This is a genomic window from Nocardia veterana NBRC 100344 (assembly GCF_000308855.1).
GTDB classification, from domain to species: Bacteria; Actinomycetota; Actinomycetes; order Mycobacteriales; family Mycobacteriaceae; genus Nocardia; species Nocardia veterana.
This window is the reverse complement of the sequence record NZ_BAGM01000112.1, coordinates 1-48704: the sequence shown is the minus strand read 5'-3', so window position 1 is coordinate 48704 and position 48704 is coordinate 1. Positions and strand designations below refer to the sequence as shown.

Genomic DNA, 48704 nt, shown 5'->3' with positions numbered 1-48704 from the left:
GGTCGCTGGAGGCTCTCGCACCTCCCTGAAACCATAAAAACACATTGGAGTATTTGTTTTCAAGTGGAGATCTCGGGTAGGTCCGCTGTCTGAGGTGATCGACCGGTTGGCATTTCCGCGCCCCAGGGCGGCAGCGGTTATCGTCATCGGGGGGGCGACGCTTGGGTTGAGTCGGAGCCTGTCGCGCGTGGTCGGACGGTTCGACTTCCACGTCTTCTATACGGAACGGCGCGTGTCGGCCGTTCGAGTCTTGCTGGTGCGCCCGGCCGATCGAGGCTGCGACCCGCCCTCCGGCTTCATACAACTCGCGCCGTGCGATGACGTTATTGCCTCACTTCGGCATCGATGCTCCTACTCGCTTTCGTCACGGCCGGGCGATGGGGCTGATCGGCGTCCATGGTCGGCCCCCGGGTAGTGGTGGGTTGCCTTGTGGCAGCGTCAGTTTCGTAGCTGACCTGCCCGACTGGCTGCTTGGGGAAGTATGGCGCATGACTTTCGGAATATTTTGAACGCCAAGAGCTTTCCGCACCGCGCGCGCCGCGTCAGCCGGGGTAGTCACGTTATCGACTTCGATGCGAGGAATCCCAGAGCGATGGCGACCGGGCACACCAGCCGTCAGCCCCTTCAGCTGGATCCTGGTGAGGTTGAGCATCGCGTGAATCCGCTTCAAGTCACCGGCGGCCGCGGCCTGCTTCTTACGATGGTGCACCAAACCAGCGCCAGCCCCAACTTCTTGCGCGGTAAGGCAGAGCAGTGATACCGGATAGCCCAGCGCGTGCGCGTAAAGCTCGAGCCGATCGCCGGTAACGCCCAACCGCCCAGCTTCTGCCCGACTCACGTACCCCTGACTAACGCGGCCGGCCGAGTCCGCCAACTTCTGCATCAGCTCGGCCAACTGCCCCTGTGTCAGCGACCGCGACTCGCGCGCAAGCACCAACATCCGCGGATTCGCCACCTCTGCAGCGCTGGCCTTCATCCCACCTCCACCTATCTCTCAAGAATGTACTGGTGCTCGGCGGCGGTATCGGAGCGCATAACCCTCGGGCAGCACCGCCGCGTCCCGGCCACCACTGGCAAGACGTGAGCTGCGCAGGGCTCATGGTCGGCAAGCCGGATCAGGCGCAGGGCGCGCTGAATCGGGCGCGGCGGGTGGCCCCGCAGCAAACCCACCTGCACCCGTCCGTCCGGGAGACGGTTTACGGAATTTGGTGCGGCACAACGCAGGCAGACCAACAGCCTGACCGGATTCGCCTCCTGGCTGGGTGTACAACTCTCCGGAAGCTGGCAGCGCAACTCTGTGTCACAAAGCGTTGCGGCTGTGGATCCGCCAAGCCGAGGCCGATGCCGGTGAGCGAGGCGATCGTCCGACGACCGACATGCCGGCCGAGAACCGGGCCTAGAAGAAGCGGGTCGCGGAGTTGGAACAGGTGAACGACGTATTGCGTGATGCGAGTGTCCATTTCGCCTCGGAGCTCGGGCAGGCCCGGCGGTGTTCGTGGCGTTCGTCAACGAACACCAGGGCGCCCGGCTGAGCTCGTACTACGAGTTCTGGGCATCGCGTCCCCGACCAATTACGCGCTGGCGGGCGACGCGATCGTTCTATGGTTTCGCGCCGCAGACTTCGAACCCGCCGGCGCAATGATGGCACGGCATTCATGCTCTCCGTGTTCACCTTGTGGACACCCCCCACACCTTGACCGCATCCACTCGTGTGCTCCGCTCGGCCAAGACCTGGAAGTTCTGGTGCTTTTCCCAGTTCTCGTAGTCACCGATCACCACCAACCGCCGCCGTGCCCGAGTCACGGCCACATTGAGCAGATTCGGTGGATGGGCAGCCCAATCACGCGACTGCCGCTGGTCGCTGGCGGTGCCCAGGACCAACAGCACAATGTCTGCTTCCTTGCCCTGGGTGGTGTGCACCGTGCCGACCCGGTTCCAGTTCGAGGGCAGCACCGTGCCGAGCGCCCTTTGCAGTTCTCGGACGACATCGCGGAACGGGCTGACTACGAACACAGCCTCCCGCAGCCGCCGCTCGAGCTCGGCCTCTCGGTCCGCATCCGTCAGCGACCAGTCCGGCAATTGCGCCTTGGCCAGTTCGGCATTCATCTGGTCCTCGATGCGGTCCCGGATTGTCTCCAAGGTCTTGCGTGCGTAATCGCCTTCGACTCGATTCCACTTGCTGCCGCTCGGCTGCGCTGGGACATCGAGCCAGGTGCTCCGGGTCAGAAGGGTGAATTCCGTCTTGAACGAGACGCCGTAAACCATCATGTTGTCGTAAGCGATCTCATTGCTGATATCGAACATGAGCCGTTCGCACCGACGGTGTACGCGCAGGGGGGATCCCACCCATGTCTCGCCGAGCCCGTCCGGTTCGGGCAGCCACGTTCCGAATATGTTGAGGCGGTCCGCCATCGTCTGCACGGACGCGTTCTGCGGTGCCCACTGGCCGTCGACACCGAACTGTCGGCACAGCCGTTTCTGTCCCGACCACGGCAGGGTGACCACCGGTTCGAGCTGCAGCGGGTCGCCGACAACCACTGCGCGTTGTGCACGCCACAGCGCGCCTACCGCTGACTGTGGGGCCGCCTGCCCGGCTTCGTCGATGAACACCCAGCCCAACGCCTCACGCCCGAGCGCGGCGAACATCCGGGACAACGAGGCGAAGGTCGTCGACACTACTGGCACTACCAGAAACAGCAGTTGCCACGCTGTCAAGACCGTGGCGGCCGGAAGATCCGCCGGCGCTTCTCCTTTCACGACGTCGGTCACCGCCCAGAGGCTCCATCGAAGCTGCTTCGGCGCGTTGGTGAGCACCGCACGGTGGAGCTCGAGCGCGGCGAGGAAGGCCCGGGACCGAGCCTCGGCGAACTCTTCGTCCATCCACGGTGAGGACTTTTCGCGCTGTTCCATCGGCTCACGATCATCCGGCGCCGCATCCCATTCGGCGCCAGGAACCGTGCGCGGCCAGCGGCGGCGTGCATCCTGCAGCCGTTGGGAGTCCTGCTGTACCATCGCCTCTCGCTGCGCAACAGCTCGGTCAGCGTCACCTACTGCCCGTACCGCCGACTCGAGATCTCTATCGCACCGAGAAAGCTGTTCCTGGGCATGTCTTTCCTTCTCGGCGGCCTCATTCAGTGCCCGCTGCCTCACGGTCAGTTCGGCACTCTGCTCACTACGCCACGCCTCGGCTCGAGCAGCCAACTCATCGGCCGCCGTCACCTGGGCAGCAAGGAGTTGCGCACCGCCTTCCCAGTCGCTGAGGGCATTTCGTGACCAAATTCGCCGGAGCATGCCCGGCCTTGTCTGCGCATAGTCGCGGAGGGCGCGCTCGGCGGAACGGACGGCTATCCCCGCCTGAACAACACGTGCCTCGGCGCTGTCGAGCGAACGCCGTGCGTCGTTGACCTCTTGTTCGGCGCGCGTGCGGTCCCTTGCCATGGCCGTCGCGTGTCGCTCGAGGTCACCGCGATAAGCCTGCAGTTTCACGATGTAGTCGCGATGGTCGTCCGCCTGCTGGCGCAACCGCTGCAAATGTAGGTCGAATCCGCTGGTTCGCTCCAGAATATCCGCGATGACCTGCCGTTGCGCGGCCAGTCGCTCGACCTCGGCGACTGCCTTCTCGAACTGTTCGACGGCAGTACTCCACGGAACAACCCGGTACTTCTCGTTATCGGCCTTGGACTGCTCGAGGGCATGCAGAATCTCGTGCAGCCCGGGAATCTCTTTGTCGCCCTCTCGCTTCCGTTTGCCTCGTGGCTGGTTGCCGCGCCAGAACCGATCGACGAATTCGGACCGATTGCTGCGGTTTCCCAGGCGGGCCGCGATTGCTCCCCAACACTCCGTATCGGCCAGCAAGGTCGCCGGCCCGGACCAATAATCTGCATCCGGGAACGACTCTCGATGAATCGCCTTTGTGGCGGGAACCTCGAGGGTGATGTTCTCCACAGCACCGTTGTTCGCGGAGGCAACCACCATCTCGAACCCGGTGAGTTCAGGGATCAGCGGATGGAACTTACGTGTCCGTTTCGAATCCTCGGTCCGCCACTCCAGAGCAGCCTTGCTGAACGCATCACGCGGATCCTTCAACGTCGCCAGCCGCAGTGCGCGCTCCACGACCACCGCAGCGATGAGATCGCGCAACATCGTCGTCTTGCCGGTACCAGGAGGCCCGTTCACCGCGTAAAGGCCTCGTGCTGCTGGATCTTTCAGATTCTTGCAGATCTCGTTGATCGCGAACTGCTGACTCAGGGCCAGTGGACGATCCGCCTGCTCCGGCCACCGCCCGATCGGCATCGATCGAGGCGCCACCGCTTGCAGGACTCGCCCGGGGTTCGTGCGCACGTCTATTCGCCGCTTGGTGTCGATTCCGATGTTGTCCCGCAGATACGATGACAGAACCTCCCCCACGTCGCCGGTAGTCACCGCATCCGCCACTCGCTGGAGGTCCTCGGCGAAGAAGCTGTTCAGAAACTCGTCGGTCGAACCGCTGTCCTTGACTTTCACCTGACGACTCTTGACTCGAATCGAGTTCGGCTGCAACGCTTCTTCTACCCCCATCGTCTCGGCGACCCAGCGTGTGATCGCAGCCAAGTCGGTCACCCCAAGCACCTTCGCGCTCAGTTCCGACGGCGGCTTCTCCTCCGAGTCACCGGACGCCGCCTGAACGGACGTCGAGTCATCATCCTCCTGTCTACTGATCTTCTCCTTCACAGCCTTTGAGATCGTTTCCGTGGCGTCCTTGGCCAGGGAATCGCCGACCTTTTCCACGACCTTGCTGCCGATCGCGCCGATCACCGGTGTCAGTGCCAGGCCGGCAACGGCGGGGAGTGCTGAAATCCCCCCGGTCGCAACGTCCAATGCCACCCGTGCCGCCGTTCCGGCAACCAGACCGAGTCCCTTGCCGCGCCGAGCAGTGGCAGCCGAACCCGCCTCGACCGTCACCTTTCCGTCGCCGATCTGGAAGATATATTCCAGCAAGCGCTTTTGGTCGTCATCGAAGCCGTCGAGCCAGCGGTCACTGCCGGGCCCGGGCGTGATGGTCCGACTTACCGCCCATCCGCACGTGGATAGAGCGACACTGTCCTTTATCAGATGACCTGTGTCGTCCACCGCGAAACTCAACAGCGCACTCTCGCCGCTGATACGGCCATCCAAGTCATGCTCGGCGTCGGGCACCCGCAACGCGTTCTGCAGCACCTCGCGGACCTTCGCGATCTCGAACACGCCTGCGTAGACTGTGTGCCGCCATACGCATCCATCCCTCGCTGGCTCCGATTCCCCTGGCTCCCAAGGCAGTTTTCGTTTGATGTCGACGGGCCGGACGCCCTTCCGAGGATCTAGGCGATCCACCTTCGGCGGGCTGAAGTACTCCACGGCCCGCCAATAGCGCAAGATTTGCGCCTGACGATCGGACTCCGAGGCTTCCCCACTCATAACCCCCACCACTAACACCAGATCGATTGCAGCAGTGCATAAACGGTACACGACTACGGTAACCGAGAAGCCCGGCTGCACGAATCTCTTTCAGGCACAGGGAAAATCGGGAAGGGAGTGGCATTCGGCGACCCGGGCACTACGGGGCGCGGGCCGGCGCCTGTACGGTGGCGGTCCCACGCGCTGGTTGCGCAGTGCTGAGCACGGTCGATGTCACCGCGCTCGCCCCGCAGATCAGTAAGCCGGGCGCCACGGTCGGACTCGACACCACGCGCCAACCCCGGTCATCACGATGGCGGCAGGCGAGAATTCGACACTGATCAGTCCGGTCATCCCAGGTTGAGAATGAGATCCTTCACACGATCGGCGCTGTCCGCAGGTGTCCTCGTGATCGCGCGGGTGTCCGTCGTAGGCGCCGCGACCGCAGAAGATGAGGTCAGCGGGCGGTCCGGCGGCGAGCGACCGTCCGCGAGTAGGTCGACTCTGTCACATTTAATACGAAAAGGATATAATTTGAGATACGTATAAACGTCCCACCGAGTGAGGATCCGATGTTCGCCGCCTATCTGAGCGTCATGCTCGTCACCATCGCCGCCAACACCTTCTCGGGCGGCGCCGCCGTCACCAGATTCGGGCCGGTCATGGCGACGCTGGCGCCTGCGATGGAGACGGCGGGAGTGCCGCAGTCGTGGCTCACGTTCCCGATCGGCACCTTGAAACTGGCCGGAGCGGCGGGGCTGCTACTGGGGGTGCTCGGTGTGCCGTTCGTCGGAACGGCGGCCGCGATCGGCTTGGTGCTCTACTTCGTCTGTGCGGCCTATACGCACATCCGGGTGGGCGATTACGGGCAGACCTTCTACCTGGCGGCCGGAGTGTTCCTTCCGCTGGCCGTCGCGTGCCTGGTGCTGCAGATCGCGGCCCAGCGGGTCTGAGAGCCCCGGCCTGCTCACCGGTCGCCGGCCCTCGCGCGCCGTCTCCTCGGTGCAGCGCGCCGGCCGGTGTGCAGTTCCGTCCGCGAGGGCCTGGGTCGCTGCCGCCGCTACCCGTTCAGCAGCCCCTTGGCGATGTGGGTCACCTGGATTTCGTTGCTGCCCGCGTAGATCATCAGCGACTTCGCGTCGCGGGCAAGCTGTTCCACCTTGTACTCGGCCATGTACCCGTTGCCGCCGAACAACTGCACGGCTTCCATCGCGACCTCGGTGGCGGCGCGGGAGGAGTACAGCTTCATCGCGGAAGCCTCGGCGAGGGAGACCTTTTCGCCCGCGGCGGTGCGCTCGATGGCGTTGAACACCATGTTCTGCACATTGATCCGGGCGATCTCCATCTCGGCGAGTTTGAGCTGGATCAGCTGGAAGTGGCCGATCTCCTTACCCCACAGCGTGCGCGATTTCGCGTAATCGACACAGAGCCGGTGACATTCGTTGATGATGCCCAGCGCCAGGGAGGCGATGCCGATGCGTTCTGCGGCGAAGGATTCCTTGGCGCTGTCCTTGCCGTCGCCCTTGGCGGGATTCTCGGTCTCGCCGAGCAGGCGATCGGGGGTCAGGCGGACGTTGTCGAAGACCAACTCGCCGGTGGGGGAGGAATTCATGCCCATCTTCTTGAACGGCGAGCTCTGCACGAAACCCGGCATGCCCTTGTCGAGGACGAAGGTCAGCACCTTGCGGTCGCGGCGGTCGGTGCCGTCCTCCTCGTCCAGCTTCGCGTAGACGACGGTCACGTCGGCGTAGGGGCCGTTGGTGATGAAGGTCTTGCGGCCGTTGAGGATGTAGTCCTCCCCGTCGCGGCGGACGTAGGACTTCATGCCGCCGAAGGCATCCGAGCCCGAGTCCGGTTCGGTGATCGCCCATGCGCCGACCTTCTCGAAGGTGACCAGCTCCGGCAGCCAGCGCTTCTTCTGCGCGAGCGTGCCGCGGCTGCGGATGGTCCCGGCCGCCAGTCCGAGGCTCACACCCATCGAGGCGACCAGGCCCAGGCTGACTCCGGCCAGCTCGCTGTTGAGGATGACGCCCATGCTGCCCGAACCGCTGAAACCACCGGATTTTCCGGGCGTTCCGGCCTCCTCGTGGGCGAGCGATTTCGCCAGTCCTTCCCGTGCCATCTCGTCCAGGCCGAAGGTGGCGTACAGCTTGCGGATGATGTCGAACGGCGGCAGTGTGCCGCTCTCCAGTTCCTCGACGTGTGGTTCGATTTCCTTCTTGATGAAGCCGCGCACGGCGTCGCGAAGCATCAGATCTTCGTCGGACCACTTGTACATGTCGTCAACTCCCGAGGATTGCCGGAACGGTCCCTCGAATATAGAACACGTTCTAATTGTGGACCGCCGTGGATCGTCGAACCGGCGCCCGGCTGCCCCGCACGCACTCTCCCCACCGCTGGAACGCAATCGGCTCCGGCGTCGCGACGATTCTGAGATTATTTCGTGCGCAACAGGTCTCACACCTCGCGTGACCATCGGTCACGTCGATTTTCGAAGGGTTCAGCGATGACGAGCCGACCTGCGTTTCCCGATGCCAATGAACGCCCCCTCGACACCTGCTTACGCCTGCGCAAGACCGCGCCGGTGGTCGAGGTCGAATTTCCGGGCGGTGTTCCCGCCTACCTCGCCCTGAGCCACAAGGCGGTCGAGGAGATCCTCGCCGGCGACAACAAGACCTTCGCCCGCGATCCGAAGCACTGGCCGGCGCTCTACGACGGCTCGATCCCCGAGGACTGGCCGTTCCGGGCCATCGTGCAGGGCGATCATCTGTCCACCAAGGACGGCCAGGATCATCGGCGGCTGCGCGGACTCGTCGGCAAGGGTTTCACCCCGGCCCGAGTGCGGGCGCTGGAGCCGCGGATTCAGGAGATCATCGACGGCCTGCTCGACGGCGTCGCCGCCGGTGGCGACCGCGTCGATCTGGTACCGGCCTTCTGTGACGCCCTGCCGATGGCGGTGATCAGCGAGTTGTTCGGCGTACCCGAATCGGAGCGGCCGCAGCTGCGGCAGTGGACACTGACCTCACTGTCGCAGAACATTTCGGCCGAGGAGGCGTTCCAGACCCAGGTGGCACTGCGCGGTTACCTCTATGAGCTCGTCGAGCGCAAACAGCGCGAACCCGGTGACGATCTGACCTCGGACCTGGTGCGGGCGCGCGACGAGGGCGACCGGCTGACCACGGACGAACTGGTCGCCGTGCTGTGGCTGATGTTGATCGCCGGCCACGAGACCACGGTCTATCTGCTCGGCAATGCGGTGGTCGCGCTCGGCCGGCATCCCGATCAGCTGGCGCTGGCCAAGGCGGAGGACCGGTGGGCGGACGTCGTCGAGGAGACGCTGCGCTACCGGCATTCGGTGATGATGACGAGCTTCCGATTCACCCTGGACGACGTCACCATCGCCGGCGTGCCGATTCCGAAGGGGAACGCGGTCGGAGTGGTCTACCAGGCCACCGGCGTGGATACCGATCAGCACGGTGAGACCGCGGACGAATTCGACATCACCCGCCCGCCGCGGCCGCACCTCGGCTTCGGGCACGGGCCGCGCTACTGCATCGGCGCGCCCCTGGCCCGGCTGGAGGGCCGGCTCGGGCTGTCCAGTCTGTACCGGCGATTCCCGGACCTGACGCTCGCCATCGACCCGGCCGAAATCCCTTACACCCCTTCGTTCTTCACCGTGGGACCGCTGTCGGTTCCGGTGCATCCCGGACCCGACCGCGGCTGAGCTCGCAGCGCGGCCGAACACGACACTGCCCGCGAGGCCGGAGGTCTCGCGGGCAGTGCTTTCGGGATTCGACGGGTCGCACGCCGGTCAGCCGCGCACCAGCTCGGTGTCCTCCGCCGCCTCGGTGTCTTCGGCATCGAGGACAACCGGCTCCGAGGCCGCCGAGCGGTTGGGCAACAAGACCGCCATGAGAATCACGATCAGTGCCAGGCCCGCCGACACCCCGAAGGCCAGCCGCATCCCGGACAGGTGGGCGGTCAGCGCCTCGGTTCCGCTGTCGGCGAGCGAGGTGGCGCGCGCGGTCATCACGGTGACCACCAATGCGGTGCCGAATGCGGCCGCCACCTGCTGCAGGGTGCCGAGCATCGAGCTGCCGTGCGAGTACAGGTGCTGCGGCAGGGCGCCCAGTCCCAGCGTGAACACCGGGGTGAAGGCGGCGGCCAGCGACACCATCAGCAGAATGTGCAGGGCCAGCAGCTGCCAGTACGGCATCGTCAGCGAGATCCGGGTGAAACCGGCCAGCGCCGCGGTGATGCCGATCGCGCCGGGGATCACCAGCATGCGGCCGCCGAAGCGGTCGAACAGGCGCCCGATCGTCGGTCCGAGCAGGCCCATCGCCAGCCCGCCCGGCATCACCAGCAGACCGGTTTCCAACGGCGAGAGCGAGCGCAGATTCTGCAGATAGAGCGGCAGCAGAATCATCGAGCCCATCATCGCCAGGAAGGCGACGGCCATCAGGACCAGGGCCTTGGTGTAGGTGCCGGACAACAGGATGCGCAGGTCCAGCAGCGGCGAACCGGTGCGCTGCAACCGGATCTGCCGGATCGCGAACACCGCGATGAACAGCACCCCGGCACCGACGATCAGCGCCGGAACCGCGATATTGCCGACCTCGAACCGGCTGAGCCCGTACACCAGGCTGCCGAAGCCCAGCGCCGCGAAAACCACACTGGGCCAATCGATCGCGCCGCTCTCCGGCTCTCCGATGTTCTCCAGCTTCCGCAGCCCGAAGAAGGTGACCACGCCGGCGATGGGCAGCACCAGCAGGAAAAGCCAACGCCACGAACCCAACTGCAATACCAGGCCGGAGATGACCGGACCCATGGCCGGTGCGACCGAGATGGCCAGGGTGACATTGCCCATGACTCGGCCGCGGTCGTTTTCCGGAACGACGGTCATCAGGGTGGTCATCAGCAGCGGCATCATCACCGCCGTGCCACCGGCCTGCACGACACGGCCGACGAGCAGCACCGCGAACGACGGCGCGACCGCCGACAGCAGGGTGCCCGCGAGGAAGACGCCCATCGCGATGGCATAGGCGCGGCGGGTGGTCACGCGCTGCAGGAACCATCCGGTCACCGGGATGACGGCCGCCATGGTGAGCATGAACGCGGTCGAGACCCATTGGGCCGAGCGCTCGGTGACCTGCAGATCGAGCATCAGCCGCGGAATCGCGTTGATCATGATCGTTTCGTTCAGGATCACCACGAAGGTCGCGAGCACCAGGAGCCGGACCACCACGGGTGTTCGCCGCCCGGTCGGGCGATCGAGAGAGACGGCGGGCATGGATAACCTCCGGGTGTTCGCGAGGGCAGATGGTATGACCGACGCCGAGTCACCCCTGTGTGCCTCGGACGTACACGAGAAGTGACGACCGTGATCCACTCAACTCATCGGTGCCGCGCCAGTATTCCGGTGAACTGGACACGCGATCATCCGATTTTCGGCGGTCGAGGCCGCTGATAGCCGACGAAAACACCGGCCCACCAGCGCGCGCTCGGGTGCGGGCCGGGTCGAGAGACGCTCGTCACACCCGCGCCCTCGGGTAGCGTGCTCTGGGCCACCCTCGGGGGGCGACCCCCCAACTTTTCGTGGAAACCTCGGCGAAAAGCGGGAAACCGCCGATCCCGGCGAGGTTTGCACGATCAGTTCACCCGCCCGTCGAGTCGAGGGGGAACGGGTCGGGCGGCGTCCTGCCCAGGCCCTCGAAACCGGCGCTAACCGTGCCGGGCCTCGAAGGGCCGAGCAGTCCCATCGCCGGCCATTTCGGATGACCGCTCGCCCGGGGACACCACCGAACCGTCCGCGTCGCCGTCGCCCCGAGGGGTCGGCGGAAGCGGACCGAACAGCGCTCGCCCGGCCCGCCAGTTCTCCCACATCCGGGTGAGTACGATCGTGACAGCGGTGTACACGCAGCCGAGCAGCACATCGAACACCCAATGTTCACCGCCGTACACCAGGGTGAAGCCCATCGCGCACGGGTAGACGATCAGGATCGCGCGCAGCCACCACTGCCTGGTCAGCGGCCACAGGGTCGCGGCCACCAGCACGGAGAACGCCGTATGCAGGGAGGGCACGGCGGCGACGTAGTTGCCGTGGTCCTCCAGCCACTGGGCGCTCACCTCGGGGTTGACGACTCCCAGCCCGAAACCCGAGATGCGGCGGACATGTTCCGGGATGGCGCCCTCCCGCCCGGCATACCAGGGCGGCGCCGCGGGCACCAGCACGTAGGTGACCAGCGCCAGATACGACAGCAGCAGAATCCGGCGCATGTACCGCACCCACAGCGGCCGCGAATAGACGTAGAAGATCGCCGCGACCGCCCAGGGCAGGATGAAGTGGGTCGTGTAGACCACCCCGATGATCGGGGTCCACCAGGGCTGACCGTCGCCGGCCAGGTGGTCCTGCAACCAGATGGTCGGGACCGTGCCGCCGAACAGCCACCGATCGATGGCGACCAGTTCGTGCATGCGCAGCGGCATGCCCAATTTGTCGGCCAGATCGCGCGTGTAGTCGTAGATCATCAGGGCGGCGATCAGCGGCAGCCAGTCGACCAGTACACGCAGGTGTTGCCGCCAGGGCCGATCGATGGTGAAGGCGAGGACGCCGCCGATCATCCACGCGGCCTCCTGGATGCGGCCGCCCGGCAGTGCGCCGGTGGCGATCGCCGCGGCCAGCGCCGCCAGGTAGGCGAACCGGACGGCGTAGCGGAGTACCCGACGCTGGGTGGTGAGCTCCGCGATATCGGTGGTTTCCGGATGTACACCGAGCATTCGGCCAGTGTGCCACTCGTGGTCACCTGCCGGACACGGCCATCCGGTTGCGCGGCCGGCGGCGGCCGGATCGCCGAGTACCACAGGTTCGATCCGGCGTCGCTGGGAATGTGCTGACAACCTGCCCGGAGGTCGCCGAGAATATTGCGCCGACGATTGTGAACGGCATTGGGCCGCAGTAGTTTTCGGTTGACTCCCGCAATCGGAAGGCCTGGTCGATGATCGCTGCCCTCATCCTCGCCGCACTGAGTACCGGTAGTGCCGCCCTGGCCGGCGTCACCGGGCTCGCGAGCATGTTCGCCGGCAACCTCTGACCGGGCGCGTCGCGATGCCCGGTCCCGGGCCCGCGGCTCGGTAGAATTCGGCCCCGATGAGGTCGGTGGGCCGGACGTGGAGGATACGGTGGTGCTGGAGGTGTGGGGGCGTCGGACCGCGATCAGGTACGCCGGCGGCCGCATCACCACCACGCCGCTGAGCATCGACGACGATATCGCGCTGGATATCCGGGTCGGCGATCTGCGTGACGCCTGCCTGGCCGAATCCGATGCCGGCGAGTTGCTGATCCTGCTGTATTTCCGGGCGCCGGACCATGTGATCGACGGGGTCGCCACGCGGCGCAATCCGGCGACGGTTTTCCTGGAGCCGGAGGTGCTGCCGCAGGCGGCCGCCCTGGTGCGAGCGATCACCGACGATCTGCTCGAGATGCGCCGCATCGTCCGGCAGCGGCCCGATCTCACCCCGCCCCGGCCGGTTCCGGGGCCGTACGGGCCGATCCGGCCCGACGTCGCCCGCGCGGCCGAGCGCATGCGCACTCCCGGTCTCGGCGCACGGGAAATCACCGCCCTGCACGCCTATGCCCGGCCGGACGAATACGTGCTCGAATGTGCGTCGTGCGGACACCGAGGGGCCCCGGGTCTGGTCGCGATCATCACCCTGCGGCTGCTGTTCGTGTCGGCGGGCGCGACCTACGAGTTTCCGGTGGCCGCGATGGACCGCACCGACGTCGCCGCGCCACCGGGATCCGTTGCGACGCTGCGGGTTTCGGATGGGCAGACCGATCTGGAATTCGTCTCGACCGAGAGCGAGGATCTGCTGCGGGTCGCGCAGGCGGCGCGGCTGGCCTGCGAGATCGAACACGTCGACGGGTCGATCGTGATGGCGCGCCCGTCCGCGCTGGATCTGTTCGGCGAATGGCAACTGCTGGTCGAGCGACGCAAACTCGGCATGGTCGACGCGGAGCGGTTCCGATGGGAGGGTGTCGGCATCCTGCGCGCGATGCCGCGATGACCGCCCGGTGAACCAGGGTGAGCTCAGTGGAACGGTGACAGCCCGAAGACCGGCGCACCGGGATGCAGCGCGACCCGCCGCCACGGACTGGAGGGCCGCATCAGCAGGCCGCGAATCATCCAGCGACGTTCGTCGACCTGCTCCTTGGCCGCCGCGAGATCCTGCGTCGCCGCCCAGAAGATGGCGCCGGTGAGGAATCCCGACGCGAACTGCCGCCAATTGCGGTAGTGCCGTTGCGCTTTGGCGAGGGCCCGGTCCAGCAGCGCCCACGACTCCGCCTCGTCCAGGTAGCCGGCGGTGTGCGCGGCCCGGGCGATGAAGACGATGCGGGACAGGTCCCAGGCCGTGGCATCGGTGTTCAGCGGCTGCGGGAGCCGGTCGACGATGCCGAATTTGATTGCCTGCAACCACGCGTCGTAATCGCGATCGATTCCGTTCACCCCGCGATAGCCGCGCACCTCCGAGACCGTGTGCAGGAATTCGCGATGGCTGTCGGCGAGTCCGGTGCGGTCGACGCGCGTGGTGTCCTGTGCGGCGGCGACGGCCAGCGGATGCACCATGGCGAACAACGGTGCGTGCATGCCGCTGAGCAGGCGACCGATGGTGTCGCGGGCGTCCTCGGCATTGTCGACACCCCACGACTCGTGCAAGCCCTCGATCGTGGATTCGCGCCGAGTCTCCGAACTCCCGGGATGTTCGGGGAGGAACGCGACGGTGTCGTTGTATGCGCTCCAGCTGCGACCGTAGTAGGCGCCGATCGCCAACGCCCGGATCCGATCCTCACCGATCGCCACCCCCGACCATTTGTCGGCAGTGGGATCGAAGTCCGAACCCGGAAATCCGCTGATGCGCGGCAGTCCGTGCGGTCCGGCGACCGTCGTCATCCTGCACCCCCTCACCCGTGGATATTCGTCCGTGCGAGCCTACCGAGGCGCGCGGCCGCCGTCGGCGGACCCATCGCGTACCTTCGACTGGCGAGCATTCGCCGCAATCGCCTCATCGTCGGTCGCCGTGAAGGAGTAGGACATGCAGACCGTGACGTCGCCGGACGGCACCACCATCGCCTTCGACCGGATCGGTTCCGGAACCGCGGGGACCGTCGTGCTGATCAGCGGCGCCTTCGGATATCGACAGGTACCCAACACCGTCGAACTGGCCGAGACGCTCGCCGAGAAGTACGGCCTGCAGGTGATCAACTACGACCGGCGTGGCCGCGGCGACAGCGCCGATTCGCCCGGGGTGTACGACAGCGCCGACGAAATCGCCGATCTGCGCGCGCTCGTCGACGCGGTGGGCGGTTCGGCGGCACTGTTCGGCTGGGGTTCCGGGGCGGTACTGGCGCTGGCTGCCGCGCGGTCCGGCGCGATCCCGGGGATCACCGATGTGGTCGCCTTCGAACCGCCGCTCGTCGTCGACCCGAAGGATCACATCCCGCCCAAGGACGCCGAGGAGAAGTTGCAGGCCCGGATCGCCGAGGGCAAGCGCAGCGCCGCGGTGCGGTACTACCTCACCAAGGTGATGGGGGTGCCGGCGCTGGTCGTGGCCGTGATGCGGCTGTCGCCGGTGTGGAAGGACCTGGTCGCCACGGCGAATTCGACGGCCCACGATTTCGCGGTGTTGAAGCCGTTCACCCGCGCCGAGACGATCCGGCCCGAGGACTGGGCGGCGCTCACCGCGCCGACCCTGCTGCTGATCGGCGGCCGCTCCGCCCCCGCACTCACCAAGGGCGCGAAGCGGATGGCCGAGGTGCTGCCCGATGCGCAGTTGCGGGAACTTCCGCCGGTGAGCAACGATCCGGTGGCCGCGGAACTGGCCCCGGCGATCGGTGAATTCCTCACTCGCCCACGGTGATCGGCCTGACGGTGAGCGGAAGACTGCCCGGCCGTGGCATCCGCGTCCAGAACACGCGGCACCGACCACCGGTGGTGATGACCGTCGGCTAGCGGATGCTCGACGGCGCCCGCACGACCCGCCCACCCAGTCGCTCGGTGACCTCGAAACCCTGTTCGCGGAACCAGCGCGCCAGAATCGGGACGGCGGAATCGTCGTCGCGGAACGTCGGAACCAATTGGGCGACGATGTGCATGCCGTGCGCGTCGGCGGTGCGGCACAGATGGCGCAGGGTCGCGGTGCCCAGCCCCATGCGGCGCAGCGGCGGGATCACATCGATGTGATCGAGTTTGATGGTGCTGGCGTAGATTTCGAACTGCACGGTGACCGGTCCCTGCCGTTCCAGCAGGGTTGTCGGGTCCGCGGGCACCGGGCGGACCTCGCCCGGCAGATGGATCGTCAACCGGCGTCGCGCGTCGTCGTCGGGCGCCATCCGAACGGCCTGCAGCACCCGCTCGGTGAGATCGCTGACGGCGCTGCGATCGCCGTCGGCCGCCAGCGGGCGGATATCGGTGGTGTCGCGGGCGATCCGCCGCAGCGTGCGCGCCCAGTGCGGATCCACCTCGGCGCAACGCTCGGCCAGTTGGTCGATGGTGTGTTCCAGGCCGAAACAGCCACCGAAGGTTCCGGTGTCACCGCCCGACAGCACGCCCCAGTGCCGGTCGTCGGCGCCGACACCGTGCCGGGCCAGTTCGCCCCGAATCTCCTCGCGGCGGCGTTCGGCCTGATCGACCGCTGCGCCGGGCAGGATGCGCAGCCAGCGCTTCCATCCGTCGAGATTGGCGCGGATTCGGGTACCGGCGAGATCGGCGCAGGCCTGCTGGTAGTTGCTCCACGCTTGCTCTCGCCGCTGGATCAGCTGCCGATCCGGACGGGTGGCATCCCCTTCCGTGGTCGGCGTGTTGTCGTCCATATCTACCTACGGTACGACGGAAAGGCAGGGTGACCGGGGTGTAGCGGAATCGACGCTGGTGTGTCGCGGTCCTGCGGGCGCAGCTGACACCCGGTGCGCCGGAGATTTACCGATCGATAGCGCCTGGCGTGTCGGGACGCCGAACCGGAGTCAGGATCGGGTGAGCACCCGAGTGCGCAGCGACCGCAGCGAAACCGGCAGCAGCGGTTCCTGGGTCGCGGGCCGCGGTCCCGTGCAGACGTAGATCGCCACCAGTAGCACGCTCAACCAGACATACGTGTCACCGATCAGATGCTGCCACGGCGTCCAGTGCAGTTCGCGGTTGTTGTCACCCGGTTCCCAGTTCTGCGGGCCGATGGTGAACACGACCGCCGTCGCCACGATGAGCGCGTACCAGATCATCGCCCGGCGGCGCGGCAGCCGGGTCGCGACGCCGATGGCCGCGAGCAGACCCGGTGCGATCCACACCCAGTGGTGCGACCAGGAGATGGGCGAAACCAGCAGCGTGAACACGGCATTGAAGGCCAGTGCCAGTGGGGGATCGGCGATCGCCCGCCGCATAGCGGCGACCACCAGCACCAGCAGCACGAGGCTCAGCAACGCCCACAGGGCGGTGAAGGCGGGTTCGGGAACCTGGAACCGGGCCAGCACGCCCTGGATCGATTGATTGGTCCGGAAGGCCGACCCGCTGAGCCCGGAGACGTTGCCCATCCCGCCGAACCAGTACTTCACCGATTCGTGCGGCATCAGCGCGAAGGCGATCCCGGTGGCGATCGCACCGGTGATCGCCGCGGTGACGGCGGCGCGGTAGTCGCGGCGCACCAGGAAGTAGAGGACGAACGCCGCGGGCGTGAGTTTGACGGCGGCGGCGATGCCGATCAGCATGCCGCGCGGCCAGCGGGTGCGCTTCGGCAGGCAGTCCGCCGCGACCAGCACCATCAGCAACAGGTTGACCTGGCCGAAGTCGAGGGTGGAATGGACCGGCTCGAGCAGCATCCCGAGCGGGATCGCGCAGGCGCTCGCCCACAGCACCACCTCGGTGCCGCCGCTACCCCAGACCCGACTCGCCACCAGATACAGCGTTATCGCGAGCGCCAGCGTGGAAACCACGAAGAAGCCGACGGCCGCGGCATTCCACGGCAGCAAGGCGAACGGTCCCAGCGCGACCGCGGCGAACGGAGGATAGATGAACGGCAGGCTGATTCCGAGGGTGGTCTTCGGCAGGCTGCCGTACATATCGGCGCCGTCCCACATCGCCTGCACGCCCAGGCGGTACACCTGCAGGTCGATGAATTCACGCTTGATCGGCTGCAGCGGCCAGCTCGGTCGCAACAGCCAGAACACGCTGAGAGCGGCCAGAAACGCCGGAACCAGCCAGACGAGCCGACCGATGCGGTGGGCTCCCGGCATGCGTGGTCCCGACAGCGGCCGGGCGGATGTGGAGACGCTAACCATCCGGGACGAGGTTACCGACTACCGGCGCCGGAGCGAAGCTGGGGGCGAATTTCCACCGGGACCACCGATAGCATGTGGACCGCTATGACGACTCTGCCCGAGCAGCCGGGAGACCGCTCGGCCGAGGCTCCGCTGCTGCTGACCACCGACGCGCCGCGGACGCTGTCCTTCGGCGACCAGGCCGCGTTCTGGGCGAATCTCGGGGTCAGCCTCATCGGGTTCACCGGCGCGTTCTACGTCCTGCAACCGGCGGGGCATCCGCAGCTGCCGGTCGTGGCCGCGGTGCTGGCCACCGCGGTCGGTACCGTCCTCGGTACGGCGATGGTCGCCGCGGCCGGTGCGGTCGGCGCCCGGACCGGTGCGCCGGCGATGGCCAACTTCCGCGGGCTGTTCGGCACGCGGCTGTCGTATCTGCCGACGATCGCCAACATCGTGCAGTGCGTCGGATGGGGTGTGTTCGAACTGACCGTGATCGCGGGCGGGGTTGCGGCGCTGTCGCACGATCGGCTGCCCCGGGTCGCGGTGATCGTCGGCGCCGGGGTGCTGTGTACCGCGATGGCGATCTGGCCGCTGAACGTGCTGCACATTCTGCGCAAGTACGTGACGGTCGCGGTGGTGGTGGCCATGGGCTACTTCACGATTCGGTTGCTGGGCCGGCCGTGGCCCGCGAGCGCCGGTACCTCGTGGGGCGGCTTCTTTCCCGGAGTGGATACCGCGTTGGCGGTGGCGGTGTCGTTCGTCCCGCTGGCCGCCGACTACACCCGCCACGCCCGCGGTGCCCGGGCCGCCACCGGGGCCACCATGCTCGGTTACTCCGTCGCGCAGACGTGGTGCTATCTGCTCGGCATCGTCGCCCTGCTGCAGGCCGGCGGTGATCCGGACCGGATCTTCGACACCTTTCTCGGCGTGGCCGGGGGATGGTTGTTCTTCGCGGTGCTCGTGCTGCGCGAATCCGATCAGTCCTTCGCGAATGTGTACTCCACCGCGATGTCGTTGCAGAATCTGCTGCCCCGCGTGGACCGGCGCATCCTGGCGGCGGGGGTGGGAGTCGTCGCGACGGTGCTCGCCCTCGGAGTACACGATTTCACCGGATTCTCGAATTTCCTGCTGCTGATCGGGTCGGTCTTCGTTCCGCTGTGCGCGGTGCTGGTGGTCGACTACTTCCTCGGCCGGGGCCGCCGGGGCTGGGATCTGAGCGAGACCGCACCGGCCCGGCCGCTGCTGCTGGTCCCGTGGGCGCTCGGCTTCGCGGTCTATCAGGTCCTCAACCCGGGTTCGGTCGACTGGTGGGCGCGGCTCTGGGTGCGGGTCCAGGATCTGCTGGGCGTACATCCCGGCTGGTGGTCTTCGGCCTCGCTGTATTCGTTCCTAATCGCCGCGGTCGCTACCGCGCTCCTGGCCCGCTTCGAAGGCTCGCGCCGGGAGCCGGAGCGGGTCCGGTGAGGACGGCGGCATGACCGGCGCGGCCGGACCGGACGATCGGGTCTTCGCGATGGGTGAAAGCGCCCTGGTCGCTCCGGACTTCCCGCCGCTGACGGTCGAGGAGTTGGTCCCCGTGCTCGGCGACGCGCCGCTGACGATCGAGTGGCGGAGCAGGCGGCCGCTGTCGGCCACCGCTCGCGTGCGACTCGGCGACGGGACCGGACTCGTCGTCAAGCGGATGCCCGCGCGCCTGCGCGACCGCGAAACCCTCGCTCCCGAACACGCCTTCATGAATCATCTTCGGGCCCAAGGTATTCCGATTCCGCGGGTGCGGGTGGTGAGTCACGACGGATTCACCTACGAGCTGCAGGAGCCGGGGGTCGGCGAGGATCGCTATCGCGACGACTTCTCGTGGAGCCCGCACCACCGCACCGCCGACGCGAAGGTCGCCGGAGCGATGCTCGCCCGCCTGCATCTGGCCGCCGCGGGCTTCGACGCACCGGAACGGCCGCCGCATCCGTTGCTGGCCGCCCTGTGTACCGACGCGGTCGCGGACGTCGAGCGTTACGCGTCCGCTCGTCCGGCCGTCGGCCGCTTCCTGGCGGAGCAGCACTGGCGAGCCGAGAGTGACTTCCTCGCGAATGGTCACGCACCCGATCTCGCGGCCGCGGTCTCGGCCCTGCCCGCGCTGTGGACGCACAACGACTGGCACGGGACGAATCTGCTCTGGTCGGGCGAGCAGATCACGAGCGTGCTCGATTTCGGCCTCGCCAACCGCACGGTGGCCGTGTTCGATCTGGCCACCGCGGTGGAACGATTCGCGATCGACTGGCTGTCGATCGCGCAAGGCGGCCCGGCCCGCATCCGGACCGGGCAACTCGCCGCCTTCCTGCGCGCCTACTGCGCGGTCCGGCCGCTCGATCCGGTCGAACGCGAGGTGCTACCGGAGCTGTTCCCCCTGGTCCACATCACCTACGAACTGTCGGAAATCGATTACTTCCTCACGATTCCGCCTCGTCGGCAGGTGCGCAATGCCCGGATCGCTTACCGTAACTACTTTCTCGGTCGCTCGGTTTGGGCCGCATCGGCCGAGGGCAAGGCCTTCACGACCATGTTGCGAGGACTGAGCGCCGAGTGCTGTTAGGTTGCTCACTGCGGGTCACGGGGGAACGGTGACAACGGAGGAGATGGTGTGGTGGAGCCGACGCCAACGCAGGACACGGCCGGATCGGTGCCGACCCACCGGTGGGGTGGCCTGCTTCGAACGAAATCGGTCGAACAATCCATCCGGGATACCGACGAACCGGATTCGAAACTCCGCAAGGATCTGACCGCCTGGGACCTGACCGTCTTCGGCGTCGCGGTGGTGGTCGGCGCCGGCATCTTCACGCTGACCGCGCGCACCGCGGGCAATGTGGCCGGCCCCTCGGTCTCGCTGGCCTTCGTCTTCGCCGCGATCGCCTGCGGTCTCACCGCGCTGTGCTACGCCGAATTCGCCTCGACCGTCCCGGTCGCCGGGAGTGCCTACACGTTCTCCTACGCGACCTTCGGTGAGCTCGCGGCCTGGATCATCGGCTGGGACCTGATCCTCGAATTCGCCCTGGCCGCATCGGTCGTCGCCAAGGGGTGGTCGCAGTATCTGGGCGAGGTGATGGGATCGCGGTCACCGATCGTGCATCTCGGGTCGGTCGAATTCGACTGGGGCGCGGCCCTGTTGATCGTCGTGCTGGCGGTCCTGCTCGCGATCGGCACCAAGGTTTCCTCCCGGGTTTCGGCGATCGCGGTCGCCATCAAACTCGCGGTGATCGCGGTGGTGCTGGTGGTCGGGCTCACCTACTTCAAACCGTCGAATCTGACGCCCTACATCCCGCCGTCGCAACCGGGCGATGCCGGTGAGGGCCTGCATCAATCGTTGTTCTCGTGGCTGACCGGGGCGGGTAACAGCACCTTCGGCTGGTACGGCCTGCTGGCCGCGGCGAGCCTGGTGTTCTTCGCGTTCATCGGATTCGATGTGGTCGCCACCACCGCCGAGGAAACGAAGAACCCGCAGCGCAACGTGCCGCGCGGCATTCTGGGATCGCTGCTGATCGTCACCATCCTGTATGTGGCGGTGACGCTGGTGCTCACCGGCATGGTGCCCTACACCGACCTGGCCGGGAACGACGCCACCCTCGCCACCGCCTTCGCGCTGCACGGCGTGACCTGGGCGAAGAACATCATCTCCATCGGTGCGCTGGCGGGTCTGACGACCGTGGTGATGGTGCTGTATCTGGGGCAGACCCGGGTGCTGTTCGCGATGGCGCGCGACGGGTTGCTGCCGCGGCGGCTCGCCCGCACGGGCCGCTTCGGCACCCCGGTCACGCTGACCGTCGGGGTGGGCGTGGTGTGCGCGGTCCTCGCCGGGTTCGTGCAGTTCGGCACGCTGGAGGAGATGGTCAACATCGGCACGCTGTTCGCCTTCGTACTGGTGTCGATCGGTGTGCTGATCCTGCGTCGTACCCGGCCGGAACTGCCGCGGGGATTCCGGGTACCGCTGGTGCCGCTGATCCCGATTCTCGCGGTGCTGGCCTGCCTGTGGCTGATGCTGAACCTGTCGGTCGAGACCTGGTTGCGCTTCCTGGTCTGGATGGTGATCGGCCTGGTCGTCTACTTCACCTACGGGGTACGGCATTCGGTGTTGCGCACCGCGACGCCGACCACGGACTGAGGGCCCGGAGCCGAACGGGCGCGGGCCGCGGCTTCGGCGGCCGCGCGGTCGGCCAGGGCGCGGGCACGATCGAGTTGCTCGATCACGCCGGCCCACGCCGCGGCACCGGCGTCGGGACCGGCGCCGCGCAGCAGGTCCCGGTGGATGCGGAGCAGGGTGCGGGTGGCTTCGGCGGTATGGGCCGCGGCTTGGAGCGCGGCGGCCGGCGGCGCGGTGGTGAAATGCAGCCCCGCGATCCGGTCGGCCAGCCAGTAGGCCTCGAAATGCGCTTGCGCGCAATGCTCTTCGCGCCGGGACGGGTCGTCGGAGGCGTATTTCGCGGCACCGGGACCGGCCGCCCGGGCTCGTTCCTCGAGTGCGGTGAGGTCCGGGGCGCCGGTCAGTGCGCGTCGCAGATCGTCGCCCATCATGCGGTACAGCAAACCGGCGAGCAGGGCGTGTTCGACGCCTGCCGCATCGGTTCCGGACATTTCCGAAATTCCGGCCTGCTGGGCGGCCGCATCGGTGTCGGCGCGCAAAACCGCGAGGGCGGCCCGCAATTGCGCAGTCGTAGCCATCGGCGTGTACCCGCTTTCCCTGCCGTCCCGTCCGTCTGTCGCGCCGAGGCCGGACGGGTAGTGGATTGAGACAACCGTCGCGACGGGGTGCAAGGCTACCTTCTAGCAAACGTTTTGCCCATACCGAGTCGTGGCATATGTGCGACCCGTTGACCGGGCGCCGGCGATCAGGACGTCGCGGCGTCCCGATATGTCCGGGCCACCAGCGCGGCGCGCAGGTACCAGAGTCCGCTCGGCTGAGCGGGATCCAGTCCGGTCAGTTGACCGATCCGCTTGAGCCGGTAGTCGACGGTGTTGGTGTGCACCTGCAACTGCCGGGCGGTGCGACGTCGCGACAGCCCGGTCGCCATATGGCGCCGCAGGGTCTCGAGCAGATCGGGATGGTCGTCCAACGGGTCCAGCAGGGTGCCCAGCCGGTCCAAACCCGGCCCGGGACGGGTCAATTGGTACTCCATCGCCAGATCGGCGAAGCGGTACAGCCCGGGCGGGCCGGCCAGCCGAAGGACGGTGTCGAGCAGTTCGTGGGCCCGGTCGGCGGCCTCGGAGATCTCCTCGGTGGGCGTCGGAATCGCGGTGGCGGTGAGCCCGACCCGGGCGGCCTCGGACAGGGCGGCGATCATCGCGTCGAGTTCGGCGTCGGGGACCATGGCCTCCGGCACCAGGATCGTGCCGCCGTCGACGCTGAGCAGCGACAGCACCCGGCCGCGTCCGCTGCCGGCGAGCGCGGTCTGCACGCGCCGCAATTTGCGGCGGGCGACCACCTTCCCGTCCACATTCGGATGGGATTCGTCCGGATGCGGCGGGATGTGGACCGCCACCACGACATACGCCGGTTCGATCTCGATACCGCAGGCTCGGGCCATGGTCGAGGTCGGATGTCCGGCCAGCAGCGCCGAGACCAGTGTGTGCACCGCGGTGTGATGTTCGGTCACCGCGGCCTGGTGTTCGCGGACATAGGCCAGCGCGACGGCGGGCGTGATGGTGTCGAGGATCCGCAGCAGCAGCTGTGCCGGATTCTCCGGCCGGTGCCGCGAATCGGTCTGGGTCAGCAGCAGATCGAAGGCCAGCCGGAATCCCTCGTGCACGGCGTGGTGCACGGTGTCGATGGGGATGCCTTCACGAGCCCAGTCCGCGGCCGCACGCTGCAGTCGCTGCACCTTCTCGTCGGGTTCGCGGCCCTCCAGGATGTCCACGGTCAGCTCCAGACAGACCCTGGTCACCGCGGTGATGTCGCCGTGCAGGGCGTCGCCGGGCAGGGTCGAACACGGCGCCATGTGTTCGGCGAAATGCCCGACCAGCTGCCGCGACAGCACTCGAACGTCGTGACGGGGGCGTGCGTTCACCTCGAACTACCTCACTGCTCGCCGGCGCGGGGCCGAAACGTTAACCGCATCCGGGACGCGGCCGCAATCATCCGGCGTGAAAGTGCCACCTGCGCAACATGTTCCATCGTGCCGGGCCGGTTCATCCGGGCCCTCAGATGCCGGTCGTCGCACCGGCGACGGGACGCAGCCGGTGGACCACCAGAGCGGCCGCGAGCAGCCGCGACCCGGCCGGATCGCTCGGATCGGCGCCGGTGAGTTTCTCGATCCGGCGCAGGCGATAGGTGAACGTGTTGGGGTGGACGTGGATTTCGGCGGCCGCGGCCTTGCGATCGGAGCCGTGGCGCAGATGTGCCTCGAGTGTTTCCAGCAGATGCGGCGCCCGCAGCAGCGGATCGATCCGCTCACCGAGCCGGTCGCGGGCCCGGCCCGGCCGGGTGAGCTGATACTCCACCAGCAGATCGTCGAGCCGGTACACCCCGGTCGGCCGCCCCGACAGCCGGGCCAATCGGGCGATCTCCGCTGCCTGCGCAGCAGCCTCGGGCACCGATTCGCGGGCGGTGCGGGGACTTTCGGCAAGTACCACGTCGGTGCCGAACTGCTCGGCCAGTTCGGCGACCAGATCGGCCGCGACCCGCTCCTGCGAACCGACCGCGCCGGGAAGCAGAACGATCGCCGATTCTCCGTCGAAGGTGTGTAGCGCCGTGGTGCCGGCGATGCGGTCCAGCGCCCGTTGCAGGATCCGAATACGGCGGCGGACAACGAGATTCGCCGCCGCGGCCGGCTGCGGTTCGGCGCGGAGTTGAATCGCCAGGACGGTGTACTGATCGGCGAGCGTGGTATCGGCGCGGGCGGCCTGTTCCTCGGCGGGCTGGCCGCGCATCAGAGCCGCGCACAGCGCCCGCCTGGCCTCCCGCTCCGGGTGATAGATCGATTGCTCGACCTCGGCATACCCCTCGACCGTGATCACATTGATGTGCATGAGCAATTCGAGTGTGCGCGAGCCGAATTCGACGAGCTGATCGACCTCGGCCGGTTCGCTGAGCGCCACCGCCTCACGCAGCACCTGCTGGGCGGACCGATGAACGGCCTCCATGAGCATGCGCAGCGGCAGCCGATCCTCGGCATGGCGTTCCACCACCGGCTGCACGAACGCGGCCACTTCGTCGTGGGTGAATTCGCGGCGTTGATCCATCGCGTGCAGAAAAGCGTGCGCACATCCGTAGATGGCCGGTAATACCTCGACGAAATGATCCGCCGGCAGATCGGCGGCCGGTGCGGTGGTTCCCAGACCCGAGGCGAGAATGCGTTCGGCCACCTGCGGCAGACGATCGAGCATACGGGCGGCGAGGCTGGGCGGGGCGGGATGAACAGCGACCGGCATGCGCCGATTGTGGCGGGCCACAGGTGGTCCGGCAAGAGTTCCGCCGCCGCCGGCGCGAATTCGTTTCCGGCGACAAATCCGCACCCCGGATATGTGTATCGCCGGTGCAGTGACTTTCCCCACCCCGGCGGCAACGCTGAATTCGGGCGACCCGAAACGATATTCGGCGCCCGTACGGAAGGTTGCAATGAAGCTTCGTTATCGAATCCCGGCCGTCGCCGCGCTCCTCGGCACGGCCCTCGTCTCCGCCACCGCGTCCGAGGAACCCCCGCCCACCGCCGCGCCGCCGGCCGCCGAGGTGTCCGCCGGACCGGCGGCCCGGCTGGCCGAGCTGATCGCCGCGGGCCTGCGCCCCGCCGCGGACGGCCGGGTCCCGCAGCCGATCGTGGATTCCGGCAGCAGTTCCGGTTCCGGTGGCCGATCGGGCAGCTATGCGGCCGACGCGGTCGGCGAGGGCCCGGAAATGTCGTCGTATCTCGCCGCATTCGGCTACGGCCTGACTCATCCGGATGCCGCCCCGCCGGGCGCCAACCGCTGGGATTGCGTGCCGAGCGCCGACCATCCCCGGCCGGTGGTGCTGCTGCACGGCACCTGGCTCAACGCCTACGACAGTTTCGCGTATATGGCACCGAAGATCGCCCGGGCCGGATTCTGCGTCTTCGCGTTCAATTACGGCCGCTCGGGAGTATTCGACGGTGGCGGAGTGGGTGCGGTGCTTCCCGGACGCTTCGCAGTCGGTCCGATCGAGGATTCGGCTCGGCAACTCACCGCATTCGTCGACCGGGTTCGGGCCGCCACACACAGCGAACAGGTGGATATCGTCGCCCACTCCCAGGGCGCACCGGTGGCGGATCAATTCCTGAAATTCGACGGGGGCGCCGAAAAGGTCCGGCAGCTGGTCAGTTTCGGCGGCACCCACCACGGGACGACGCTGATGGGAATGGCGACGCTGGGGCGGCTCATCACCGATCTCGGTGTCGACATTCTCGGTTTCTATCGACCGTTGATCGGTCCGGCGAATATCGAGCAGGCGATCGGTTCACCATTCCTGAACCATCTGGCCGCGGGTGGCGACACGGTGCCCGGGGTCGCCTACACGGTGGTCGCCTCGCGATACGACGAGGTGATGAATCCGCTGGAGCTGGCCTTCCTGCGGGCCGGCCCGGACGCCGCGGTCGACGACATCACCCTCCAGGACGGATGCGAGCAGGATCTGTCCGATCACCTGACGATGATGTATTCACCGCGGGCGCTGTCGATCGCCCTGCACGCCCTCGATCCGCAGCGGCAGCCGAATCCGGTGTGCGCCTTCAACCCCTGGCTGGTCGGCGGCGGAGGTGGCCTGTGATCGGCCGCGCGCGTCCGATGCGCCCGGATGTCGATCCGTTCCACCGGCCACCGGACGGTTTCGACCGGTTGCCGCCGGGCAGCATCCTGCGCAGCCGGGTCGTGGAGCCGGCGGTCTTCGGCCTGCTCCCGATCCGGATTTCGGCCTGGCAGTTGCTGTATCGCACCAGCGACCATCGCGGCGTGCCGGAGGCGGCGGTCACGACGGTGCTGCTGCCTCGCGACTGCGCCCCGGGACGACCGCTGGTGTCGTTCCAGTGCGCGATCGATGCCGTTGCGGCACACTGTTTTCCGTCCTACGCGCTGCGGCGCGGCGCGCGGGCGTTCGGCGCGATACCGCAGCTGGAACTGCCGTTGATCGCGGCCGCGCTGGCTCGGGGCTGGGTGGTGTCGGTGCCCGACCACGGCGGCAGTCAGGGGCGGTTCGGGGTGGCGCGCGAACCCGGCCATCGTGCCCTCGACGGAGTCCGGGCCGCGCTGAATTTCGCTCCGCTGGGCCTGCACGCACGGACGGCGGTCGCGCTGTGGGGCTATTCGGGCGGTGGTCTGGCGACGGTGTGGGCGGCGGAACTGGCCCGCAGTTACGCGCCCGAGCTCGCGATCGTCGGCGCGGTCGCGGGTTCCCCGGTCGGCGACCCCGGGGCCGCCTTCGTTCGCCTCAACGGGACCGTATTCGCCGGATTCGCCATGGTTTTCACCGCGGGACTGCGCCGCGGGTATCCCGAGCTCGACGCCGCGCTGCGCACCGCACTCCATCCGCGGTATCTGGCGTGGCTCGCGCGCGCCGAGAACACCGCGACCTTTCCGCTGCTCGCCCGCCTGGCCCGGCGTGACGTCGGCCCGCATATCGCCGGTGGAATCCCCGGACTGCTCGCGCTTCCGCAGTTGCGTGCCGTGCTCGACGACATCCGTCCCGGCGCGACCGCACCGCAGGCGCCGCTGCTGATCGTGCAGGGCGTGCACGACGAGGTGATCGCGGTGGCCGATGTGGACGCACTGGTCCGGCGGTACACCGCGGCCGGGGCGGACGTCGGTTATCTGCGGGACCGGCTCAGCGCCCATCTCCCACTGGAGTTTCTCGCGATTCCGGCCATGGTCGACTGGCTGGGCGACCGGTTCGCCGGTCGGCCGACCACCCCGGGTACGCGCACGGTGTGGTCGGTGGCCGGTACCCGGACGGCCCTGCTGGGCCACATCCGGCTGGCCGCGCTGACCCTGCGACTGCTGACCGGGCGGCCGATCCGGAATCGGGACTCGGGCGGCCTTTCGCCGGTCGAGTCCGCCACCGAGCGCCGCCGCATCGCGGAGCGGCCGGTGCCGGACCTGCCCCGGTCGGGAGCGTGATCGTCCGCAGACCGGTCGGTTGACCGGAACGCGCAGGTGGTGGCCGCTTTCATGGATGCGGTGTGTCCGGCTGCGGGCCGGGTGGGCGGTGCGGTTCAATAGGAGCTGTTTCGACGAGTTGTCACTGCATGCTCTGCGCTCCAACCGGCATCACCTCAGTACCGGCATCACCTCAGCATCCGAGAGGACAACGAACGTGAGCATGGTTCTCGCCGCACACGATATGTACATCACCGTGCTGGCTCAGGTCGGCAACCCCACGCCGGAAACTCCGCCGGCGGCCGACAAACTGCTCAAACTGGTTCGCTACTTCACCTGGTTCGTCCTGCTCTCCGGCGTTACCGCCATCACCTACGGCGGTGGTCGTTTCGCCTGGGAGAAGTGGAGTGGGGGCGCACTGGAGTCGCCGAAGATGGTGGCCGGCGCGATGATCGGCGGTGGTGTCGCGACCAGTGCGGGCACCATCATGAACGCCGTCATCGGGAGCTGACCACACCACCCGCCGCGGGCGTGCCGGAGCGCCGGCACACCCGCCTGCGTGTGGGCGTCGTTCAGTTCTGCCCGAGCATGCCGCGCATCTGCTGAATTTCGGCCTGTTGCGCGGTGAGGATGTTGTGTGCCAGTGCCTTCGCGTCGGCGTTGGTGCCCTGGGCGAGTTCGGTATTCGCCATATCCACCGCGCCCTGGTGGTGCTCGATCATCATCTGCAGCCACATCCGGTCGAATTCGGGACCGGTGGCGTTGCGCAACTGCGTCATCTGATCTTCGGTCATCACCCCGTTCATGGGGTGATGCATGGTGGCCTGCGGAGCGGGCTTACCGAAACCGCGCAGCAGCGCGGCGAACTGCTCCATTTCCGGCGCCTGCGCCTTCTCCACATTCGCGGCGAGTGCGATCAGTTCCGGATTCCCGGAACGGGTCGGCACCAGTTTCGCCATCTCCACCGCCTGGGCGTGATGTGGATACATCATCGTGAGGAAGCTGACGTCGGCGTCGTTGTAGTCGGTGCGGGTCGCCGGTGTCGTGGGGCCGTGGTTCATTCCGGGCATGTCCGCCATGGCCGACGTGGTCGATGTGGGGGTGGAACTGCCGGAATCGTCGCTGCCGCAACCGGCGAGGACGACCGCGGCCGCAGTGACGGCGGCGACCGACAGGATTCGGATACGAGAAGTGAACATGATTGTGCTCCTGGGATGTTGCGAGAACCGAGGACGGATCGAGGTCCGGTATCGGCGTGCGCGCACGCCGAACCGGCGGATCTGTCAGATCCGCAGAATCGCCAGGTCGGCCAGGGAGGGCACGGTCCAGGGTGGCGGCCGGTTGCGGCGGCGAATGCCGACGCGAGCGAGCCGCCCGGCGTCGGTGATCCGTTCGGCGCCGAGCCATGCGACGACGGCCAGGGCCAGGCCCAGGACCGTCGTCACCAGCACGAAGACGCAAGCGTGGAAGGAGGCGTGCGAGGTACAGCCGTCGCAGCCGGGGTCGTCGGCCACCGCACGGGGGCCGGATGTGGCGGACCGGACGTGGTCGCGCATGGCGTCCACATCGCTCATACCCCCACCGGATGCGGCGACGGGCACTGCGTGCGCCGCGTGGTCCGATGCGATGATGCGGGCGGCCGGCTCGCTCGCCGCGCCCATCGCGTGCCCGGTCGAAAAGACCACGGTGTGCATGACGGCGACACCGATCAGCAGGGTCGCCACACCGAGCATCCGGACGAATCCGGGCGCGCGGTGAAGGCGAGCCATGGCGAGCACGCCGTCAGTCTACGCATCCGCCCCCTACCCCCGGGCGGTATGGGGCCATCACCCGGCCGCGATGTCGATCACCAGCCGGACCGGATTGTCCAGTGTGGTCACCGAGAAGGGCGGCCGGTCGGCGTTGAGCCCGATGAACGATTGCGTCGTCCCCTCGTAGACCTGCGTGCCGTAGACACCGGCGATCCGCGGAGCACTCGGATCGGTCGCCGGATCCGGACCGCTGTACGGCGTCGCGCCGCTGTCCCACGGATATGCGGTGCCCAGGATCTCCACCTCCAGCACGGAGGTCCCGGCGATCTCGAGCTGTCGGCCGCTGCCGTTCTGCACGGCGCGGTCGGTGTACTGCACAACCCAACCGGGTGGTCCGCCACTGCCGCCGAATTGATAGACCACGCGGTCGAATCCGGGGTGATGACCGATGCGCACATCGGTGACGGTCAGACGGGAATCGTTGGCCGGCGTGGCGCGCTGGGGCGAGGCGTCCGAGGGTGGCGGTGCGGCCGGTTCCGATGTCGTCGTCGCGCGGGCCCCGGTCGCGGGAGCCGCAGGAGACAGCGAGGACGGATTCGAGTTCCCGTCCGAGCAACCCGCCAGCAGTACGAGCCCGGCGATCAGCGTCATTGCCAGCCTGTTGCGCATGGGCCGATGGTAGGCGGTCCGGCGACAGGGGTCGTGGTGACGACACGGCAACGGTCTAGCACACTAGAGGAATGCTGGAGGTCGACGACGTGCTGAGCCGGTTACGGCGATATCCGGATGTGGAAGCGGTGAACCTCTACGCCGTCGATGCCGCCGACCGCCTGATCCTCGACACCGCCGCAGATCTGCTCGCGGACACCGACGGTGGGCGCGTCGCGGTCATCGACGACGGGTACGGCGCGCTGACGCTCGGCGCGGCCGCGGCCCACGATTTGCAGGGTATTCGGGTGCATCAGGATCTGCTGACCGGTGAGCAGGCCCTGGCCAACAACGCGCGCGCCGCGGGATTGGCCGACCGCTACACCGGCCACGCGCTGGGGCCGGAATTGCTCGACGGCGTGACGGTGGTGCTGTTGCGGCTGCCGCGCATCCTGTCCGGCCTGGCCGAAATCGCCGAAGCCGTGGCCCGATACGCCGATCCGGACGTGACCGTGATCGCCGGCGGCCGCGACAAATATCTGACACCGGCGATGAACGAGGTACTGGCCGAATACTTTTCCGTGGTCCAGGCCAGCCGTGGCCGGCAGAAGTCCCGGACCATCACCGCCACCGGACCGAAAAGGCCTGCCGCACTGCGCTTTCCGGTCCGGGAACGCCTCGACGAACTGGCGCTGCAGGTGGTGGCGCACGGTGCGGCGTTCTCCGGGCCGCGCCTGGACATCGGCACCCGCTTCCTGCTCGAACATCTCGATCGGATGAAACCCGATGCGCGCGAGGCGATCGATCTCGGCTGCGGCACCGGCATTCTGGCGACCGCGCTGGCCAAGGCGCGTCCGCACATCACCGTGGTCGGCACCGACCAGTCCGCGGCCGCGGTGGCCTCGGCGCGGGCCACCGCCGAGGCCAACGGGGTCGGTGATCGGGTGACGGTGGTCCGGGACGACGCGATGGCCGCGGTCGGTGATCACAGCACCGATCTGGTGCTGTGCAACCCCCCTTTCCACGTCGGCGCGGCGGTGCATACCGGCTCGGCGATCAAGATGTTCTCCGAAACCGGGCGGGTGCTGCGTCCCGGCGGGGAGCTGTGGACGGTCTACAACACCCACCTGAACTATCGCGGCGTCATGGACCGGTTGGTCGGCAAGACCGACGTCGTCGGCCGTAACCGCAAATTCACCGTGACCCGGTCCGTGTGTGGCCTGCGGACCGCGCGGCAGGAGTAGATTGCGGGCAGTACAGTCTGATATGTCCGATTTTCTGTCCGGTTCGGGAACTTGCTCCCGGGGCGGATCGTTGGATACTCAGAACGGACACGACCGACGTGGACCGCGACTTTCGGAAAGGCACGGGAACGGTGCGCACCACAAGCAACCCGATCTTCAAGAACCTGCCGCAACAACAGGGCGGCGGATACGCGGGATTCGGTTCGGCGGCAGCGGGCGCCGGGCAGTTCGCGCAGTACGGCCAGCAGAACCCGTACGGGGTGCAGCAGCCGTACCAGCAGGCCCCGGCCACCCGGCCGATGACCATCGACGATGTCGTCACCAAGACCGGCATCACCCTCGGCGTGGTCACCCTGGCCGCGATCGTCGCCTACGGTGCGACGGCCGCCAACCACGCCCTCGCCCCACTGTTCGTGATCGTGGGTGGCCTGGTCGGCTTCGTGCTGGTCATGGTCGCCACCTTCGGTCGCAAGCAGGACAACAAGGCCATCGTGCTGAGCTACGCGGCTGCCGAGGGCTTGTTCCTCGGCGCGCTGTCGTTCATGTTCACCAATGTCGAATTCGGCGGGGTCGGCGGCTCGGGCCTGATCGCGCAGGCGGTGCTCGGCACCTTCGGCGTGTTCTTCGGCATGTTGGTCGTCTACAAGACCGGAGCCATCCGGGTGACGCCGCGGTTCACCCGCATGCTGGTGGGCGCCATGATCGGTGTCGTCGTCCTGATGCTGGGCAACCTGGTCGCCGCCTTCTTCACCCCCGGCGGTTTCGGTCTGCGTGACGGTGGCGCCATCGCGATCATCTTCAGCCTCGTCTGCATCGCCATCGCGGCGTTCAGCTTCCTGCTGGACTTCGACGCGGCCGACCAGTTGATTCGGGCGCAGGCCCCGGAGAAGGCCGCCTGGGGCGTCGCCCTGGGTCTGACCGTGACGTTGGTCTGGCTGTACCTCGAGATCCTGCGACTGCTGAGCTACCTGCAGAACGACTGATCTCCGAACGACACGATGGGTGGCTGCCGTCCCGGCGGCCACCCATCGTCGTGTCTGGGCCGAGCGGCGATTCACGATCGATAGTCGTCGAATTCCCACCTGCCGATCCGGCTGATCTCCGTGGCCAGTTCGTGCCAGGTCGGCCGGGTGAGGTCGCGAAGCGCGTTCTCGACGTATCGGCGAATCGTGGCGATCTCGATACGGTCGAGCACCATGGTGTGCCGAGTCGGCGTCGTTCCGGTCCGCGCCAGATGGTCGGGTGTGCAGACGACGACGTCGAACGATTCTTCGCCCGGTGCGTTCGCCGGTCCGATCATCAACTGCACCAACAGGGAATCGGTGGGGATGTCGGCACTCTCGTCGGTGAGATCGACGTCCGGGCTGTGCATCCCTTTGAGTTCCGCCTTCACTGCCGCTCCTCGATCTGCAGATGTGCATTGCTTTCCCAATGCCGGCCGGTATCGGATCGCTGTTCGAAATTGGCTTCCACCGCGCGGCCGGACGGTTTCTGTTGCGGCGGCCGGTACTGCCGTAAGCCGTCCCGGCTGACGAGCCGATAGGTATTCCCATACGGCAGCCGCCGCGCATCCGTGCCCGTCCAGACCAGTCCGGCGGCATCCGCTTCGGCTCGGCCGGCCGTGCCGATACCGAAATTTCCGGTCCGGGAACGCGCGTCGTGGACGATTCCCGCGACCTTCCGGCGGTCGGGAAAGATCGGATGCCGGCCCTCGGGCAACCGGGGAGCGAATGGTCCGGCGCCCGGTTCCGCAGGCAGCGCGATGGCGCCCTCCCGGGTCGTGGCCGGCTCGGCGCCGGCGGCCCGAACCTTGCTGCCGACGGTCGTATCCTCCTCCGACAAGCGCCGGGGGGCTGTGCGAAGTGCGGAGTCGACCAGTTGTCCTACTTCGGCGCGGACGTCGTGAACGTACCGCTCGAGGTACATGGACAAGCGACCAGCTATTGCGGCGAATCCGGCCGCAACATCTCCGCTCACCTGGTCGATGGTAGAGCGGTCTGTTCTGGTCGCGGTAGCGGGGCTGGAAGGCGAGGCTGTCAGCCGGAGGTGGCCGACGAGGCTGGGTGAGGTAGTGGGCCGTCGGTGCGAGCGCCGGTGAGTACGGCGTCGAGCAGGCCCGGGTAGCGGGCGTCGAGGTCGGCGCGGCGCAGTTCCACCAGGTATTCGCGGCCGGACGGAGTCTGGCGGATGACGCCCGCTTCGCGCAGTACGCGCCAGTGATGGGTCATGGTCGATTTGGCCTGGATGCCGAGGGTGTTCAGCACGCTCGTGCAATTGAATTCCCCCCCGCCGTCCAGAACTCGAACGGCGCCGAGCCTGGTCGGGTGGCCGAGCGCGGCGAGTACCTGTTCGACGCGGATCCGATCGCGGCTGGGGTGGTTCAGAGCCATAGTTCGATAGTACTGCAACTTACGTACGGAACCTTGACAGATCGTACGTAGTTTTTAGTACAGTTCGACTGTACGTGAAATATCGTACGGTCGACGGCGTGGGCCCCGCCTCGACAGCTCCGACCCGCAGGCAGAAAGGCATCCCATGCCCACCCCCACCTCCCCGGCCGGCCGACGGCTGGGCTGGACGCTCGCGCTGTTGGCGCTGGCACAGTTGATCTACGCGCTCGATCTCAACATCGTCTTCGTCGCACTCCCCGATATCGGTTCCGACCTGGGATTCCCCGGGCAGACCCAGCAGCTCGTGGTGAGCGCCTACGTCGTCTTCGCCGGTGGATTCCTGCTGTTCGGTGGTCGCGCCGCCGATCTGCTGGGACGCCGCCGGATGTTCCTGCTCGCGCTCGGTCTCTACGGGGTCTCATCGCTGGCCGGTGGGCTCGCCGGCAGTCCGGTCGTGATCATCGTCGCGCGCGCGATCCAAGGCATCGGCGGTGCGCTGTTGCTTCCGTCGACGCTCGCGCTCATCAACACGCTGTTTCCCGAGGGGCCGAAGCGGAACCGGGCGTTGGCGGTCTGGGGCGGCGCGGGTGCCAGCGGACTGACCATCGGCGCGCTGCTCGGTGGCGTGTTGACCGAGAATTTCGGTTGGCCCGCAGTCTTTTTCGTCAATGTCCCGCTGACCGCGGTGGTGGCGTCGGCGGCGCTGCGCGTCGTCCCGCGCGATCGGGCGGGCGCCGAGCGGCGGTCGTTCGATTTTCCCGGCGCCCTGCTCGTCACCGGTGGCTCGACCATTCTGGTGTTCGCGCTCGTCGAAGGGCCCGAATGGGGATGGGGTAGTGCGCTCGTCGTCGGTGCCCTGGTCCTCGCGGCGCTGCTGCTCGCGGTCTTCGCGGTGGTCGAATCGCGCAGTGCCGATCCATTGATGCCGTTGCGTCTGTTCCGCAATCGCAGCCTCACCATCGGCATGGCGGTCACCTTCATCTACATGGCGACCTTCGGTGTACTGCCGTACTTCCTGACCGTCCTCATGCAGACCGTGCACGGCTACACCGCCCTGCAGACCGGACTCGCGTTCCTGGTTCCGTCCGTTGCCATCGCCACCGGAACCCAGTTGGGTGAGCGGGCGGCCACCCGGCTGGGCGTGCGCACCACGCTGCTGATCGGATTCGGTATCGGTGCCGTCGGAACGCTCGTACTGGCAATCGGATTCGATGCGGCGGCCGGCTACGGCGCCCTGGTGCCCGGACTGATCGTGTCCGGGGTCGGCCAGGGCATCGTCTGGACGGCGATGTGGATCGCCGCGGCGGCCGGAACGCCGAGCGAGGAGCAGGGTGTCGCCAACGGCATCGCCTCCACGGCGTTGAATATCGGAAACGCGATCGGCCTCGCGATCTTCACGGTGATCGCCGAACTCGGCACCGACGACGCGGCGGCAACGAATTCGGCTGTCGCACACGGAGAACGGTTGGTCGTCGTCCTGACCGCGGTCGGTATGGTGCTCGGCCTGGCCATCACGCTGCTGCTGCGGACGGCCCGGCGCGCGCCGGTGGCCGCACCGCCGGAGCCCGGGCTGGTCGAGATCGGCTGAGCGCCCGGCTCCGATCGGCACGGCCCCGACGGCACCGAACCGTCGGGGCCACGAGCCGTCGCCGGAGGCGCTGTCCGGCCGCACGTGCGCGGCAGTTTCGCGAGTTGCCGCCCGCGGCAGTTTCGCGAGTTGCCGCCCGCGGCAGTGGATTTCATCCGCGAAGTTCGGCCGGCAGCACATCCGTGGCGACATGATCGTCGCCGCAGTGATCGGCCAGCAGTGCGACGCCCGACGCATTGTTCAGCCGCAACGGCAGGATCTGCTGGTACTCCGGCGACGCGTACCAGGCCTGGGCCGCATCGTAATCCGGGAATTCGATCACGATCACGCGCCCGTCGGCGGGCCCTTCGGCGACCATCTGCCGCCCACCGTGCACGATGAACTTCCCACCGAACGGCGCCAGCGTGCCGTCGATCCGGCGCAGATACTCCACGACTTCGGCATTGACGTCCACATCGTGCAGATGAGCAACGGCGTAGGCAGGCATCTCGAACTCCTCGAACCGAGTTGTGCTGACGCCCTTGATACTTCCGCGCCGCAGGCCGGAGAACGATTACCCGTCAGGTAATCCCGCCCCGGACCGCCGGGCCGCAACGCCAATCGGCCGGTCCCACCCTTCGGTGCGACCGGCCGACTGATCTGGCGAGCACATGGGCAACTCATCGGGCACGCCCAGAGGCCACCTCAGCACTCACCGCCGCCCCGCAACGCAAATCGCGCGGCACCCACTCGTCCGCTGAATTGCCGGAGAGGCGCAGGAGCTCAGCTCAGGCGCTCGATGATCATCGCCATGCCCTGGCCGCCACCCACGCACATGGTCTCCAGACCGAACTGCTTGTCGTGGGTCTGCAGGTTGTTGATCAGGGTGGCGGTGATGCGGGCGCCGGTCATGCCGAACGGGTGGCCCAGCGCGATGGCGCCGCCGGAGACGTTCAGCTTGTCGAGGTCCATCTTCAGCTCGCGCGCCGAACCGAGCACCTGCACCGCGAACGCCTCGTTGATCTCGTAGAGGTCGATGTCGTCGATGGTCTTGCCGGCGATCTTCAGCGCCTTCCGGACGGCCTCGATCGGGCCCAGGCCCATGATCTCCGGGGACAGACCGGAAACGCCGGTGGACACGATGCGGGCCAGCGGGGTGAGGCCCAGTTCCTTGGCCTTGGTGTCGCTCATGATGACCAGCGCGGCAGCGCCGTCGTTGAGCGGACACGCGTTACCGGCGGTGACGGTGCCGTCGGGACGGAAGACCGGCTTGAGCTGCGAGATCTTCTCGTAGGTGGTGCCGGGGCGCGGGCCGTCGTCGGTGGAGACGACGGTGCCGTCGGGCAGCGTCACCGGGGTGATCTCGCGCTCGAAGAAGCCGGCCTTGATGGCCTCTTCGGCCCGGTTCTGCGACCGCACACCCCAGTGGTCCTGGTCCTCGCGCGAGATTCCGGTGTACTGGGCGACGTTCTCGGCGGTCTGACCCATGGCGATGTAGATATCCGGCAGGTCGCCGTTCTCGCGCGGGTCGGCCCAGCCGTCCGAACCACCTTCGGCGCGCTTGGCGGTGCGGGCCTCGGCCTCGGCGAACTTCTCGTTGTGGGTGTCGGGCCAGCCGTCGGAGGTGCCCTTCGGGAAGCGCGAGACGGTCTCGACACCGGCGGAGATGAACACATCGCCCTCACCGGCCTTGATGGCGTGCAGCGCCATCCGGGTGGTCTGCAGCGAGGACGAGCAGTACCGGTTCAGGGTGACGCCGGGCAGGAAGTCGTAGCCGAGCTGGGTGGCGACCACCTTGGCCATGTTGAAGCCGGCCTCGCCGCCGGGCTGGCCGCAACCGAGCATCAGATCGTCGATATCGGCCGGATCCAACGCCGGAACCTTGTCCAGGGCGGCGCGGACCATCTGCGCGGCCAGGTCGTCCGGACGCATGCTCACCAGCGAACCCTTGCCCGCACGGCCGATGGGAGAGCGGGCGAACGAGACGATGACGGCCTCTGGCATGAGGACTCCTTATTCGGGGGCGCCGAATCGGTCAGCCGACCGTTTCGGTACACGGGTACGACAATTCACCCCCGAATCTACGTCGCCGCGATGTGCCCCGGAACACCCGGTACTGACCAATGGGCGTCCACTCCGGGTCGGCGGCGTCAGGCGTTCGTCGTTTCGGCCGATGTCCGTCGCGCGGTGTCGAGAGCATCGACGAGCACGGGCAGCAGATGCTCGGCCGCCAGGGCATATCCGGCCGCCGAGGGATGGAAGCCGTCGGCGGAGAACAGGACCTCGGGCGTGCTGCGGAAGTCGTGGCCGAGCAGATCACCCATCGCGACGGCCGAGCCGCCGGCCGCGCGCACGGCAACGGCCTGCGCCCGGGCCAGCCGCGCGCTCCAGCGATGGACCACGGTACTCAGCGGCTGCGGAATGGCGGCCACCGTACCGAGATCCGGGCAGGTGCCGACCACCACGACGGCACCGGCCTCGCGCAATCGGGTGACCGCCCGCCGCAGCCGCTGCGCCGAGCGGTGGATCGAATGCTTCTTGGTGACGTCGTTGGCGCCGACCAGGATGACCGCGGCGTCCGGCGGCGGCCCGGCGACGAACATGGCGTCGACCTGGCCGGCGAGTCCTTTCGAGGTAGCACCGGAGATGGCCTTGGTGCTCAATCGAATTCGAGCATCGGTGGCGTCGGCGAGCCCGCGGGCGAGGCGGACGCCGGGCACCTGCTCGGCGTCGACGCAGCCCACACCGGCGGCGGTCGAATCACCGAAGATCATCAGGTGCAGATCGAACGGCACCCCCGCTCGCCACGGTTCGGGTGCCGCGCAGCCGGGGGTGTAGACGCCGTCGGCCTCGGGTGGTTTGGAGGTGTCGCGGCCGATCACGGTACGTGCGGCCCGGGCCTGCGACATCAGCAGCCGGTAGGTCGCCCAGCCGGCGGTGCCGGCTCCCGAGCCGACCGCAACCGCGGTCGCGGCGCTCGCCGCGACCGTCCGCCATGTCCTGGAAGCCACGCCTCAACCTCCCGTATCGCGTCCCGTGCCACCGGCCGTCCGGCGCATCGCCGCTCAGGTGTGGAATCGGAGCGGGCCGGATGGGCGGCGCGCGGTCCGGCCCCACCGATTATGCGGCGCTCGGTGCGCGCCGACCAGGCGCGACGCCGGATCAGGCGACGTCGAACGCGCCGTGCGCCGGGATGTTGAGGTTGTTGGTGGAGACGGTCACCTCGATATGGCCCGGGCCGGTGTCCTGGAAGTTCGCGTACAGGATGCTGCCGTAGATGCCGGAGACCACGTTCAGGCGATACTCGCCGGCGGCGCCGGTGTTCACATTGCGCCAGGCGACCGTGGTGTCCACATTGCACAGCGGTGCGAGCGGATAGATGCCGGGGCCGATGCCCTGAATGGCCAGCGACTGCACGTTGAACACCGCGCGGCCCGGCCACTCGGGGCTGGTGTCGACCCAGGTCCGGATGTTGCCCCCGCACAGTCCGCCGTAGAACACACTCGGCGTTTGCGGGAATTCGACGGTTTGCGCGTTGGCCGAGGCGGACGCGATGGCGGTCACGGCTCCGACGGTTCCGGCCACAACGGTCGCGATGCGGGCTGTCTTCGGCATCCTCACGCACCGCATAGTAATGCAGGAATGCCCACACGATCGATTGTCGCGAGCCGCGTCCGCGACCTGCGCCCGGTCCGACTAGCGTGACCGTTCGATCAGCGCAGCCAGTCGTTCGTCGTCGAGATCGGCGACCACATCGGCGACGTCATTCACCTCGGCCGGGCTCAGCGATAGGCCTTCCAGGCTCTCCAGCAGCACCGATTCGAAGTGTGCGGGATGAGTCATGCGGTCGATGTCCGTCAGCCGCCGCAGCGCCTGCTCCCCGAGCCGGCCGCCGAGCGCTGCCAGCAAGCGGGTGGTGGCGGTGTGGTAATCGTCGGGTGCGGCCGGATTCCCGTATCGGACACCGTATCTACACAGATATTCGATCGGTGTCGGTGGATCGTCGGCGCGCTCGGAGGTCGGGTACATCGTCAACAGTCGCGGATAGGATCGGTACAGCGGCGGGGAGCTGCGGTATCCGTCGGACCGAGACCAGCGGCCGTAGTACGGCATATCGCGCAGATACGGATCCACTCGCCGAGAGAATTCGACGGTATCGGCGAATCCGTCTCCGTCGCACGGGGATATCTCGAGGTACACCGAGGCGCCGGCCGTCACCTTGTGATGGCCGTCGAGCAGGAAACGCGCTCGCTGCGAATCGATTCCCGGCTCCGCCGAGCCGGCTGACACCACGATCGCGACCGGCTCGGCGCCGGCGGCGATGCGTTCGATGTACCAATCGATGCGAGCGGGGTCCAGTTCGGCCGAATCACGCGTGGCGTGGAGGTGGTGGCCGCGGTAATCGCACGGAATGGCGACCCATGTCCCCGGGGCCTGTTCCACCGCCCACCCGGACGCATCCGGAGGCTGGAACCCGTAGCGGCTGGGACATAACGACAACGTCGCTGTCGCGATCGAGATCGCATAGCGCCCCGGCGCGAACAGGTGCAGCAGCGGGTCGAGCTTGTCCACGAATTCCCGGGACAGGACGGGATGACCTGCGTAGTCGCGGGCGACCACCGGGGCGGCGAGCCAGCGGGCCAGTTCGTCGAGACCGGCCGGGCGTTGTTCGGGCGCGAGCCGGGCGACCAGATGTGCCAGCGATCCGTCGGCGAGAAGCGCGTCGGCGAGCGCCGGACGCCCGTTCAACCACAGCACACTCGCCGCCGGCCGATCCCGCGACCCCTCGATCCTGATGAGGCCGCGCCCGTCCACGACATCGACGATATGCCCCGGCCTGCCGGTCCTGATGTCGCCGAACGACGCGAAGAGTGGTCGGGCGGCGCGCGCGGCCCGCGGGTGATGCGCGAATGCGGCGGTCAGATCCTCCATTCCGAAGGTGAGCGGGTCGCCGCGCCAACACTCGATCCACGACTCCGCACAGCAATCCGGCTGTCCCGCGCGGTGTTCCGGATGCCAGCACTGAATGTCGTCGCAGATCAGTAAGTCGACCGGTGGCCACCGGTCGAGTCGCCGGTAAGCGGCGAGTGCGTGATGACCGTCGACCACGAACGCCACGGTGTCGTCGACACCGCCGCGCACGGCCGCCACGGCGAGGACCACCGGCCTTCGCCCCGCGCGGATGGCGTCGACGTACCGATCCACCACCGACTCGGCCCGGTCGTCATCGTCCACGACGAGCGCGAGCGGGCCCGGCGCCACGGCCACCGGCCCGATGGCCGGCACGGTGAAAATCCGCACCGGGCCCTCGACCCGAACACGTTGCCAGTAGCCGGGCATCAGCAAGTCGTGTACACGGTCATCCGCTTCGGACTCGGCCAGGTCGAAACCGAAGCCGGGCCGGGACACGAGCCGGATCGGCGGTGCCGCCAAGCGCGAGACCATCGTGGCGTCGAGGTCGGGCCAGCACAACCATGCCCAGGACGAACCGAAACGCACGGCACATCCCGAACCCGCCTGTGCCACACCGATTTCGCCGCGGCCACCGACGATCAGCTCCGGTTCCGTCGAGTACGCCATCGATTCCGCCCTCCCCGTGCAGTGTGCCCACCGATAACGTAACTCCCCGAGCAGCGGGCAGCGGACTGTCCGACCCCAGCGGCGGGAACCGCGGTGACCTGCTGGTCCGGCAAGAGTTCTGTAAGCATCCGGTGAGTGCGATCGCGCATCCTGATCCCGGTTGCCCGCATGGCCGTTCGGCCGTCGCCGGGACCGACATTCGGCATTCGCCGATCCGAGCGGGAGGGGAGATTCAGCGGTGTTGCCTCGCAGCGCCGACGTCGGGGGACCGGCCTGTCAGGTCGGTGTGCTGGGCCCCCTCGAGGTGCGATCCGCAGGCGGAGCACCGGTACATGTCGGCGGTCCCCTCGCACGCGCGTTCCTCGCGCTGCTGGCCCTCGACGTCGGGCGGGTCGTCGGTCGCGACCGGGTGGTCGAGGCGTTGTACGGCGGTTGCCATCCCGCGGACGTGGTCCACGCGCTGCAGGCGCAGGCGTCCCGGTTGCGTCGCGCGTTGCGTGCGGTGTCACCGGCGAAGCAGATTCTCCGATATGAGGCAGGGGGCTATCTACTCGAGATGGAACCCGATTCGATCGACCTTCACCGCACCACGCGGCTGGCCGACGCCGCCCGCCGGGCGTCGGCCCGCGGCGACGCCCGCGGCGCACTGCGGCTCCTCGACGACGCGTTGTGTCTCTGGCGCGGCGACCCGCTGGCCGATATCGCGGATGTGCCGTTCGTCGCCGGCGTGGTCGCGCAGCTGTCCGAGGTACGGCTGTCGATGCAGGAAGATCGAGCCGAGGCGGCGCTGAGGTGCGGAGAGCATGGGTCGGTGCTGGCCGAATTATCGGAGTTGACCGCAGCTCATCCGCTGCGGGAACGATTGCGCGCGCTGCTCGTCCAAGCGCTGGGCGCGGCGGGTAGGCGGGCCGAGGCCCTGGTCGAATTCGACCGGGCCCGACGGCTGCTCGACGACGAGCTGGGTGTCGATCCGTCGGCCGTACTGACCGGCGCCTATCTCGAGGTGCTCCGCGCCGAAGCGCTGGAAACCCCCCGGCCCCGGCCACTGCCGGTGCCGCTGTCGAATCTGATCGGACGCGACGAACAGCTGACGACGCTGGTGAAAACGGTCGCCGACGCTCGGCTGGTGACGGTGACCGGGCCGGGCGGGGTGGGCAAGACCCGGCTGGCCGTCGAGGCGGCCGGCCGAGTGACGACGGACGTATGCTTCGTCGATCTCGCTGCGGTCAGCGAGGGCGCCCAGGTGATCTGCGCCGTCGCCACCGCGGTCGGTGTCCACGACACCGCGCGAAGCCGATCCGACTGCACCGTCCGGGGACGGGCCGACCGGGAACAGACACTGCTCGCCTCGTTGTCCGGGCGGACATTGCTGGTTGTTGTGGACAACTGTGAACACGTCCTCGCCGAGGCCGCCGGACTGGTGGATCGCATCCTCGCGCATTGCCCGCGGGTGTCGGTCCTGGCCACCAGTAGACAGCCCTTGGGAATAGTCGGGGAAGTGCTCTTCGCCGTCGACCCGCTGAGGGTCGGCCGGCCCGATCATCGGTTTCCGCACCGGACCGGACCTGCCCTCCGGTTGTTCGCCGATCGTGCTGCCGCGGCACAGCGTGGATTCGTCGTCGACGCAAACAACGTCGAGGTGGTGCATCGGATCTGCGCGGCGGTGGACGGCCTGCCGCTGGCCATCGAGCTGGCCGCTGCCCGCCTGCGCACGCTGCCCCTGGAGCGGATCGCGGCTCGATCGGATGATCTGTTCGACCTCCTCGCGCATGAGGATCGGGCGGGATCGCCCCGGCACCGCAGTCTGCGAGCGGTCGTCGAGTGGAGCTGGAACCTGCTGTCGGACGACGAACGAACGATGGCGCAGCGGATCGCCGCATTTCCAGCAGTTTTCGATCTGGCCGACGCCGTCGGGGGAAGCGGGCTCGCGGCGGCGGAAGAGTTGTTGTGCAGTCTGGTCGACAAGTCGTTGGTCGGCCGGTGCGGCGGGCGGTATCGCATGCTTCGGGTCGTCCGCGAGTTCTGTGCCGAAAAGTCCACGGGCAGAGGGGAATCCGCTGATCCGGCGGGCGCCCCCTGATCGTCGCGCCGCTTCGACCGCGACTCCGGCGGACCGGCGCCGGCCTCGACCGCGGCGCTACCCGGGCTGTCCTGTCTCAGTCGTTCGGACGGCGTCCCTGCCGGTGCGGAAGCCCGGAATATTCGTGCCGCCGAACATCGATATGCCCTGTTCGAGCCGGGACTCGTCAGCCCACTCGGCGCCGCTGGTGTGTTCGTCTGCGACGGTGACGAGAATGAGTTCGCCGCGCGGCGGCGGGGAGGGTGTTCCGAGGATCGGAACATCCTCGGCCCAGTTCGGGATCGAGACCGGCGGTGCGGGCCGGCCCTGCCGAACCGTCGCGGGCAGGCCGTACTGCGGCAGCACAGTCATCGGATCCGGCAGGTTCCACGTCCACGGGCTCATGGCCCAGAAAGCCGGGCACGGGAACTCCTGGCTGCGGTCGGCGATCCCGCGAGGCACTGCCGCGTCGGCGCCCTTCGGTTCGGCCGGGTTGAAGTACGGCGAGCTGGACTCGAGCATCGCTTCGGTGAGCGGGGAGTCGAACCGGCCTTCGCCCTCGACTGTTTCGCCGGACACGAGACCGTCGGGAGCGTTGTCCGTACCCGCCACGAACTGCTGCGGAGCCGGATCCGCGTCGGCGGGGGCGGTGCGGGCCGCGGTCCGGGTGCGGCAGCCGTGCGGCGCCGTAACCCGCCCGGCGTGCCCCGGCGCTGTGCGGTGGGTGGCGGGTCCGGAGATGGTGCGCGCCCGGTGGTGATTGGCCTCGGTCGCGGTCCGCACCAAGCTCTCCACATGTTCGACCTTGTTCACGATCGCCTTCTCCACCTTCTCCTCGAAGGCCGGTTGAATTCGCGTTCGAATTCGATCGGAGCTGGGGATATGCGTGGACACCCGGATGTCGGTGACCGCTCGGAAATGCTCCGCATGGTTGTCCGCGGCGCGCAGCATCGTATTGAGCTCGGCGATGTCGGCATGGATCTTTCCGCGCACCGCGTCGGAATCCGATTTGCCGGCTCGGCACACCGCATCGACCTTGCCCTCGAGAGCCCTGAGTTCCGACTCGATACCCGACAGGTGGGCGTCCGCCGCGTTGTATGCGTCGACGGTCGCCGAACTGTGCGACCCGTCCGGAAGTCCTTTGCTGCGTAACCAGGCCGACAAGTCCGGCACCTCCGAAACCGCACGGCAGCCGAGGAGGTCGAGTGTCAGCTGGACCACGCATCGGGCTTGTTCGATCAGCCAGCGCAAGCCCGGCGACTCGTTGGCCGGATGGTAGAGGAGCACAAGGTCGTCATGGCGCCGTGTGTCGGCGGAGACGATGGTCGAAACCGGTTTGCCCTGCGCGTCTTTCAGTCGGAGCGAGCCATCGGACTCGAGCACCAATGCACCGGATTGCGTATCGAACGGGGTCCCGGCCCCGGAGTAGCCCCACAATTTCGCGCCGCCGGGCCCGGTGAGCAGGTAATCACCGCTTTCGTCCCGTGCCAGGACGTAACCGCCGTTTCGAATGGACTGGCCATTGGACATGCGGCCGCCGGACGGAATGCTGTTCGTCGCCGGTATCGACGTCACCTGGCCCGGTGCCGGAACGCCGGCCCGCTGGGCCGCTACCACCCCGACCACCGGCGGCTCGACGTTCCGCGGTGGCGCCGGCGCCGGCCGCTGCCCGTCGTCGAGAAGCTCCTGTTGCTCATGCTTCTCGATGTCGGCCAGGGTGACATACGTTCCGGCACCCGGACCGTTCGGCTGGGCGTTCTCGTTGCCGGCACTCATGTCGTTGCCCTCCTCATATCCGGCGTCGGGCCACCGTGGTCGAAGGGTTTCGCATCCGGCTGACGAATCGCTCACCGAGCGCTCACCGGTGGTGCACACCGCGGCGACGTTCGACCGACGCCGAGACGGCCCGCTACCGCCCGATTCGGTGGGTCGAAGGTGAGCAGGTAGTGGGCCACGCCGGGCGTCGCCGGACCGGACCAATCGCGAGCCCGATATCCGGCTCTGCGACGATGTAGCTATGCGCATCGCGAACCACGTCGTCGACCTGATCGGTAATACCCCGCTCGTCCGGTTGAATTCTGTGGTGGGCCCGAACTCCGGGGTGGTGGCGGCCAAGATCGAATACCTGAACCCGGGTGGTAGTTCGAAGGATCGCATCGCGGTCAAGATGATCGATGCCGCCGAGGAGCAGGGTCTGCTGAAGCCGGGTGGCACCATCGTCGAGCCGACCTCCGGCAATACCGGTGTCGGTCTGGCCCTGGTCGCCCAGCAGCGTGGCTACAAATGCGTCTTCGTCTGCCCGGACAAGGTGAGCGAGGACAAGCGCAACGTCCTGCGTGCCTACGGTGCCGAAGTAGTGGTCTGCCCGACCGCGGTCCCGCCGGAGCACCCCGACAGCTACTACAGCGTCTCGGACCGGCTGACCCGGGAGATCCCCGGGGCGTGGAAGCCCGACCAGTACTCCAACCCGGGTGGTCCGGCCAGCCACTACGAGACCACGGGTCCGGAGATCTGGCGCGATACCGAGGGCAAGGTCACCCATTTCGTCGCCGGCGTGGGTACCGGTGGCACGATCACCGGCGCCGGGCGATACCTGAAAGAGGTCTCGGGCGGCAAGGTGAAGATCGTGGGCGCCGACCCGGAGGGTTCGGTGTACTCCGGCGGCACCGGCCGGCCCTATCTGGTCGAAGGTGTCGGTGAGGACTTCTGGCCTTCGGCCTACGACCCGGCGGTGCCGGACGAGATCATCGCGGTCTCCGATGCCGACTCCTTCGAGATGACCCGTCGCCTCGCCCGCGAGGAGGGCCTGCTGGTCGGCGGCTCCTGCGGTATGGCCGTGGTGGCCGCGCTGCAGGTCGCCGAGCGCGATCCCGACGCGGTCGTCGTGGTGTTGCTGCCCGACGGCGGGCGCGGCTATCTGTCGAAGATCTTCAACGACAACTGGATGAGCTCCTACGGCTTCCTGCGCTCGCGCCTGGACGGCAGCACCGCGGAACAGATCGTCGGCGACGTGCTGCGCGGTAAATCCGGTGAGCTGCCCGATCTGGTGCACACCCATCCCCAGGAGACGCTGCGGGACGCCATCGAGATCCTGCGCGAATACGGCGTCTCGCAGATGCCGGTGGTCGGCGCGGAACCGCCGGTGATGGCCGGTGAGGTGGCGGGCAGCGTGACCGAACGCGATCTGCTCTCGGCGGTGTTCGAGGGTCGCGCTCATCTCACCGATCCGGTCTCGAAGCATATGAGCCCGTCGTTCCCGCTGATCGGATCGGGCGAGCCGGTGTCCGCCGCGACCAAGGCGCTGGAATCGACCGATGCGCTGATGGTGGTCGAGGACGGCAAGCCGATCGGCGTCATCACCCGCCACGATCTGCTCGGTTTCCTCAGCGGTTCGGGTCTGCCCACGCACTGAGCCGAACCCACGCCCTGCCGTCGCGTCCGCGTGCGATCGGGGCGGTACGTCGGTTCGCCGGAGCGCAGCGGATGCGGATCGATTGCGCGTCGTCTGCCACCGCTGCGTCCGGTACGTTCCGCCGGATCGGCGGCGGTCGCTGCAACAGCGCACAAGCCGGGTGCGTCCGGAATCACTGTCCGGGTGGTCGTCGATAACGGCAGTGTTACCGGCAGTTCCTCGCCGCCGACGAGCATCCAACGGCATGACCCGGTGGCATGGTCGGGTGGGTGGCGCTGGTCGCCGGTGTGCCGGCGATCGCGAAGATGGTGGAGCGCTGGTATTTCCCCGCACCGCAGATGATCGTGGCGATCGTTGTCGGCGCGGCGCTGGCGTTGTCCGGGCGATTGCCCGCGCCGCTGCCGAGGCAGGTGCCCACGGCCGTCCAGGCCATGCTCGGAGTCCTGATGGGCAGCTACCTGCAGCTGTCGTTGCTCCGGTCGATCGGCCTGGACCTGCTGCCGGTGCTGGCGGTCACCGCGGCCACGGTGGTCGTGAGTGTTCTTGCGGCCGTGGTCTTCTCGCGGGTCGCCCGGGTGGATTCGTCGACCGCTGTCCTCGGGCTGATCGCCGGTGGTTCGGCCGCGGTGATCGCCTGCGCGGACGAGCTGGACGCGGATCCGCGGCGGGTCGCCTTCATGCAATATCTGCGCGTCGGACTGGTGGCGCTGACCGCGCCCGCCGTCGCGATGCTGCTGGACGACGGCGATCGCACGGCCACGCCGGGGGCGCGACTCGTCGACGCGGTGACGAATCCGGATCTGGCGCAGTGGACCGTCGTCGGGCGCGGTGACCAGGTGGCGGGGCTGTCGACGGCAATCATGTTGGGTGTCATCGGCATTCGCCTCGGTCGTCGCCTCCGGCTGCCGAATCCGGCGCTGCTGGGGCCGTTGCCGGCCACGGCGGTGCTGACCGCCCTCGGCATCAGTCACGGCTACGCTCCGACCAATCTGTTCAAGGAGTTGCTGTTCGACCTGATCGGCTTCGAGGTCGGCTCCCGGTTCACTCGGGCGGTGGTGGGCGAGATGGCCCGATTGATTCCGGCGATGACGGTGGCGGTGGTGGTGGTCTCGGCACTGGTGGGGGCGATGGCGATCGGCCTGGGCTGTCTCGTCGATCTGGAGCTGTCCGATCTGTACCTCGCGACCACACCGGGCGGAATCAACGCCGTCCTTGCGGCCGCCGAGGACATGAACGCCGATATGCCGCTCGTCACCAGCGTGCAGAGCCTGCGCCTGCTGCTGATGATCTGCACGCTGCCGCTGCTGCTGGGCGCTCTGCGTCGCCTGGCGCCGGGCGGGGCGCGGCGGGCGGGGCGCGGCGGGCGAATCCGGACCGGTCCGCGCCGATACGCGGGTGGACATGGTGAGCGCCGGCTCCTGAATTCCCGGCTTCTGTGCCCGAATGCTCCGGCTACCCGGCGGTTGCCGAACTTGGGATATCGGGCCCTCCGACGACGGGGTTACCGAGCGTTATCGATCGTTACCGAACAGTTGCCGAACTGTCAGAAAATCGGACAAAACACCCACGTCCAGCGCGACACGCGTTATTTTTCTGTGATGCGCAGCACGTCGTCGTGACGACCGAATTCCCAGGTCAGAGCTAGGTTGCGGCGGCCGGTGGGGGTAAATCGCGAGTAGCGGCACCGTTTGTTCATCTCGAGTTAAGTTTACGTTCACTTGCCGCAATCATCCTGTGACCTCGTTGGTTGTCAGACGTCGAGTCTGAATCAGACGAGGAGCTGTCGAACGCCATGCGGAACGTGAACTCGCCGGAGCTGCCCACGGGCACGCCCGCCGTGCTGCGCCCCGCGCCGGCCGAGACTGCTCAGCGCGTAGTCGCCGGGCCACCCGGCGACGGTATCCGGTAGCCGGATCCGAGCGCGGCCGATCGCGCCGCACAGGCGGGAAGCCCCGGCTTCCCATCCATCCGAACAGCATGCAGCACCCGAGGTGAGTCCCCCGGAGGGGCCCACCCTGGTCCCTCGCTGCCTGCGGCAGGCCACCGAGGCCGAGACACCACGAGTAGGAAAGCACCGAATGTCGAAGACCACGACGAGCAGTAGAGCCAAGGCGGCCGCGCGTACCGCCGGATCCGCCACCCTGGCCCTTGCCGCCTTCGCTGCCATCACCTCCGCCGGTGGCCACAAGAGCGACGATGTGAAGCCGGTCGCGTTGGCCTCCACGATCGCCGCGGCCGCCGAGAAGACCCAGCCCAC

Annotated in this window: 39 protein-coding genes; 16 read left to right on the top strand and 23 right to left on the bottom strand. The window is 67.8% G+C overall.

What is annotated here, in order from left to right; translation table 11 throughout:
- Nucleotides 1-364 precede the first annotated feature (364 nt).
- Nucleotides 365-976 (bottom strand): helix-turn-helix domain-containing protein, encoded by a 612-nt coding sequence (locus ON37_RS31910; RefSeq protein ID WP_083893176.1) that lies wholly within the window; start codon nt 974-976, stop codon nt 365-367.
- Nucleotides 977-1668: 692 nt separating this feature from the next.
- A complete protein-coding gene (locus ON37_RS21360; protein ID WP_040721726.1) occupies nt 1669-5223 on the bottom strand; it encodes a DEAD/DEAH box helicase in 3555 nt (1184 codons plus the stop codon).
- Between the two features lie 761 nt (nt 5224-5984).
- Between ON37_RS21360 and ON37_RS21355 the strand changes: the two genes are divergently transcribed.
- Nucleotides 5985-6365 (top strand): DoxX family protein, encoded by a 381-nt coding sequence (locus ON37_RS21355; protein WP_040721724.1) that lies wholly within the window; start codon nt 5985-5987, stop codon nt 6363-6365.
- 107 nt (nt 6366-6472) lie between these two features.
- On the opposite strand, the gene ON37_RS21350 is transcribed toward ON37_RS21355, so the two are convergent.
- Entirely contained in the window at nt 6473-7690 is a 1218-nt protein-coding gene (locus ON37_RS21350) for an acyl-CoA dehydrogenase family protein (protein WP_040721722.1), read from the bottom strand.
- Nucleotides 7691-7918: 228 nt separating this feature from the next.
- Between ON37_RS21350 and ON37_RS21345 the strand changes: the two genes are divergently transcribed.
- A complete protein-coding gene (locus tag ON37_RS21345) occupies nt 7919-9136 on the top strand; it encodes a cytochrome P450 family protein (protein ID WP_051031872.1) in 1218 nt (405 codons plus the stop codon).
- Nucleotides 9137-9223: 87 nt separating this feature from the next.
- Here the strand turns inward: ON37_RS21345 and ON37_RS21340 are convergent, their stop codons facing one another.
- Nucleotides 9224-10702, bottom strand: coding sequence for an MDR family MFS transporter (locus ON37_RS21340; protein WP_040721720.1), 1479 nt, complete (start codon nt 10700-10702; stop codon nt 9224-9226).
- Between the two features lie 431 nt (nt 10703-11133).
- A complete protein-coding gene (locus ON37_RS21335; protein ID WP_083893180.1) occupies nt 11134-12189 on the bottom strand; it encodes a phosphatase PAP2 family protein in 1056 nt (351 codons plus the stop codon).
- Between the two features lie 390 nt (nt 12190-12579).
- On the opposite strand from ON37_RS21335, the gene ON37_RS21330 reads away from it, so the two are divergent.
- Nucleotides 12580-13476, top strand: a complete 897-nt coding sequence (locus ON37_RS21330) for a hypothetical protein (RefSeq protein WP_051031871.1) — start codon at nt 12580-12582, stop codon at nt 13474-13476.
- Nucleotides 13477-13499: 23 nt separating this feature from the next.
- Here ON37_RS21330 and ON37_RS21325 read toward each other — a convergent pair whose 3' ends face one another.
- On the bottom strand, nt 13500-14360 hold the full coding sequence (locus ON37_RS21325) for a DUF1266 domain-containing protein (RefSeq protein ID WP_051031870.1): 861 nt from the start codon (nt 14358-14360) through the stop codon (nt 13500-13502).
- A gap of 142 nt (nt 14361-14502) precedes the next feature.
- Between ON37_RS21325 and ON37_RS21320 the strand changes: the two genes are divergently transcribed.
- On the top strand, nt 14503-15327 hold the full coding sequence (locus ON37_RS21320; protein ID WP_040721719.1) for an alpha/beta fold hydrolase: 825 nt from the start codon (nt 14503-14505) through the stop codon (nt 15325-15327).
- A gap of 88 nt (nt 15328-15415) precedes the next feature.
- Here ON37_RS21320 and ON37_RS21315 read toward each other — a convergent pair whose 3' ends face one another.
- Entirely contained in the window at nt 15416-16279 is an 864-nt protein-coding gene (locus tag ON37_RS21315; protein ID WP_040721718.1) for an N-acetyltransferase, read from the bottom strand.
- 150 nt (nt 16280-16429) lie between these two features.
- Nucleotides 16430-17734 carry a glycosyltransferase 87 family protein gene (locus ON37_RS21310; protein ID WP_083893174.1) on the bottom strand — a complete coding sequence of 435 codons (1305 nt, stop codon included), beginning with the start codon at nt 17732-17734 and terminating at the stop codon, nt 16430-16432.
- 84 nt (nt 17735-17818) lie between these two features.
- Here ON37_RS21310 and ON37_RS21305 point away from each other — a divergent pair, with 84 nt between their 5' ends.
- The 3 genes from ON37_RS21305 to ON37_RS21295 are packed head-to-tail and all read left to right on the top strand — an operon-like array spanning nt 17819 to nt 21863.
- On the top strand, nt 17819-19177 hold the full coding sequence (locus tag ON37_RS21305; RefSeq protein ID WP_040721717.1) for a purine-cytosine permease family protein: 1359 nt from the start codon (nt 17819-17821) through the stop codon (nt 19175-19177).
- A gap of 10 nt (nt 19178-19187) precedes the next feature.
- Nucleotides 19188-20300, top strand: a complete 1113-nt coding sequence (locus ON37_RS21300; RefSeq protein WP_051031867.1) for a phosphotransferase enzyme family protein — start codon at nt 19188-19190, stop codon at nt 20298-20300.
- 51 nt (nt 20301-20351) lie between these two features.
- The gene (locus ON37_RS21295; RefSeq protein WP_373282066.1) at nt 20352-21863 is read left to right on the top strand and encodes an amino acid permease; all 1512 of its coding nucleotides are present in this window, start codon (nt 20352-20354) and stop codon (nt 21861-21863) included.
- Here the strand turns inward: ON37_RS21295 and ON37_RS21290 are convergent.
- From ON37_RS21290 to ON37_RS21280, 3 genes are all read right to left on the bottom strand, one after another.
- Nucleotides 21812-22420 carry a hypothetical protein gene (locus tag ON37_RS21290; protein WP_157171532.1) on the bottom strand — a complete coding sequence of 203 codons (609 nt, stop codon included), beginning with the start codon at nt 22418-22420 and terminating at the stop codon, nt 21812-21814. The genes ON37_RS21295 and ON37_RS21290 overlap by 52 nt on opposite strands.
- A 167-nt stretch (nt 22421-22587) precedes the next feature.
- A complete protein-coding gene (locus ON37_RS21285) occupies nt 22588-23763 on the bottom strand; it encodes a PucR family transcriptional regulator (protein ID WP_245553296.1) in 1176 nt (391 codons plus the stop codon).
- A gap of 133 nt (nt 23764-23896) precedes the next feature.
- The gene (locus ON37_RS21280) at nt 23897-25126 is read right to left on the bottom strand and encodes a PucR family transcriptional regulator (protein ID WP_040721715.1); all 1230 of its coding nucleotides are present in this window, start codon (nt 25124-25126) and stop codon (nt 23897-23899) included.
- A 187-nt stretch (nt 25127-25313) separates the two neighbouring features.
- Here ON37_RS21280 and ON37_RS21275 point away from each other — a divergent pair, with 187 nt between their 5' ends.
- From ON37_RS21275 to ON37_RS21265, 3 genes are all read left to right on the top strand, one after another.
- Nucleotides 25314-26474 (top strand): esterase/lipase family protein, encoded by a 1161-nt coding sequence (locus ON37_RS21275; protein WP_040721712.1) that lies wholly within the window; start codon nt 25314-25316, stop codon nt 26472-26474.
- Nucleotides 26471-27817, top strand: coding sequence for a lipase family protein (locus tag ON37_RS21270; protein WP_245553294.1), 1347 nt, complete (start codon nt 26471-26473; stop codon nt 27815-27817). Before ON37_RS21275 ends, ON37_RS21270 begins: the two co-directional genes overlap by 4 nt.
- A 202-nt stretch (nt 27818-28019) precedes the next feature.
- Nucleotides 28020-28307 carry a hypothetical protein gene (locus tag ON37_RS21265; RefSeq protein WP_040721711.1) on the top strand — a complete coding sequence of 96 codons (288 nt, stop codon included), beginning with the start codon at nt 28020-28022 and terminating at the stop codon, nt 28305-28307.
- A 61-nt stretch (nt 28308-28368) separates the two neighbouring features.
- Here the strand turns inward: ON37_RS21265 and ON37_RS21260 are convergent, their stop codons facing one another.
- From ON37_RS21260 to ON37_RS21250, 3 genes are all read right to left on the bottom strand, one after another.
- A complete protein-coding gene (locus tag ON37_RS21260) occupies nt 28369-28995 on the bottom strand; it encodes a DUF305 domain-containing protein (protein WP_040721710.1) in 627 nt (208 codons plus the stop codon).
- An 84-nt stretch (nt 28996-29079) separates the two neighbouring features.
- Nucleotides 29080-29565 carry a DUF6153 family protein gene (locus ON37_RS21255; RefSeq protein WP_245553298.1) on the bottom strand — a complete coding sequence of 162 codons (486 nt, stop codon included), beginning with the start codon at nt 29563-29565 and terminating at the stop codon, nt 29080-29082.
- Nucleotides 29566-29622: 57 nt separating this feature from the next.
- Entirely contained in the window at nt 29623-30216 is a 594-nt protein-coding gene (locus ON37_RS21250; RefSeq protein ID WP_040721708.1) for an AMIN-like domain-containing (lipo)protein, read from the bottom strand.
- A gap of 71 nt (nt 30217-30287) precedes the next feature.
- On the opposite strand from ON37_RS21250, the gene ON37_RS21245 reads away from it, so the two are divergent.
- Together ON37_RS21245 and ON37_RS21240 are read left to right on the top strand one after the other, a co-directional pair.
- Nucleotides 30288-31439 (top strand): class I SAM-dependent methyltransferase, encoded by a 1152-nt coding sequence (locus ON37_RS21245; protein ID WP_040721706.1) that lies wholly within the window; start codon nt 30288-30290, stop codon nt 31437-31439.
- Nucleotides 31440-31570: 131 nt separating this feature from the next.
- Entirely contained in the window at nt 31571-32422 is an 852-nt protein-coding gene (locus tag ON37_RS21240) for a Bax inhibitor-1/YccA family protein (protein ID WP_040721737.1), read from the top strand.
- Nucleotides 32423-32493: 71 nt separating this feature from the next.
- On the opposite strand, the gene ON37_RS21235 is transcribed toward ON37_RS21240, so the two are convergent.
- Genes ON37_RS21235 through ON37_RS21225 form a run of 3 tightly spaced genes read right to left on the bottom strand, consistent with a single transcriptional unit; the run spans nt 32494 to nt 33829 of the window.
- A complete protein-coding gene (locus ON37_RS21235) occupies nt 32494-32832 on the bottom strand; it encodes an Imm8 family immunity protein (RefSeq protein WP_040721704.1) in 339 nt (112 codons plus the stop codon).
- On the bottom strand, nt 32829-33416 hold the full coding sequence (locus ON37_RS31115; protein ID WP_157171530.1) for a hypothetical protein: 588 nt from the start codon (nt 33414-33416) through the stop codon (nt 32829-32831). Before ON37_RS31115 ends, ON37_RS21235 begins: the two co-directional genes overlap by 4 nt.
- A gap of 59 nt (nt 33417-33475) precedes the next feature.
- Entirely contained in the window at nt 33476-33829 is a 354-nt protein-coding gene (locus ON37_RS21225; protein ID WP_040721702.1) for an ArsR/SmtB family transcription factor, read from the bottom strand.
- 145 nt (nt 33830-33974) lie between these two features.
- On the opposite strand from ON37_RS21225, the gene ON37_RS21220 reads away from it, so the two are divergent.
- On the top strand, nt 33975-35417 hold the full coding sequence (locus ON37_RS21220; protein ID WP_174362134.1) for an MFS transporter: 1443 nt from the start codon (nt 33975-33977) through the stop codon (nt 35415-35417).
- 151 nt (nt 35418-35568) lie between these two features.
- Here ON37_RS21220 and ON37_RS21215 read toward each other — a convergent pair whose 3' ends face one another.
- From ON37_RS21215 to ON37_RS21195, 5 genes are all read right to left on the bottom strand, one after another.
- Entirely contained in the window at nt 35569-35904 is a 336-nt protein-coding gene (locus ON37_RS21215; protein WP_040721700.1) for a DUF1330 domain-containing protein, read from the bottom strand.
- Between the two features lie 275 nt (nt 35905-36179).
- Complete coding sequence (locus tag ON37_RS21210; protein WP_040721698.1) at nt 36180-37400, bottom strand: acetyl-CoA C-acetyltransferase; 1221 nt, start codon at nt 37398-37400, stop codon at nt 36180-36182.
- Between the two features lie 146 nt (nt 37401-37546).
- On the bottom strand, nt 37547-38407 hold the full coding sequence (locus tag ON37_RS21205) for an SGNH/GDSL hydrolase family protein (protein ID WP_051031865.1): 861 nt from the start codon (nt 38405-38407) through the stop codon (nt 37547-37549).
- Between the two features lie 151 nt (nt 38408-38558).
- Nucleotides 38559-39011, bottom strand: a complete 453-nt coding sequence (locus ON37_RS21200) for a hypothetical protein (protein WP_245553293.1) — start codon at nt 39009-39011, stop codon at nt 38559-38561.
- An 81-nt stretch (nt 39012-39092) separates the two neighbouring features.
- Nucleotides 39093-40976 (bottom strand): hypothetical protein, encoded by a 1884-nt coding sequence (locus ON37_RS21195; RefSeq protein WP_040721696.1) that lies wholly within the window; start codon nt 40974-40976, stop codon nt 39093-39095.
- Between the two features lie 238 nt (nt 40977-41214).
- On the opposite strand from ON37_RS21195, the gene ON37_RS21190 reads away from it, so the two are divergent.
- Complete coding sequence (locus tag ON37_RS21190) at nt 41215-43056, top strand: ATP-binding protein (RefSeq protein ID WP_051031864.1); 1842 nt, start codon at nt 41215-41217, stop codon at nt 43054-43056.
- Nucleotides 43057-43113: 57 nt separating this feature from the next.
- Here ON37_RS21190 and ON37_RS21185 read toward each other — a convergent pair whose 3' ends face one another.
- On the bottom strand, nt 43114-44811 hold the full coding sequence (locus ON37_RS21185) for a hypothetical protein (protein ID WP_157171529.1): 1698 nt from the start codon (nt 44809-44811) through the stop codon (nt 43114-43116).
- A gap of 241 nt (nt 44812-45052) precedes the next feature.
- Here ON37_RS21185 and ON37_RS21180 point away from each other — a divergent pair, with 241 nt between their 5' ends.
- Both ON37_RS21180 and ON37_RS21175 read left to right on the top strand, forming a co-directional pair.
- On the top strand, nt 45053-46447 hold the full coding sequence (locus tag ON37_RS21180) for a cystathionine beta-synthase (RefSeq protein ID WP_040721694.1): 1395 nt from the start codon (nt 45053-45055) through the stop codon (nt 46445-46447).
- A gap of 269 nt (nt 46448-46716) precedes the next feature.
- Nucleotides 46717-48066, top strand: a complete 1350-nt coding sequence (locus ON37_RS21175; protein ID WP_245553292.1) for an AbrB family transcriptional regulator — start codon at nt 46717-46719, stop codon at nt 48064-48066.
- The last annotated feature ends 638 nt before the right edge of the window (nt 48067-48704 follow it).

Bases quoted from the DNA above. Each gene is read 5' to 3' on its own strand.
- ON37_RS21255 (WP_245553298.1), bottom strand. From the start codon at position 29,565: ATGGCTCGCCTTCACCGCGCGCCCGGATTCGTCCGGATGCTCGGTGTG.
- ON37_RS21180 (WP_040721694.1), top strand. From the start codon at position 45,053: ATGCGCATCGCGAACCACGTCGTCGACCTGATCGGTAATACCCCGCTC.
- ON37_RS21265 (WP_040721711.1), top strand. From the start codon at position 28,020: ATGGTTCTCGCCGCACACGATATGTACATCACCGTGCTGGCTCAGGTC.
- ON37_RS21290 (WP_157171532.1), bottom strand. From the start codon at position 22,420: ATGGCTACGACTGCGCAATTGCGGGCCGCCCTCGCGGTTTTGCGCGCC.
- ON37_RS21305 (WP_040721717.1), top strand. From the start codon at position 17,819: ATGACGACTCTGCCCGAGCAGCCGGGAGACCGCTCGGCCGAGGCTCCG.
- ON37_RS21260 (WP_040721710.1), bottom strand. From the start codon at position 28,995: ATGTTCACTTCTCGTATCCGAATCCTGTCGGTCGCCGCCGTCACTGCG.
- ON37_RS31910 (WP_083893176.1), bottom strand. From the start codon at position 976: ATGAAGGCCAGCGCTGCAGAGGTGGCGAATCCGCGGATGTTGGTGCTT.
- ON37_RS21325 (WP_051031870.1), bottom strand. From the start codon at position 14,360: ATGACGACGGTCGCCGGACCGCACGGACTGCCGCGCATCAGCGGATTT.
- ON37_RS21340 (WP_040721720.1), bottom strand. From the start codon at position 10,702: ATGCCCGCCGTCTCTCTCGATCGCCCGACCGGGCGGCGAACACCCGTG.
- ON37_RS21280 (WP_040721715.1), bottom strand. From the start codon at position 25,126: ATGCCGGTCGCTGTTCATCCCGCCCCGCCCAGCCTCGCCGCCCGTATG.
- ON37_RS21275 (WP_040721712.1), top strand. From the start codon at position 25,314: ATGAAGCTTCGTTATCGAATCCCGGCCGTCGCCGCGCTCCTCGGCACG.
- ON37_RS21300 (WP_051031867.1), top strand. From the start codon at position 19,188: ATGACCGGCGCGGCCGGACCGGACGATCGGGTCTTCGCGATGGGTGAA.
- ON37_RS21210 (WP_040721698.1), bottom strand. From the start codon at position 37,400: ATGCCAGAGGCCGTCATCGTCTCGTTCGCCCGCTCTCCCATCGGCCGT.
- ON37_RS21215 (WP_040721700.1), bottom strand. From the start codon at position 35,904: ATGCCTGCCTACGCCGTTGCTCATCTGCACGATGTGGACGTCAATGCC.
- ON37_RS21225 (WP_040721702.1), bottom strand. From the start codon at position 33,829: ATGGCTCTGAACCACCCCAGCCGCGATCGGATCCGCGTCGAACAGGTA.
- ON37_RS21245 (WP_040721706.1), top strand. From the start codon at position 30,288: ATGCTGGAGGTCGACGACGTGCTGAGCCGGTTACGGCGATATCCGGAT.
- ON37_RS21200 (WP_245553293.1), bottom strand. From the start codon at position 39,011: ATGCCGAAGACAGCCCGCATCGCGACCGTTGTGGCCGGAACCGTCGGA.
- ON37_RS21220 (WP_174362134.1), top strand. From the start codon at position 33,975: ATGCCCACCCCCACCTCCCCGGCCGGCCGACGGCTGGGCTGGACGCTC.
- ON37_RS21345 (WP_051031872.1), top strand. From the start codon at position 7,919: ATGACGAGCCGACCTGCGTTTCCCGATGCCAATGAACGCCCCCTCGAC.
- ON37_RS21195 (WP_040721696.1), bottom strand. From the start codon at position 40,976: ATGGCGTACTCGACGGAACCGGAGCTGATCGTCGGTGGCCGCGGCGAA.
- ON37_RS21350 (WP_040721722.1), bottom strand. From the start codon at position 7,690: ATGTACAAGTGGTCCGACGAAGATCTGATGCTTCGCGACGCCGTGCGC.
- ON37_RS21335 (WP_083893180.1), bottom strand. From the start codon at position 12,189: ATGCTCGGTGTACATCCGGAAACCACCGATATCGCGGAGCTCACCACC.
- ON37_RS21185 (WP_157171529.1), bottom strand. From the start codon at position 44,811: ATGAGTGCCGGCAACGAGAACGCCCAGCCGAACGGTCCGGGTGCCGGA.
- ON37_RS21320 (WP_040721719.1), top strand. From the start codon at position 14,503: ATGCAGACCGTGACGTCGCCGGACGGCACCACCATCGCCTTCGACCGG.
- ON37_RS21250 (WP_040721708.1), bottom strand. From the start codon at position 30,216: ATGCGCAACAGGCTGGCAATGACGCTGATCGCCGGGCTCGTACTGCTG.
- ON37_RS21315 (WP_040721718.1), bottom strand. From the start codon at position 16,279: ATGGACGACAACACGCCGACCACGGAAGGGGATGCCACCCGTCCGGAT.
- ON37_RS21355 (WP_040721724.1), top strand. From the start codon at position 5,985: ATGTTCGCCGCCTATCTGAGCGTCATGCTCGTCACCATCGCCGCCAAC.
- ON37_RS21310 (WP_083893174.1), bottom strand. From the start codon at position 17,734: ATGGTTAGCGTCTCCACATCCGCCCGGCCGCTGTCGGGACCACGCATG.